Source organism: Thalassolituus sp. ST750PaO-4 (assembly GCF_020320405.1).
GTDB classification, from domain to species: Bacteria; Pseudomonadota; Gammaproteobacteria; order Pseudomonadales; family Oceanobacteraceae; genus Venatoribacter; species Venatoribacter alkanivorans.
Map to the genome: position 1 here is coordinate 251,114 of NZ_JABVCB010000013.1, position 56,558 is coordinate 307,671.

Genomic DNA, 56,558 nt, shown 5'->3' on the forward strand with positions numbered 1-56,558 from the left:
GCCATCACTGACCTGAATGGTCAGGGTATCGTCGCCATTAAAATCCGCTGTTGGTGTATAGGTCAGGTTGCCTGCGGTGGTTATAACTGCGGCACCGTGCTGAGGTGTTGTGATAAGGCTGAACGTCAGCTCGTCACCATCGACATCGGTTGCAGCGATTTGCGCAGACAACGGTTGATCTTCGGTTGTACTGAGGTTTTGTGTTTGGCCATTTGTGAATACTGGGCCAGCGTCATTAACCGCAATGATATTGACGTTAATAGTGGCTGTTGTATTAACCAGGCCATCGCTGACCTGAACGGTCAGGGTATCGTTGCCATTAAAATCCGCTGTTGGTGTATAGGTCAGGCTGCCTGTGGTGGTTATAGCCGCAGCACCGTGCTGAGGTGTTGTGATAAGGCTGAACGTCAGCTCGTCACCATCGACATCGGTTGCAGCGATTTGCGCAGACAACGGTTGATCTTCGGTTGTACTGAGGTTTTGTGTTTGGCCATTTGTGAAAACTGGCCCAGCATCATTAACCGCAATGATATTGACGTTAATAGTAGCTGTCGTATTGATCAGGCCATCGCTGACCTGAACGGTCAGGGTATCGTTGCCATTAAAATCCGCTGTTGGTGTATAGGTCAGGTTGCCTGTGGTGGTTATAACCGCAGCACCGTGCTGAGGTGCAGTGATAAGGCTGAACGTCAGTTCGTCACCATCGACATCGATTGCAGCGATTTGCGCAGACAACGGTTGATCTTCATTTGTGCCGAGGTTTTGCGTTTGGCCACTGGTGAATACCGGACTGTCATTCACGGAAGAAACAGTGACATTTATCTTGGCACTGGCCTGGGCTTTTCCATCACTGACGCTCACTGTAAAGCTGTCAGTACCATGGTAATTGGCTTCCGGTGTATAGCTGGCAGAACCATCGACATCGACAGTCGCAACCCCGTGAAGTGGTGCAATGGAAACAGAATAACTTAAAGAGTCACCATCTTTGTCACTTGCATTAAGCGCTAATGACCTACTTGTATCTTCATTTGTAGTTAATGTTGCTGCTGCAATGGATGGAGCAGCGTTGCTTGTGCCGCCACCACCGCTGCTGCCGCCGCAGGCGGTTAATAAAACAGAAAGGGAAATTACAGAAAGAAGGGCGTCCGTTCTCATGTCAGTCCTTGGTAAAGATTAAGAGCGGGCTATTTTGCAAAGAATTTACTAACCAACAAGGAATTTTTTGTAATTTGTCCATTGGGTCGCAAATTAAGCTGGTTTTTGTCGTGTAATGCCAGTGGCCGTATAAATAACGCTTCCTGTTGTTATTTATACGGCATGCCTGTTAACGCTGCAGCCGGCTGACACCAAACATCACCAGCGCCATACCGGCGGCGGTCAGCCAGCCAAAGGGTTCGCCAAGAAAAATAATCGCCATCAGCGTGGTGGCCACCGGGCCTATCGTGCCGCTGACGCTGGTTTTCGCCGGGCCGATGCGTTTAATCGCTTCGCTGACTAAAAACGAAGGTAAAACGGTGGCGAATATGGCCAGCACAATGGTGCCCAACCAGCGGGTGCTGTCCATTTCCGGCAGGCTGATGCCATAACTGATGCCGTAATGCAGCATGGTGGCCAGCGCTGCCGATCCCATCGCAATACTGGTAAACAGCAGGCTGCCCATATTGCCGATGGCGTTTTTGCTGAACAGAATATACAGCGAGAACGACAGGGCGCTGGCGAGTATCAGCAATGTACCTTTGGTGGTGGCGATATTGTCGGCGGCAAACTGCAGATCCTGTCCGTATACCAGTATCAGGCCAACGTAGGTCAGAATCAGCGCAACAATATGATGGCGCTGAAACGTCTGACCAAAAAACAACGCGCCGAGAATAATCACCAGCGTCGGATAGGCGTACAGCATCAGTCGCTCAAGCTGGGCGCTGACATATTCGAGCCCGCGCAAATCCAGATAAGACGCCAGCCAGTAGCCGAGCAGGCCAGTGCCGGCGGCTTTTAACAGCTGCAGCGCAGTCGGTTTTACCGGCAGACGCTTCCAGGCCAGCCAGCCGACAACAACATAGACCGGCATCGCCAGCATCATACGCAGCCACATTAATGGCAGTGCGGTCATGCCCAGGTCGTACAGCCATTTGATGATGATGGGCTTGGTAGAAAACAGAAATGCAGCGCACAGTGCCAGCATCAGGCCGAAGCGGGCTGGGGTTGTGTCTGTGTCGGTTGTTGATGCCGGTATGGGGGTGGCGGGCTCGGTGGCAGCCATGGTTCTCTCCTTGATGTTAAAAGAGGCTGCGGTCTGGGTCGGAGGGGGGCTGGCTTGTATAAGGGGGCTTCCCGGCGACGGAGATCCGCAGCCGGTGGGTAAATCAGTTTAAAATCAGACTGTTAACCCGACGGCCGCGCAGGCAGATAGCCACCACTGTTTACCCTTGCTCAGGGATACAGAGACGGCGTGCAGATGTTTGTGCATCTGTTGGCTGCGGAAAGCGTAGCGGGTTGTAGTCATGATAAATTCCGGTCAGTTCCGGTAACTCTTTGTAAGCTGTCAGACTAACAGAGAAAAATGGCTGCTGGAAAGCGCCTTTTGATTTTACCCGGATAGCCTCTTCTGGTATTCTGCCCCCCCATCTTGAGCGAAGGTTCTGTGCCTTCCGTTTTGTATCCATTTCTGTCTCGCGGACCTTCTATGACACGATTTATCTTCGTCACAGGTGGTGTTGTTTCTTCATTGGGGAAAGGCATCGCTTCTGCATCTCTGGCTGCCATTTTGGAAGCCCGTGGCCTTAAGGTCACCATGCTCAAGCTGGACCCGTACATCAACGTCGATCCGGGCACTATGAGCCCGTTCCAGCATGGCGAAGTCTTCGTAACCAACGATGGTGCGGAAACTGACCTCGATCTGGGTCACTACGAACGTTTTATCCGTACCACTATGTCCCGCCGCAACAACTTCACCACCGGTCGTATATACACCGATGTGCTGGCGAAAGAGCGTCGCGGTGATTATCTGGGCGGCACCGTGCAGGTGATTCCGCACATCACTGACGAAATCAAACGCCGTGTACTCGAAGGCGCCGAAGGTTCTGATGTGGCGCTGGTGGAAATCGGTGGCACCGTCGGTGATATCGAATCCCAGCCATTCCTGGAAGCTGTGCGTCAGATGAAAGTCGAGCTGGGCTCCAAGCGCGCTCTGTCGCTGCACCTGACTCTGGTTCCGTACATCGCTACCGCGGGCGAGACGAAAACCAAGCCGACTCAGCATTCTGTTAAAGAAATGCGCACCATTGGTCTGCAGCCGGATGTACTGATCTGCCGCTCCGACCATAAGATCGACGCCTCTGCACTGCGCAAGATTGCACTGTTCACCAACGTTGAAGAGCGTGCCGTAATTCCGCTGGAAGACGCCGATACCATCTACAAGATCCCACGCATGCTGCACGATGCCGGTCTGGATGATCTGATTGTTGAGAAATTCGATCTGACCTGTCGCGAAGCAGACCTGTCCGAGTGGGATGTTGTGGCTGATGCCAAACTGAATCCGGAGAAAAGCGTCACTATCGCCATGGTCGGTAAGTACATGGATCTGCTGGATGCCTATAAGTCATTAATCGAAGCAATCGATCACGCCGGTATCCACCACAAGGCCAAAGTAAACATCCGTTATATCGATGCCGAAGACGTTGAGCGTAAAGGCGTTGATGTTCTGGCAGGCGTTGATGCGATTCTGGTGCCGGGTGGTTTCGGTAACCGTGGCGTTGAAGGCAAAATCCGCACGGTTCAGTACGCCCGTGAAAACAAAATCCCATACCTGGGTATCTGTCTGGGTATGCAGGTGGCGGTAATCGAATTCGCCCGTAACGTGGTCGGCTGGGACGATGCGCAGTCAACCGAATTCAGCAACGATACCAAGCATCCGGTGGTTGGCCTGATCACTGAATGGCAGGACGCTTCCGGTAATGTTGAAACCCGCAGCGAAGATTCTGACCTCGGCGGCACCATGCGTCTGGGCGGTCAGGAATGTGTGCTGACTCCGGAAACAACCACCGCCAAAGCCTACGGTAAAGAACTGATTGTTGAGCGCCACCGTCACCGTTACGAAGTGAACTCTTCACTGGTGCCGGAACTGGAAAAAGCCGGTCTGCGCATTGCCGGACGTTCTGTCGATGGCGAGCTGGTCGAAGTCGTGGAAGTACCGGATCACCCATGGTTTGTGGGTTGTCAGTTCCACCCAGAATTTACCTCGACTCCGCGTGATGGACACGGCCTGTTTTCGGCCTTTATCGCTGCGGCGTTTGATTACAAAGATTCCCATTAATTTAAAAATAGAAAGCCTCTGTTTTCTGGAGACAACCAACTATGGCAAAGATTGTTGATATCAAAGCACGTGAAGTGCTGGACTCCCGCGGTAACCCGACCATTGAAGCGGACGTTATCCTGGAAGGCGGTTTTTTCGGTACAGCCTGTGCACCAAGCGGCGCTTCTACCGGTACCCGCGAAGCACTGGAACTGCGTGATGGCGACAAAAGCCGTTACCTGGGCAAAGGCGTACTGAAAGCCGTTGCCAACGTAAACAACACCATCAAGCCTGCCCTGGTTGGTATGGATGCTCTGGACCAGCGTGCGCTGGACAACAAGATGCTGGAGCTGGACGGTACTGACAACAAGTCTGTACTGGGCGCCAACGCCATTCTGGCGGTTTCTCTGGCGGCTGCCAAAGCGGCTGCTGCGGCCAAAGGCGTTGAACTGTACGTTCACATTGCCGATATCAACGGTACTCCGGGCGTTTACTCTATGCCGGTACCGATGATGAACATCATCAACGGTGGTGAGCACGCCGATAACAACGTCGACATTCAGGAATTTATGGTGCAGCCGGTTGGCGCGCCGTCTTTCGCTGAAGCGCTGCGTTGCGGTGCCGAAATCTTCCACGCGCTGAAAAAAGTACTGTCTTCTCAGGGCCTGAACACCGCCGTGGGTGACGAAGGTGGTTTCGCACCTAACCTGGCCTCTAACGCCGATGCACTGGCTGCGATCAAAGAAGCCGTTTCTGCTGCGGGCTACGAGCTGGGCAACAACGTGACTCTGGCACTGGATTGTGCGTCTTCTGAATTCTACAAAGACGGCAAGTACGATCTGAAAGGCGAAGGCAAAGTCTTCACCTCCGAAGGTTTCTCTGACTACCTGGCTGAACTGTGCGATCAGTACCCGATCGTTTCTATCGAAGACGGTCAGGACGAATCTGACTGGGCTGGCTGGAAATACCAGACTGAAAAACTGGGTGCCAAAGTGCAGCTGGTTGGTGACGATCTGTTCGTAACCAACACTAAGATTCTGGCAGAAGGTATTGAGAAGGGCATTGGTAACTCCATCCTGATCAAGTTCAACCAGATCGGTTCTCTGTCTGAAACTCTGGACGCCATCAAAATGGCGAAAGACGCAGGCTACACCGCTGTGATCTCTCACCGCTCCGGTGAAACCGAAGACAGCACCATCGCCGATCTGGCGGTAGGTACTGCGGCGGGTCAGATCAAGACCGGTTCCCTGTGCCGTTCAGACCGTGTGTCCAAGTACAACCGTCTGCTGCGTATCGAAGAGCAACTGGGTGCCAAAGCACCGTACAAAGGTCGCTCTGAGATTAAAGGTCAGTAATACTGGCTGAATACAAAAAACGGGCTTAATTGCCCGTTTTTTGTTAATGAAGAGCCATACGACGACACCATGAGCGATGCTACCCTGACCGGGAAACGGATATGTCAGACAAACTTATGCCTCATTTTCGCCTGCTGATCTGGCTTGTGCTGCCGGTACTGCTGTTGCTGCTGCAATACCGCATCTGGCTGGATGACAGCGGTGTGGTCGCCAGCCGCCAGTTGCAGCAGCGTATTGCTTTGCTGCGCGAGGATAACGAAGTGCAGCAAAGTGAAAATGACGCTCTGTTGGCTGAAGTTGAAGATCTGCGCCACGGCCAGACGCTGCTGGAAGAAAAAGCCCGCGAAGATCTCGGTCTGGTGCGCGATGGCGAAACCTTTATCCTTTTTGTAGACCCTCCTGCCGGCAAACAATAATGACCACTGCGCGTTACTTTCCTATTTTGCCCGCCGCCGGTGTTGGCAGCCGTATGCAGGCCGACCGGCCGAAGCAGTACCTGCCGATTCAGGGACGCTTTCTGCTGGATTACACCCTGGATGCGATTCTCAGTTACCCCGCATTTGAGCAGGCGGTGCTGGTGTTATCGGCCGATGATCCTTACTGGCCAGACAGTGAATACGCCAGTGACGAGCGTATTATCCGTGCTGCCGGTGGCCGTGAGCGCTGCGACTCAGTATTGAATGGGCTGGCTGCGCTGCAGGGCATTGCAACAGAGCAGGACTGGGTGGTGGTGCACGATATCGCCCGGCCCTGCCTGCGCCATGGCGATCTGGACAAGCTGCTGAGCGAGCTGGCCGACCCCGGCGCCATTCTGGCTGCGCCAACCCGCGACACCATGAAGCGTGGGGTGCTGCGCGACGGCAAAGTCGTGATTGAGCATACCGTTGAGCGTGAGCAGCTGTGGCATGCATTAACGCCGCAGGTATTCCGTTATGGTCAGCTGCAGCAGGCGTTAACCGCCTGTCTGGAACAGGGTCTGACGGTCACCGATGAAGCGTCCGCGATGGAGCAGCAGGGTTGTCAGCCGTTGCTGGTGGCTGGCCGCTCCGACAATATTAAAGTGACGCGGCGCGAAGATCTGGCGCTGGCGGAACTGTTTTTATCCACCTCTTTATCTCCACATTCCTGAACGAGAGTTGTTATGCGCATTGGTCATGGCTTCGATGTACATGCTTTTGAAGATGGCGATTTTATTACTCTGGGCGGCGTGCAGATTCCGCACAGCCACGGCCTGAAAGCCCATTCCGATGGTGACGTGGCTTTGCATGCGCTGGCCGATGCACTGCTGGGTGCGGCGGCGCTGGGCGATATTGGCCAGCATTTTCCCGATACCGATGATGCCTGGGCCGGAGCCGACAGCCGTGTGCTGCTGCGTCATGTGGTCGGTCTGATCCGCGATAAAGGCTATCAGGTGGGTAACGTCGATATCACCATCATTGCCCAGGCGCCGAAGATGGCACCGCATATTCAGACCATGCGCGAGTGCATCGCCGCCGATCTGAACGTGCGTCTGGATGATGTGAACGTCAAAGCCACCACCACCGAAAAGCTAGGGTATGTGGGGCGTAAAGAAGGTATTGCCGTACACGCGGTGGCTTTGCTGATCACTGCCGCCCGCTGATTTGAATTTTAACGCTGAAAAACGAGAGCCCTTTTGACAACAACACTCCTGCCTGACTGGCCCAACGCTTATCCGCACACCGGTGCCAGCGCCCTGTTGAAACAACAGAACGACGATTTCTGCGTGGAAGAAATTCCGCTGGCGCTGCCCTGTGGTGAAGGCGAGCACGTCTGGCTGCATATTGAGAAGAACGGGGCCAACACCGCCTGGATTGCCAAACGTCTGGCAGCCCATGCGGGAGTTAAGGAAATGGATGTCGGCTACGCCGGCCTGAAAGACCGCAACGCCATCACCCGCCAGTGGTTCAGTATTTATCTGCCAAGGGTAGAAGCGCCGGATTTCAGTGCTCTGAATGATGCCGAGATGACGGTACTGAGTCAGAGCCGCCATTCTAAAAAGCTGCGCCGTGGCGATCTTCTCGGTAACCGCTTTACCATCCGTTTGCGTCAGGTGCAGGGTGAGCGCGCGCTGATTGAAAGCAATCTGGAGCAGATCAAAACACTGGGCGTGCCTAATTATTTTGGTGAGCAGCGCTTTGGTCATGGTGGCGGCAATATTGAATCCGGCCGCGCCATGCTGGCCGGTGAAATCCGTGTGCGTAATCCGGGCAAGAAAAGCATTTATCTGTCAGCCATCCGTTCGCTGATTTTCAATAATGTGCTGGCCGAACGTATCCGTGCCGGACTCTGGGGGCAAACGCTGGCCGGTGATGTCGCCGACGACAGTGGCTTAAGCACCGGGCCGTTATGGGGCCGGGGCCGCCTGAACAGCACAGATGATGCCTTAGCGCTGGAAAGCCGCGTGGCGGCTGAGCAGCCAGAGCTGTGCGATGGTATGGAACACGCCGGTCTGAAGCAGGAGCGCCGGGCTCTGGCCGCATTGCCTGCCAATCTCAGCTGGCAGTGGCAGGAAGACGCTGGAACGACCGATTTAGTGCTCACCTTTTCACTGGCCGCCGGGTATTATGCGACCTCCGTAATCCGTGAACTGATGCAGGTACAGGAACCAGAGAAGGTGAATGCGCATGACGCTGATGCTGTCGAATGATGATGGAGTTCATGCTCCGGGGCTGCGCGCCCTGGCGCAGGCGCTGACCGATGCCGGGCGAGACGTCCTGGTGGTTGCCCCCGACCGTGACCGCAGCGGTGCCAGCAACTCGTTGACCCTCGACCGGCCGCTGCATCCGCTGCATCTGGATAATGGTTTTATCAGCGTCAATGGCACGCCGACCGACTGCGTGCATCTGGGCGTTAATGCCTTTTACACAAACCGCTGTGAGCGGGTGATTGCCGGTATCAATGCAGGCGCCAACTTAGGTGACGACGTGCTCTATTCCGGCACCGTTGCCGCCGCAATGGAGGGGCGTTTTCTGGCAAAGACACCGATTGCGGTGTCGCTGACTGGCAAACAACACTTTGCCACGGCCGCGCGGGTATTGCTCGAATTACTGCCGAAGCTGGAGCAGCTTCGTCTGCCGCCGAACTCGGTGATCAATATCAACGTGCCGGATCGTGTCTACGACGAGCTGAACGGCTTTGAAATTACCCGTTTGGGCCACCGTCAGCGCTCCGATAATCCGGTGCTGACCACCAATCCGCGGGGCAAAGAATGCTACTGGATTTCCGCCGCCGGCGACGTTGCCGATGCGGGTCCGGGAACTGATTTTCACGCGATTGAACAGGGGAAGGTTTCGATTACCCCCATCCAGATGGACATGACCCAGCATACTGCACTTGAGCAGATGGCTGAGCTTCTGAACTGAGCAGGATCTCTGAGTGAACGAGCAGCAGCTGACCGGCATAGGAATGACTTCGCAACGCACCCGCAACCGTCTGGTGCAGCGCCTGCGTGAAGCCGGCATTAAGAATGAAGAGGTGCTGGAGGTTATCGCCCAGACGCCGCGTCATTTATTTGTGGACGAAGCGCTCGCGCACCGCGCCTACGAAGACACGGCTTTGCCGATCGGCAATGGCCAGACCATCAGCCAGCCTTATACCGTTGCACGCATGACCGAAATACTGCTCGCTGCCGGGCCGCTTAACCGGGTGTTGGAGATCGGTACCGGTTCCGGCTATCAGACCGCAGTTCTCAGTCCTTTGGTCGGCAAGTTGTTCAGTGTGGAACGCATTGAACCCCTGCACCAGCGTGCCCGTCAGCGTCTGCAGCAACTGAATTACCGCAATGTCACCCTGAAACTGTCCGACGGAACCTGGGGCTGGCCCGAGCACGGCCTGTATGACGGTATTCTTGCCGCCGCTGCCCCTGAAGACGTTCCTGATTCCCTGTTACAGCAACTCGCCGATGGCGGACGGCTGATTATGCCGGTCGGTACACAGGAGCAAAAACTGGTGCTGATTACCCGTCATGGGGAACACTTCAGCCGTAAAACCCTCGAAAGCGTGCGCTTTGTACCTTTTTTACCCGGCGTACAGCGTTAATCTCAGAGCAATGACAGTACTGCTGCTGATATCTGATAACTCTTCATCTATAAGGACAAGGACGCGATGCAACACTTCTGGCTGTTCCTCAAAGGCATAGCAATGGGGGCTGCCGATGTGGTGCCCGGTGTTTCCGGCGGCACCATCGCCTTTGTTACCGGCATCTATACCGAGCTGCTGGACTCCATCAAAAATATCAACCTGCAGGCACTGAAAACGCTGTTTAACGACGGCCCGCGCGCTTTCTGGCAAAGCATTAACGGCACCTTTCTGCTGGTGCTGGGCAGCGGCATCCTGCTGGCACTGTTGTCGCTGGCGCGTGGAATTCACTATCTGCTGATGAACTATCCGGTGTGGCTGTGGGCCTTCTTCTTCGGCCTGATTCTGGCCTCCTGCTGGCATATCGGCAAAGAAATCGGACGCTGGGGCCTGGCACAACTGGTGTTGCTGGTATTGGGCGCCATCATCGCCGGCTTTATCAGCACTGCATCGCCAACTTCGGTCACGCCGACACCACTGATTATTCTGCTGGCCGGCAGCATTGCGATCTGCGCCATGATCCTGCCAGGGATCTCAGGCAGCTTTATTTTGCTGTTGATGGGGCTGTATGAGCCGGTTCTCGGTGCCGTGCGGCAACTGGATATACAACTGCTGGGCACCTTTGCGGTGGGTGCTGCTATCGGTTTGATGGCTTTTTCGCGTCTGCTGAGCTGGTTACTGCATCACTATAAAGATGCCATGTTTGCATTGCTGACGGGCTTTATGGCGGGTTCCCTGCTGAAAGTCTGGCCCTGGAAAGAAACCCTGAGTACGCGCCTGAACAGCCATGGGGCAGAGGTACCTTTTATCCAGAGCAATATCCTGCCGGACAGTGGTTTATCCTTATTGCTGGCGCTGGGATTGATGCTGGCGGGAGCTTTATTGGTTCTTGGACTTGAGCGTTTTGCGTCCAGAACGGCGCAGTAGTTTTCGTTCGCCCAGAGAGAACAAGTGTTAACTAAAAATAAAAATCTGCAAGTAAGCAATACGGGTTTTTTGTGAAAACGGGTAGAGTTCCGTATATAAGCCGCAAATCTGATAAAAACTTTGAATTTTTTAGACTTATTTAGAATAAGTATTTTATTTTTAAGTGTCTTTGGTTAAAAACAATCAGGCGCGCCGCAGGGCTCAAAAAGCTGTCATTTTTGAGTGTCAAAAAACAACCACCGACGGACGACGATGAAAGCACTGACCACTGTCATATTAGTCACGATAGCTACACTATTAACAGGGTGTCTTTCTGGCCGAGAATTTGTCTCAGTTGAAGAGAAGTTCAGTAAAGGACAAACCGCGACGGGTTTCCATCTTGTCGAACGGGGTGAGACGCTGTTTTCTATCGCCTGGCGTTACGGAATCGATTATCGGGAGTTGGCGAGCGCTAACTCAATAGCCAGCCCCTATGTTATCTATCCTGGTCAAAAGATTGACATAAGAAATGTCGCCCGCCGTTCTGCTCCGGTCACGGTTACTGCCGTCGAAAATCCGTCAAAACCGCTGCCAAAAAGTCAGAGGCCAGCTAAGCCTCCTGTCAAAACAAGTCATAACACGCCAAAAAATAGCGACAATGCAGCCGATACTGACTGGAAATGGCCGGTAAACGGCCGTTTGATTGGTCATTTTTCAACCAAAAAACCCGTGAACAAGGGGATTGATATCGCCGGTGCTTTGGGAGAATCTGTTTTGGCAGCAGCGGCAGGAACCGTGGTTTACGCGGGTCAGGGCTTACGCGGTTATGGCAACTTAGTCATCGTCAAACATAACGATACTTACCTCAGCGCCTACGCCCACACCAGCCGCATTCTGGTCAGCGAACAAGAAGTCGTTAAAGCTGGCCAGAAGATTGCCGAAATAGGATCTACTGGTACCGACAAAGTGAAACTTCACTTTGAGATCCGAAGAAACGGCAAGCCGGTTGATCCGCTCAGATACTTACCCAGCCGGCCTGGGTAGAGCGGTCGGAAATTAATCAGTCGTTCTGGCATAAAACCTGTTTCGGTTCAGGTTCAGGACGATAACCAAAGGCGGGAATGAACATGGCAGTACAACAACGAGAACTACGCGAAGAAGACGTTTTTGATGATGTAGAAGCGCTGGCACTGGTGGAAGAGTCTGAGTCTGAACAGGATTCGGCAGACGAAACAACAGAACGCTTTGCGGCAGATACATCCTACAAAACGATGGATGCTACTCAGTTGTATCTCAATGAGATTGGGTTTTCCCCACTGCTGTCTGCGGAAGAAGAAGTGCACTATGCACGTCTGGCCCGCAAGGGTGATGAGATGGGTCGCCGTCGCATGATTGAAAGTAACCTGCGACTGGTGGTGAAGATTTCACGCCGTTACGTTAACCGCGGCTTATCGCTGCTGGATCTGATCGAAGAGGGCAACCTTGGTCTGATCCGCGCGGTTGAGAAGTTTGATCCGGAACGCGGGTTCCGCTTCTCTACCTACGCCACCTGGTGGATCCGTCAGACCATCGAACGGGCGATCATGAATCAGACCCGTACCATCCGTCTGCCGATTCACGTGGTCAAAGAACTCAACGTTTACCTGCGTGCAGCCCGTGAGCTGACCCAGAAACTGGATCATGAGCCAAGCGCAGAAGAAATCGCAGCTCTGCTGGAAAAACCGGTAGAAGATGTAAAACGCATGCTCAAACTGAATGAGCGTGTAACCTCGATTGATACTCCACTGGGACCGTCATCAGATAAATCCATTCTGGATACCATTGCTGATGAGCGTGTAACCGATCCGGGTGAAGAACTGCAGAATCAGGATATTCAGTCCAATCTGGATCGCTGGATTGAAGAACTGCCAGAGAAGCAACGTGAAGTATTATCCCGCCGCTTTGGTCTGCGTGGTTATGAAACCAGCACTCTGGAAGATGTGGGTCGCGAAATCGGTCTGACCCGTGAGCGTGTTCGTCAGATCCAGGTCGAAGCCCTTAAGCGTCTGCGTGAGATCATGGAGAAGCAGGGTCTGAACGCAGCCACTCTGTTTGGTGATGCCTGATCACTGAACAGCAGCAATAAAAAAGCGGCCATTGGCCGCTTTTTTATTGCCCGGGGTTTAACCCGGATGCTGAGCTGGAAAACTCAGCGCTCAAGATGCTGCAGTTTGTCCGGAACGCCATCCCACTCCTCGGCATCCGGCAGCGATTCTTTTTTCTCGCTGATGTTCGGCCATACTTCGGCCAGTTCTGCGTTCAGTTCAATGTACTGTTCCTGACCGGCCGGTACTTCGTCTTCGGAGAAAATCGCTTCTGCCGGGCACTCAGGCTCACATAGTGCACAGTCGATACACTCATCCGGGTGAATCACCAGAAAGTTCGGACCTTCGTAGAAACAGTCAACCGGGCAGACTTCCACACAGTCGGTGTACTTACATTTCACGCAGTTATCAGTAACGACGAACGTCATCTGGGGTATCTCCTAATCTCGCAAATCATCGGCGCTTTCCCCCGGTTCTTGGCAGACTGATAAGATACTCAGTCTCCGGGTGTTTAGTAATCCGCCATTCTAGGTAGGAGCGGGCAAGTGGGCAAGTTCGTCCGCTATAAATATGGGTTATAGCCAACGGCCTAATGGTTCTAACGAAGTCGTAAAAACCTGCACGCTGGCTATAAGAAGGCCGCTACTTTACAGCAGCGCCTTCAGTTCATACATCAGTTCCAGTGCCGCCCGTGGTGACAAATCGTCCGGATTCAGTGCGGCCAGACGCTCTTCAACGGCTGACGGCAGGGCAGCAAACAGATCATTCTGCAGCGGCTGATCGGCTTTTGCCGCTTTATGCGTCACAGGTGCAGTGTTCTCTGCACCGCTGGTAAAAGACGTTGGTATAGCCGCAGGGCTGACGCCGGAGCTTTGCTCCAGATGCAGCAGCTGCGCTTTGGCCTGCTGAATCACGCTGTCCGGTACGCCGGCCAGCTGGGCGACCTGCAGACCATAACTCTGACTGGCCGGGCCCTGTTCTACCGAGTGCAGGAAGATAATACGGTCGTCGTGTTCGGTGGCTTTCAGATGCACGTTAACCACATTGCTGTGGTTTTCCGGCAGGGCGGTCATCTCGAAATAATGGGTGGCAAACAGAGTAAATGCACCGATATGTTCGGCCAGATGTGCGGCACTGGCCCAGGCCAGAGACAGGCCATCGAAGGTGCTGGTACCACGGCCAACTTCATCCATTAATACCAGGCTCTGGGCGGTGGCATTGTGCAGGATATTGGCGGTTTCGGTCATTTCCACCATAAAGGTCGAACGGCCACCGGCGACATCATCGGAAGAACCCATGCGGGTAAAAATCCGGTCAATCGGGCCCAGGGTGCAGCTCTCGGCGGGCACATAACTGCCGATATGCGCCAGCAGGGCAATCAGTGCAACCTGACGCATATAGGTCGATTTACCGCCCATGTTCGGACCGGTAATGATCTGCATATTCTGCTGGGCATCGAGGCGGGTATCGTTGGCGACAAAGGGATCGACGATCAGATTTTCGATTACCGGATGACGCCCCTGCTGAATATCGACCACCGCGTCGCTGACCAGTTGCGGCTGAACAAAACGCAGGCTTTCGGCACGCTCGGCCAGATTCGACAATACATCCAGTTCAGACAGCGCCGCGGCGCACACCTGTAACGGAATCAGCTCTTCGGCCAGCGCCTGTACCAGTTCGTCGTACAGAGCTTTTTCGCGGCTTAACGCCCGGCTTTTGGCACTCAGGGCTTTGTCTTCGAAGGTTTTAAGCTCCGGCGTAATAAAACGTTCGGCGTTTTTCAGCGTCTGGCGACGGATATATTCCGTAGGCGCGGCATCGGACTGGGCTTTGGATATTTCGATGTAATAGCCGTGCACGCGGTTGTAGCCGACTTTTAAGGTGCTGATGCCGGTACGTTCTTTTTCCTGCTCTTCGAGTTTAATTAAATAATCGCCGGCGTTTTCGCTCAGTGCGCGCAGTTCATCCAGCTCGCTGTCGTAGCCTTCGGCGATCACACCGCCGTCGCGGATAATGACCGGCGGGTTTTCAATAATGGCTTTGCTCAGGCGTTCAACCCAGTGCGGGAATTCCTGCGCCCGTTCCAGTAACTGTTCGGCCAGTGTGCTGTCGAGGCGGGTTAGCTGCTGGCGGATATCGGGCACGATGGCCAGCGCATCACGCAGCCGTGCGAGGTCGCGCGGGCGGGCGGAGCCCAGTGCTACGCGCGATAGAATACGTTCAATATCGCCGACCTGTTTCAGGCTGCTGTGCAATTCTTCGGCGGCGTAATGCTGAATAAGCTGGGCGATGAATCCCTGCCGTTGTTGCAGCAGTGCCTGGTCGCGCAGCGGACGGTTCAGCCAGCGTTTGAGCAAACGGCTGCCCATCGCCGTGGCGGTTTTATCCATGATCCAGGCCAGCGTGTGCTGACTGTCGCCTTTCTGGTTGATGTCGATTTCCAGATTCCGGCGACTGGCGGGGTCGATAATAATCGCGTCATCCGGCTGCTCGATCTGCAGCGAGCGGATATGCGGCAGATTATTGCGCTGGGTTTCCTGAGCGTAATTCAGCAGTGCGCCGGCAGCACGGATCGCCACCGTCATATGCTCACAGCCAAAGCCACGCAGGTCGCGGGTTTTTAACTGCTGGGTCAGCAGGCGGAATGCGGTGTCGGATTCGTAGTGCCAGGGCGCCTGTAATTTCGCCCCCTGGCGTTCACGCAGACCGGCGGGCTGGCGCTGATCTTCGTTGAGTAATAATTCCGCCGGACGCAGACGTTCGATCTCGGCCAGTAAAGCATCTTCACCGTCGACCTCCAGCACCGAGAAACGACCGGAACTGATTTCCAGCACGGCTAAACCATGGCGTTGTTGCTCAGAACAGAGGGCAACCAGCAGGTTGTCGGAACGCTCATCCAGAAAAGCTTCATCGGTCAGGGTGCCTGGTGTAATCACCCGCACGACTTTGCGTTCGACAGGCCCTTTGCTGGTCGCCGGGTCGCCGATCTGTTCGGCAATCGCCACCGACACGCCCTGCTTTACCAGCCGGGCGATATAGTTTTCGGCAGCATGGTATGGAATACCGGCCATCGGAATCGGCTCGCCGCCGCTCTGACCGCGGGCGGTTAAGGTAATGTCGAGCAGCTGTGCCGCACGTTTGGCGTCGCTGTAAAATAATTCGTAAAAATCGCCCATGCGATAAAACAGCAGAGTGTCGGAGAATTCGGCTTTGATGCGGAAATACTGTTGCATCATCGGCGTGTGCTGGGCGGTTGCCTGGCTCATCGGGCGAGTGTCCTTAAAAAACGGGCGTGTTAATGTAAACGGCAGATTGTAAGTGATTCCGCGAGGATACAGAAATGAGCCCTGAACTGAATGCTTCTGTTGCCGTACTGGCTGAAATTCTGCAGAGCCGTAATCTGCGGCTGGTCACTGCGGAGTCCTGTACCGGTGGCGGTATTGCCAGTGCGCTGACCGATCTGGCCGGCAGTTCGAACTGGTTTGAATGTGGTTTTGTAACCTATTCCAACGAAGCCAAAGTCCGCTACCTCGGCGTACCACCGGCGATTATTGAGCAGTTTGGTGCGGTCAGCGAAGAGACGGTGCGCGCCATGGTGGCCGGTGCCGTCAATAACAGTCTGGGTGATCTGGCGGTAGCGGTCAGTGGTGTGGCCGGGCCCGGCGGAGGCTCCGAAGATAAACCCGTGGGTACCGTCTGGTTTGCCTGGGGAAACGCCGAGCAGCAGATTACGGAATGCTGCCACTTTCCCGGTAACCGCGAACAGGTGCGCGCACTGGCGGTTGTGCATGGTATTCAGGGCTTATGCCGCTGGCTGTCCTGCTGACAAAAAAGAAGGGTTGGCGCTGAGAATAAGCTGTGCTTAAATACTGGTTAAATTTACAGTGATTGGTCATGGGCAGGTAACAGACCGGTCAGACAGACTAACCAGATTAAACACAGACAGGACAGAGCGATGGATGCTAACAAACAGAAAGCACTTGATGCGGCACTGAGCCAGATTGAACGTCAGTTTGGTAAAGGCGCCATTATGAAGATGGGCGAGCAGCCGCGCGAAGCCATTCCTGCTATCTCCACAGGTTCTCTGGGGCTGGACATCGCTCTGGGCATTGGCGGTCTGCCACAGGGCCGGATCGTTGAAATCTACGGCCCGGAAAGCTCAGGTAAAACCACACTGTGTTTATCGGTGATGGCGCAGGCGCAGAAAATGGGCAAATCCGTTGCCATTATCGATGCCGAGCACGCTCTGGATCCGCTGTATGCCGAGAAGCTGGGTATCGATCTCAACAACCTGCTGGTATCGCAGCCGGATACCGGTGAACAGGCACTGGAAATCTGTGACAGCCTGGTACGCTCCGGCGCAGTGGATGTCATCGTTGTCGACTCCGTTGCTGCACTGGTTCCTAAAGCTGAGATCGAAGGTGAGATGGGCGACAGCCATGTTGGTCTGCAGGCGCGTCTGATGTCTCAGGCTCTGCGTAAAATTACCGGTAACGTTAAAAACGCCAACTGTCTGGTGATCTTTATTAACCAGATCCGGATGAAAATCGGCGTTATGTTCGGCAGTCCGGAAACCACGACCGGTGGTAACGCGCTGAAGTTCTATTCTTCTGTACGTCTGGATATCCGCCGTATCGGTTCGGTTAAACAGGGCGACGAAGTTATTGGTAACGAAACCCGCGTTAAAGTGGTGAAAAATAAAGTATCGCCACCGTTCAAGCAGGCCGAGTTCCAGATCATGTACGGTCAGGGTATTTACCACATGGGTGAGGTGATCGACCTGGGTGTTAAGTGTGGCCTGGTGGATAAATCCGGTGCCTGGTACAGCTATAAAGGCGACAAGATCGGGCAGGGTAAAGCTAATGCTGCACTGTTCCTGCAGGATCACCCTGAAATGGCTGCAGAAATTGAAGCCGGTATCCGCAGCCAGATGCTGACGGTAGCCGTAGCATCTGACATTACCAGTGAAGTGGATGAAGAAACCGAAGCCTGAGCTGACGCAGGCTGAATTACGCCGGGCGGCTGTTGATCTGCTGTCCCGGCGTGATTATTCCCGCCGCGAACTGACGCGTAAACTCTCCCCGAAAGCCGCTGACCCTGACGATGTGGAAACGGTTCTTGATGACCTCGCCGAGCGTCACTGGCAATCCGATGAACGTTTTGCCGAGTCTTTCCTCAACAGCCGCTGTCAGCGTTATGGTCCTGTGCGCCTGCAACAGGAGTTGCGTGAAAAGGGTCTGAACGCAGAGCAGATTCAGAGTGCTATCGCCAATCTCAGTGTCGACTGGTATGAGCTGGCACTGGACCTGGCACAACGCAAATGCCCCGGCGGGCTACCGCCACAGGATATGCGTGAACGCGCCCGCTTATATCGTTTTCTGGCCTATCGTGGTTTTACGGGTGAGCAAACCAGTTATGCCCTTGAGCAGCTGGCTATGGCTGAACATTCGGACAACGATTAAGTTCCTGTCACCATCTAGTGAATTTTCCTGACTAAGCTGCCTTTTTGACGACATTATTTTCACTGTCGCCTCAGTCTATTGACACTCTCCTCACCGCTAACCATGATCGGAATCATATATTTAAATATAGAACGAATGTTCAATTTCCGGTGGAGACCGGCAATTAATAATCATAAGATCGTTGGGGAGGGATATGAGCCCAACTTTACAGGTCGATATCGTACTGGTGCAGCACCTGCTGAGTTTCTGGGACAGTCAAGGTATTGATATCACTCCTGTCTGGAGTTTACTGAGCATGACGCCAGCGGAGCCTATGCCGCCATGGGTCGATGCTGACAAGCTGAAGCTTGCCCACCAGTATATTGCCTCGCAAAGCAGCGACAGGCTGCTGCCTGCCCGTACCGGTCGTTATCTGGCGCAACGTGATTTACCGCTGAGTCGCTTATTAAAATATTCTGAGAACCTGTCCCAGGGGCTGGTTTCTGCATTGCGTTTTATGCATCTGTCCGTTGGCAATATTCATTTTGTTGTCAGCCCGGGTGAGCACAAAGTGGTTGTACGGGCTGAGCCCCAGAGCAGCCTGCAACTGCTGCCGCAGCAGCTGTTGCAGGGCCTGTTAACATTGTCTGAGGCCTGTTACCAGGTGTTGGGCCGATGCTATACCGATCAGGATCTGACTCTGCGGGTACCTCTGGAGCCTGATGTTATTACTGAACTGAACGCCTTTTCTGTTCCGGCTGTTACTGCAGGTGAGCATTATGCTCTGGATATATCAGCAGCTGCCTGGCAGCGTCTGAATCCGGGACAGCAGCCTATTCTGTATGCCAGCCTGTTGCGTGACTTTGAGCGTAATGCCGATAAATTCCGCGAGCAGGTCATGCTGTACAATGAACTGCAGCGCATTCTGCAGGGGTGCTTGCTGAAGCGCCAGGTGTCACAGGAAGATGTGGCTGCCCAGTTGGGCATTAGTGTGCGTAATTTGCAGCGTCGACTGAAAGCGCTGGGTACAACCTATCAGGCTTTACTGGACGAAAGCCGGCAGGCGCTTTCCATGCGTCTGATCCGCGATGAAAGTATCCCGTTATATGAAATTGCTTTTATGGTCGGCTATGCCGAGCCGAGTGCATTTTATAAAGCTTTCAAGCGCTGGACGGATGCAACGCCCGGCGATTACCGCCAGGCGTTAAGTGCAGAGACAAATGAAGCCTGATAGCTCAGTGTAGCTTCAGGCGCGGCCGGATAACCTTGTTGATATGACCTACCAGGCTCAGCAGCAGGGTATGCCAGTAACCGTGCAGGGCAATCTGATGCAGCCGGTACAGTGACACATAAACAATCCGCGCCAATCTTCCCTCAATCATCATCGAACCACTGGTCAGGTTGCCCATAAGGCTGCCTACGGTGCTGTAGCGACTGAGAGAAACCAGCGAACCTTTATCGCGGAAAACAAATTCCGGTAGTGGTTGTCCCTGATGACGTGCGCGCAAAGCTTTAACCAGATGACTCGCCTGTTGGTGAGCAGCCTGAGCGCGTGGCGGTACCGGCTTGCCATCGCTGTGCATTACGCTGCAGCAATCTCCGAGGGCAAAGATATTCGTGTCTTCGGTCTGCAGGCTGGCATTAACGATCAGCTGGTTGGCGCGGTTGGTTTCCAGTCCCAGTGTTTTCATAAACTCCGGTGCTTTTACCCCGGCGGCCCAGACTTTCAGCCGTGCCGGAATGGTGCCCTGATCTTTGGTAACAAAGCCTTCGGCAGTGGCCTCAGTAATCAGGGTACCGGTACGAACCGATACGCCCAGCGCTTCCAGTTCACGGGTTGCGGCGGCGGATATTCTTGGTGGCAGTGCCGGCAGAATGCGTTCGCCTGCTTCGATTAAGGTAACCTTCAGCTGTTCTGGCGAAACGTTCTTCAGGCCATAACTGCTCAATACTTCGGCGGTGTTGTACAGCTCAGCAGACAATTCCACCCCGGTTGCACCGGCACCGACAATCGCAATTTCCAGATTGCGTGGGTTTTCGCTGTTACTGGCACGCAGGAATTCGTTGAGCAAAGTGCGGTGAAAGCGTTCCGCTTGCTGGCGACTGTCGAGGAAAATGCAGTGGTCTTTAGCGCCGGGCGTGCCGAAATCGTTCGTTACGCTGCCGATGGCAATCACCAGCGTGTCGTAGCTGACGCTGCGCTGCGGAACGATCAGCTCGCCCTGTTCGTCGTGAATTGGTGCCAGCACCACTTCGCGTTGTTCGCGTTGCAGGCCGGACATGCGTCCAAGCTGAAAACTAAAGCCGTGTACCTTGCCGTGGGCGCGGTAGTTAAGCTCGTCTATCCCTGAATCCAGTGCGCCGGTGGCGACTTCGTGCAGCAGGGGCTTCCACAGGTGGGTGGGGTTGGCATCAATAAGGACGACTTCGGCTTTTCCGCGCCGTCCGAGCTTGCGCCCTAATTGGGTTGCCAGTTCCAGTCCGCCTGCACCACCGCCAATAATGACGATACGTTGCATGGTGAGACTCCGGTAAGTGAAAAAACTGCCGCCATTATACGGACAAAGCTGTCACGATTGGCCGCTTTTATTCATCAGAATTTCACATTAGCGGAGTATGTCTGCGAACGCTGTGTTTCAGCGGGCAGGAAGGGACGTGGGTTGTTGCCAGATGCCGAGAAGGTGGCTGGCGCCGGCGAGTAAAATGCCTGTTGCCAGCACTAACAGGCTCTGTTGCAGCCAGACCGGCATTTTTTTCCAGCGCAGATGCCAGTGCAGGAAGCGAACATGGCCGAAAGGTCCGATGGCCAGATGCAGCATCAGCATCACCATGGCCGGAACCATGGCAATCAGCAGAGCAGTAATCATTGTTATATCCGGTGATGGCTGTGCTCAGTCGGCCACTTGCCATTGTTGCAGGTGATCAGCGCAGACCTGACGGTTCAGGGCTTCTTCTGCACTCAGTACCGGCAGTTTAACGCATTGCTGCAGCAGTGTGATCATTCTGTCGTGATACTTGTCTTTATCCAGTCGGGCAAGGGCGTTGACGTATTCGTTGTAGATCACCGGCAGCTTGTCCTGTAATTCCAGTGCGCGCTTGAATGCTTCCAGAGCCCGGCTTTCAGTCGAGCCATAGGTGATGCGGCCAACAAAGGAGCCGACACGTTCGACCACGCCGGCATGTAAGCCGCCCAGCATCGCCGGGTACAGGGCTTGCTGCGGATAGCGTTCCTGCAACTCTGTCATCGCGTCCTGGGTGTCACCGAGAAAACCGGTGGCCGTGGCGGCGCTGGTATCCAGCAGTTCCAGAATCCGGGCATGGGCATAAGCCAGACCAAATTCGGCGAAGGCATAATCAGGGGCAAGAGGCAGCAGGCGTTCAGACTCGGCAGCGGCTTCACGGAAGGTTGTAAGCTTGGTGTCTTTGTCCTGCACAATCAGTGCGGCATACATCAGCTTGGAGTACAGCGCAGGAATGGAGCCCGCAGGCCCGAGTTGTTTGCCCAATTCATAAGCCTGCTGAAAATGGCCTTCGTAATGCAGACGCCAGACCTGCTGACTGGCTTGTGCCAATGGCTGCAGGTTGTCGTTGAGTAGTGCCTGCAGGGCAGGATGGGCATCGGGCTGGCGTGCCAGGGTTAAGGTAAATTCGGCGAGTTGCGGATATTTCGCCATCATGTCGCGGAGAAAGGTTTCGTCCGGATAGGGCAGACCGGGCCCCTGATTCAGTTGTGGCCAGAATTCCAGCAGGCGGTCAGCGCTGTAATCGAACTGGGGCAGTTCAGCTGGATAGGGTTGCCAGTCGGCAGCCGACACCTGAGCGCAGAAAGACAATAATAAAATATGGATATAACGCATAAACCCTCCGGATGAGGGCGGGATTATAGCGGCGGAAGGTGGCCGGAACCTGTGAATTCCGGCCAATTTATAAGGGTTGATTCCTGCCAGAGCTCGCTGCCGGCAGTATTACTGGAAAGCCTTACCGGTGCTGATCCCCAGTTTCTTCAAAATCATTGCCAGCGGGCAGAAACCACTGAATGCGGCCTGAAACATGTTGGCGCCGACAAAAGCGGTAAACCACAGCCAGTTAATATTGTGAACCTGAGACAGGCCAACGCTGATCAGGATAAACAGGCCGGCAATTGCGAAAATCATGCGATCGACATTCATAACATCACCTTTTTCTAAATTAGAATATGCTTATATAGTTATCTTTGTTGTGTCTATCGTCAAGCAATTTTTCCTGCCGGTGTGGTGGGCGTCAGATCTGACAGCTTATTCCCGTGCTGTTCTCGCTTATCAATGCGGATCGCCGGGCAAAATCCTGTGCTCCATTTATTGTGTGGCTGATATTTACTGCCAGGAACACGCTTGCGGGGACTCGGCCTGAAGCGCGCAAACCGCTATACTCCTTCTCCTTTAACTTTGACTAACCGCTTCCGGATACCCGCAGCCGTATGAAAAGCTCAGACATTCGCAAGGCATTCCTTGATTACTTTGCCTCCAAAGGCCATGAAGTGGTGCCATCCAGCCCGCTGATTCCCGGTAACGACCCGACCCTGCTCTTTACCAATGCCGGTATGGTGCAGTTCAAAGACTGTTTTCTTGGTAAGGATCAGCGCAGCTATACCCGCGCGGCCTCGTCTCAGCGCTGCGTGCGTGCCGGTGGCAAGCATAACGACCTGGAAAATGTCGGTTATACCGCGCGTCACCACACCTTCTTTGAAATGCTGGGTAACTTCAGCTTTGGCGATTACTTTAAAGAAGATGCGATTAAGTTTGCCTGGGAATTCCTGACCTCACCGCAGTGGCTGAACCTGCCGAAAGAAAAACTGATGGTTACGGTTTATGCCGAAGACGACGAAGCCTATGACATCTGGAACAAGCAGATGGGCATTCCGGCGGAAAAAATCGTCCGTATCGGAGATAACAAAGGCGCCCGCTACGCGTCCGATAACTTCTGGGCGATGGGTGATACCGGCCCGTGCGGTCCGTGTACTGAAATTTTCTTCGACCATGGCGAACATATCTGGGGCGGGCCTCCGGGATCACCGGAAGAAGATGGCGACCGCTTTATCGAAATCTGGAACAACGTATTTATGCAGTTTGATCGTCAGCCTGATGGCGAGATGATCCCACTGCCGAAGCCTTCTGTTGATACCGGTATGGGCCTCGAGCGTATCTCGGCAATCATGCAGGGCGTGCACAGCAACTACGAAATCGATCTGTTCCAGGCACTGCTGGCGGCGGCCGGCGAACTGACCGGCTGCAAAGATACCGAGAACAAGTCTCTGCGCGTCATTGCCGACCACATCCGTTCAACCAGCTTCCTGATTGTTGATGGCGTGCTGCCATCGAACGAAGGCCGCGGTTATGTGCTGCGCCGTATTATCCGCCGCGCTGTACGCCACGGTCATATGCTGGGGGCGTCGGTTGGTTTCTTCCACAAGCTGGTGGGCGCGCTGGTTGAACAGATGGGCGAAGCGTATCCTGAATTGCGCACACTGCAGGCGCACGTCGAAAAAGTGCTGCGTCTGGAAGAAGAGCAATTCGCCAAAACGCTGGATAAAGGCATGGCGATTCTGAACGATGCTATTGCTGATCTGAAAGGCGACACCATTCCCGGTGAAACGGCCTTCAAACTGTACGACACCTACGGTTTCCCACTGGATCTGACCGCCGACGTTGCCCGTGAGCGCGACCTGAAAGTCGACGAAGACGGCTTCAACGCAGCAATGGATAAGCAGCGCGAAATGGCCCGCTCAGCCGGTAACTTTGCCGGTAACTACGGCAAAGGTCTGGAAATCGACGGAACAACTGAATTCCTTGGTTACACCCAGCTGGAAAATACCGGCAGCGTGAAAGCCCTGTTTAAAGACGGTGTGGCGGTTGAGCAACTGAACGCCGGTGATGAAGCCGTACTGGTGCTGGATGAAACCGCCTTTTATGCTGAAAGCGGCGGTCAGGCGGGTGATACCGGTTTCCTGAAAGCCAACGGCGTTGTCTTCCAGGTGAAAGACACCAGCAAAGAAGGCAAAAACCACCTGCACAAAGGCGTGCTGGTTGAAGGTTCAGTGAAAGTCGGTGACCAGCTGACCGCAACGGTTGATGCGGAAAAGCGTCAGTCGACGGCCATTCATCACTCGGCCACTCACCTGCTGCACGCTGCCCTGCGCAAAGTGCTGGGTGAGCATGTCAGTCAGAAAGGCTCGCTGGTGACTTACGACAAACTGCGTTTCGACTTCTCTCATCTGGAAGCGGTTAAAGCAGAAGAGTTGGCTGAGATCGAAAACATCGTTAACGCCCAGATCCGCGCTAACACCGAAGTAACGACCCGTCTGATGAACATCGACGATGCCCGTAACTCCGGTGCGATGGCACTGTTCGGCGAAAAATACGACGACGAAGTGCGCGTGCTGTCGATGGGTGTGGATGATTTCTCGGTCGAGCTTTGTGGTGGTACTCACGCCAAACGTACCGGTGATATCGGCGTGCTGAAAGTCAGCAGCGAAAGCGGTATTGCCGCCGGTATCCGCCGTATTGAAGCGGTCGTGGGTCAGGCAGCGCTGGACTTTATTGCCCGCGAAGAAGCCACCCTGAACGGTATTGCCCGCAACCTGAAAGGTTCGGCCGATAACGTTGGCGACAAAGTTGAGCAACTGATGGCGCGCAACCGTCAGCTGGAAAAAGAACTGGATGCGCTGAAATCCAAACTGGCTTCCAGTGCCGGCTCCGATCTGGCTAACAATGCGCAGGATATTAACGGCGTGAAAGTGCTGTCAGCCCGTCTGGATGGTGCCGATGTCGAAGCATTGCGCACCACCATGGACCAGCTGAAAAACAAGCTGGGTTCTGCGCTGATCATGCTGGCAGCAGAAACCGAAGGCAAAGTGACACTGCTGGCCGGTGTGACCAAAGACCTGATTGGTAAAGCCAAGGCCGGTGATGCGGTTAAAGAATGCGCTCCTTATGTCGATGGCCGCGGTGGCGGTAAGCCGGAAATGGCTCAGGCCGGTGGTCAGAAGCCGGAAGGCATTGACGACGCTCTGGCCGCCTTTAATAACTGGGCTCAGGCTCAGCTGTCCTGATCGTCAGATCTGGTTGAAAAACAGCGGGCATTGCCCGCTGTTTTTTTATCTGCAGATTGACGCTTTATGTGCTTTTCCCGGCGGCGGTAATTTATCCCCGGTAATAAACGTTGGTCAGGCATCAGACTGTTGCGTTTTAAGCCAATAGGCCATCTTTCTTGTTGTGGACATTTGTTGTTTAATGAGCGCCCCTTCAACCAGTCAATCCCAGTAAAGACACATCATGGCGCTATACGTACAGAAATACGGCGGTACATCCGTAGGTTCTATTGAACGCATCGAGGCCGTTGCCGATAAAGTTAAGTCTTTCCACGACGCCGGCCATCAACTTGTTGTTGCCGTTTCCGCAATGAGCGGTGAAACCAATCGCCTGATTGGTCTTGCGAAAGGCATTTCCGAAAATCCGACTCCACGCGAAATGGATGTGCTGGTATCTACCGGCGAGCAGGTGACGATTGCCCTGCTGGCGATGGCGCTGCAGAAGCGCGGTGTGGATGCCCGTTCTTTCACCGGTTGGCAGGTTGGTATCAAAACCGACAGCTCTTACATGAAAGCCCGTATTGAAGATATCGACACCAGCGCCATGCGTAAGCAGCTGGACAGCGGTGGCGTGGTGATTGTGGCTGGTTTTCAGGGGATCGATGACGACAACAATATCACCACGCTGGGTCGTGGTGGTTCTGATACCACAGGTGTTGCACTGGCTGCGGCACTGGGTGCAGACGAGTGTCAGATTTATACCGACGTCGATGGTGTATATACCACCGATCCGCGTGTTGTTCCGGCTGCGCGCCGTATGGATAAAGTAACTTTTGAAGAAATGCTGGAAATGGCCAGCCTGGGTTCAAAGGTTCTGCAGATTCGTTCGGTTGAATTTGCCGGTAAGTACAAAGTTCCCCTGCGTGTACTTTCCTCATTTAAGGAAGGTAACGGCACCTTGATCACGATGGAGGAGATGAGCTCCGTGGAAAATCCAGTTATTTCAGGCATTGCATTCAATCGCGACGAAGCAAAACTCACCCTGAAAGGTGTACCCGATGTTCCGGGTGTGGCATCCCGTATTCTGGTGCCAATCAGCGACGCGAATATCGAAGTGGACATGATTGTTCAGAACGTGTCCGAAGACGGTACTACCGACTTCACTTTCACCGTAAACCGTGGCGACTATCAGAAAGCGCTGAAAATTCTCAGCAGCCTGGCTACTGAACTGAATGCCCGTGAAGCCACCGGAACCGATGACATCTGTAAAGTGTCTATGGTTGGTGTGGGCATGCGTTCTCATGCCGGCGTTGCCAGCAAAATGTTCAAAGTTCTTGCTGACGAGAATATTAATATCCTGGCAATCACCACTTCCGAAATTAAGATTTCTGTTGTGATTGCAGAAAAGTATCTGGAACTGGCGGTCCGCGCTCTGCACACAGCCTTTGGCCTGGATGCAGAAGAGCAGGCAGAATAACCCTCCGTCCTTTCCGATCCTCATTAGGGGGCGCTCAATGACTGAGAGCCCCCTAATAACTAAATATTCTCAATAACGCCTCGCCTTGGCTTCATTTCTGACCATAGTGGTCAATACTGAGCATTGGGACGTGAGAATATCGGCTTAACCGCCAAAGCACCCTAGAACCGAACAGGAATGTCAGGAGAACTCCTATGCTTATTTTAACCCGTCGCGTAGGCGAAACTTTGATGGTTGGTGACGAAGTCACTGTGACTGTCTTAGGCGTTAAAGGAAACCAGGTACGTATTGGTGTTAACGCACCAAAAGAAGTTGCCGTACACCGTGAAGAGATTTACCAGCGCATCCAGCGCGAGAAAGATGGTGACGAAGGTCACGACGAAAGTCACGGGAATTACTAACACCTTAATTTTGTTAAAATTTTTCCTTTGATTTTTGCGGGAACGTGGTATCATGCGCGCCGTGAACTGGAGAGATGGCCGAGTGGCTGAAGGCGCACCCCTGCTAAGGGTGTATAGGTTTACCCCTATCGAGGGTTCGAATCCCTCTCTCTCCGCCACGTTTTCTGCTCCCGCAGATGTGTATTAAAAGCGTTGACAGTTAGCACTGACTCCCTATAATACGCGCCCCACGATGCGCGCTCGTAGCTCAGCTGGATAGAGTACCTGGCTACGAACCAGGCGGTCGGAGGTTCGAATCCTCCCGAGCGCGCCATTCTTTCCCCAAGACAGAATGCCCCTTCGTGAATTGTTATACCTGATGCGCGCTCGTAGCTCAGCTGGATAGAGTACCTGGCTACGAACCAGGCGGTCGGAGGTTCGAATCCTCCCGAGCGCGCCATTTCTTAAAGCTTCGTCCGAAGCATCCGAAATAAATCATACGCAGTAAATTATCGAAGCCGCCGTTAAGCGACGGAGGTGAGATTAATTCGTCGGGAACGAATTAACGCGAAGCCCGCAGGGTGAGTATCAGGATGATACAAACAGCCTCCTCAGGTTCGACAAATGGCCAAAGGCCAGGTCGCTTGCGACCGTTAGCACATCCTCCAGCGCCATTTCTTAAAGCTTCGTCCGAAGTCCAAAGTATCCGCAATTAATCAACGTTATGCATCCCAGAATTTTTGCTTAAGCTGTGATGCTTAAAAACTCCAGTTTAATCCTGCATACATCTGCATTTTCTGGTTTTTCACATCGCCCTGCCAGCCCAGTTCAATAGCTTTAAACAGCGTCAGTCCGGCATGAATGCCTGCAACTTTATCTGTATCAAACTGCAGCCGTGGGCCAATAAATAAGGTCGACAGTGTGCCTGGCACGGGAATTACCCAGTCAGCTCCCGCGGCCGGATAATAATCACCGGCGTAGCGGGCATCCTGTTGAATACCGATATAGGTACGCCAGAAAAAATCCGGATTTTCGTTATGCCAGCCAATGCGTAATCCCTGGTTGTCTTTGCCTGCCTGATAAATCTGAGTGTTCAAAAAAGCCTGGGCAGGAAAAGCCACAGATAAAAACAGAAGGCAAACAAGCACTGGCCGGAGAGATAAGCGCAAAGCAATTAAGCGGGGCATAGTGAGATGACCTTATAATTAATCAATAAATTGCCGGGCGAATGTCGGATGCTGCTGCCTGAGCCATTGCAGCAGGTCAGGAAATTTTTCTGGGCTGAAGCAGGGAATGCTGTGCCCGCTCAGAAGGGCTGCGGTTACGCCCATACCTTTGCGCAGAGTGGCATTAAACTCACCATTATAAATACCATCACTGCCACAGGATGGAGAGCGTGCCGCCAGCAGGGCAGCAACCGCGCCGTGACGGCGGGCACTGGCCAGAGCCTGTTGAGCACCATCGATAAACTCGCGGGTAAAATCTTCGGTGTCGCGTGAAATGATGCGCGCTTTGCCTTGCAAAACCGCCTCACCATCTCCCTGATAAATTTCCGCAGCCGGACGAGGCGTTGGCAAACCTCCGGCGACTTCAGGACAAACAGGAATCAGAATCCCCGCCTCTTGCCAGCGCTGTAACTGGTGGCGGAAGTTGTCGGTCTTGTCGTCGTTGGCGCGGCCATCGTAGCGCACCGGTTGGCCCATCAGGCAGGCGCTGATCAGAATTTTTACAGACATAAATTACTCCTGTTTGCGCGCCAGAAAATGCACATAGCGCCCAAACTGGCGGTAGGGTTCCAGCGTTCCGAATTCGAGATCGGCTTTATTCACCGCATCCTGACCAATACGGTCACGGATTTTCTGATGCATATGATCGTGCACACAACGAATGCCGCGCCAGCGTTCAATATGAAAACCGAGGGTATTCAGTGCCTGTTCAATTGCATCCGGGTCAAGGGGGTGCTGCGGCGCATTGCCTTCGTCGCGTAAACGCGGGTTGGCCGATTGCGGTGCATGGGTGCGGCCATTCATGAGTTGCCGCCACTGATGGCCGTGCAGGTTATAAAACATCAGCGACAGCCAGCCACCGGGTTTTACCCGGTCGGCGAGTAATGGCAGTGCAGCAAAGGGATCTTCTAACCATTCCAGTACCGCATGATTAAGCACAATATCGAAGGGTTGCGGAAATTCTGCGGCAACGTCCTGCAGCGCACAGTGTTTTACCGTTAACGGCAGTTGCTGAGCGGCAAACTGATCGCGCGCCAGTTGCAGCATTTCGGCGGAAATATCACACAGACTGACCTGCGCTCCCTGTTGTGCCAGCTCCATACTGAACTGCCCCTGGCCGCCGCCGATATCCAGTATGCTGGCATCCGGCAATGCAATCTTCAGATCGGCAAAATCGGCACGTAACGCCATCAACCGCAGCTGGCCTCTGGGTGTTGCATAAATGGTGCGGGCAAAGCGTGCGGCCAGATCGTCGAAATTACGGTCGGGGCGGGTATCGGTGTCTTTGGTGCTCATGGCTTTTTTCGTTGCGTGGCAGTGTACCGATCATAACAGCAGCGGCGCCGCAGGCAGAGATAAGCTGCATAAAAAAGCCGGCACTGAGGCCGGCAAGGGGGAGAACTTATTGAGAGAAGATGAGGTTCTTAACCATGATTATTAATTGGCGACGATCAGCTTATCCATGCGCTCCAGATCGTTAATCATGCGCCAGTCACCGCCGCCTTCTATGACCAGGTAATTGGGTCAGTTAGCGACGATCAGCTTATCCATTCGCTCCAGATCGTTAATCACGCGCCAGTCACCGCCACCTTCTATGACCCGGTGCTGCCAGTTTGCGAGTCGGTTGAGGTAGTCCCGCGGGTCAATGTTATCGCTGCGTAGCTTAGTGACATTGAGAGCAACCACGTGAATGTTATCCAGACTAATTGGAAAGTTTCTAATGTGATCATGGGGTAAATCCTCTTCTAAATCGGAAAAAATAAAGACGTATTTATTACCGGCACCGGTTTCGTTCAGATATTGCGTGGCCTGCAGCACACCGCCGGTGATGTCGGTATTGGCGCTGCCCTTTTTCAGGTTGGCGGCGAACTCATCCATGGCCAGCTTGAACTGACGTTTCTGATCGTTGGCGGTGCTGGGACGCATATCGAAGGTGGTTTTGGCGATGATGTCTTTCTCGCTGAAACTGCCACTATCGATACGGGCCACGGCAATAGAATCGCCACTGTCGAGGTTGGCCAGCAGGTAGTTGAGGATGGCCTGTGCTTTGTTCAGCTCCTGGGTGTAGGTTCCCGAGGTGTCGATCAGCAGGTAGACGGCTTTATTCTGTGGTGCCTGCTCGCTGCAGCCGCTGAGCAGTAAGCTCAGGGGTAGGGCGGCGGTGGCAACAAGGCGTTTGAAGCTATTCATAATCGTCACTCCTCTGATTCAGGCGACAGCTACAGCCGCATCGCCACTGTTGTTGTTACTGCTTTTACTGCGGCCTTTACGGCTGCGTTTTTCTTCGGTGGCCACATCCGGGATGGCATCGGCCAGCTCATCGGTGGTCTGGCTGTCGTCAAACTGCACCGCAGTTGCCGCTTCGCGTTTGCGGCTGAGCAGACGCTCGATGCTTAACGGCAGCATGATCAGCAGGTCGTAGGCGTGGGTCAGCAGGGTGGCGCTGTGACCGGCCAGGTTGCCGAGCAGACGGGCGGCAATGGCGACCAGGCGGATCATGGCGACCAGTGCCAGACCCAGCACGGTGCGCAGCGAGTGAATAAAGGACTCCAGCGGGATGGCGATAAAGGCCAGCGCAAACGGCAGGATAAAGCCCATCACCATTTGCCCGATGGATGGAATCCAGCGGAATTCCGCATTGCTGGCTGCTACACCGGAAGCATTCGCCGCCATGCTCAGTGATTGCTGCAGGGCTTCTTTATCCAGCGCCAGCAGGTCACGCATATAGGCCAGTGAAGCTTCGATACCGGCAAGAATGCACAGGATGCTGAGGCTGATAATCATCATGCGGCGGCGCATCTGATCATCCATGCTGCTGATGATCGGAAACAGACGGGTAATGCGCAGTGATTCCAGCAAAAACAGGCCCATCGCAATCTCAATCAGAATGATCACCAGTGCGGCAATATCTGAGGTTTTTACGCCACCGATATAGCTGGTTCCACCCACCATTTCCGACATCGGCATGGCGATCAGCTGGAAGTTGATCAGGCCACCGAGCAGGGCAATGGTCAGCACAAGACCGGCAATAAAGAACTGGGTCAGCGAGCTGGACGTCAGGCTGCGTACCGCTGCATCTTCACCACGGCGCACTTCTTCATAGTGCTGCATCTGCTTGTCGAGCTGGTGGGTACGGTTATCGAGGTTATCGATAGTGCGTGCCACCTCGTCCATTTTGCCGTTTAGCGTGCGCCACTCAGGCTGCATTTTCGCCAGCAGTTTGTGGCGCTGATCGGCGCTGGCCTGCCAGGTTTTCAGGGTTTCTTTATGGGTGTCATGCACCGCGTCTTTAATATTGCTGAGAATCTTGGCAACCGCCGGATCACCATGGCTGGGCAGCGCGGCAATGGTATTCACCACCTCACCCCAGGCCGGTGGCAGTGGTGCGCTGTCGCCGGCTTCGCGGTAGCTGTTCTCGACATTGTCGATGGCGGTGCTGATCTGGCGGTGCAGTGCCGGATAGCCGGATAAATCGCGCGCCACCAGAGTCTGGATGCGGGTAAATTCGCGTTCGATACGGCGTTCGGCATCGTTGCGTGCGGCGGCCAGTAATACTTCGCGGTTACGCTTGCCCAGCTGGCGTTCCAGCTGGCTCAGGGCGCGGCTGGCCATGCGCAGCATATGACGCAGACCCTGACCACTGCTGAGCAGGATACGGTGGGCCGGGTTGCGGCCGAAATACAGCAGGGTCATCGCCAGCACCAGCCAGATGGCGGCGGATACAGCACTGTTGGCGGACCAGAGAGTGAGTAGGTCATTCATGATTCTGTCCTCGTGTTGCTCGGAAAAGGTGGCTGCGGAGAGCCGATGAATACAGATTGCGTGATGCCGGTGAAAAATCGGTGAGAAGAATGTGATTTCTGTCGCGCTGGTTGTGTCCGGGCGTCTGCACCGGCGGCGGCTGGTGGTATGCTCGGGACCGGCCTGTTAACAGGCCCTGCAGGAGAGGAATAGATGATCAAAATTTTCTGGGTCGAAGATCAGAGCCACTGGATCGACAAGTTCCGGGCCTTGCTGGAGCGCACCGACTTTGCCCCCGGTGCCGAAGCCGATCTGCCGGACGCTGAGCACAATAAGCTTGAGGTGTTTAAGTTTTCTGAAGCGGCACTGGCGCGTATCAGCCAGACCGATGACGCCGATGCGCCGCATATCGCGATTCTCGATGCCAGCCTGAACGGTAACGACGATGGCGGTTTCAGTGTGTCGCGTGCGCTGCTGAAAAAGTGGCCTGCACTGCCGATTGTGTTTTTATCCGAACATTCCGGCACCGGTATTGAACAGAAAGCCTTTGAGCAGGGCGTTACCCAGGATTTTATTGCCAAGCATCAGCGCAATATCGAAGGGGTTTTGCTGTGGCGCATGAAAGCTCTGTTACGCCAGAGTCTGACTCCGGCGGCGAATAAAAAATCTCAGCTGGTCAGCGGCGAATTACGCATTGATCTGGTCAGCTGGGAAGTGTGGTGGAAAGGCCAGAAATTAATGAATCCGGCCAATCAGGCCCGGCCTCTGGCGCCGACACCGCGCAAGATTCTGCGCTTTCTGGTGGAGGCGTCACCGCGCCCGGTCACTACACTGCAAATGGCGGAATGGCTGGATGCCGATCTGGAAAAATTTTCCTACGCCAATTATCGCCAGCATATTAAAACCCTGCGTAAATCGCTGGCGCTGGCCCATGGCGATGAAGAAGCCTTTATGAATTTATGCAAAGCCGGGCAGGGTATTGCCACCTTTGGCGCCGAAGGCGCCTATTTATGGAAAGCACCGGCCTGAGATAAACAGGCTCAGGCCAGCCGCTAAAGACTGATATCTGCGTAAAACAGTTAAACGGAGCAGCAATGAAAGACAGCAACAGCGCGGAAGAGACTCTGCAGACGGAAGACCGCGGCGATAAATTTATCTTCCGTATCCGTTATCCGTGGCGCACCTTATTGGCAGCGAAATTATTGCTGTTTTATGCCTTGTTGCTGTTATCACCAGCGCTGGCCGATATGCTGAAAATACCGGCGTTTATTTTCAGTACACAGTATTTCAGTGCTGCCTTTGCTGCCTTTTTAATTCTTGCTTGGCTGGATTTTCGCCATTTCAGCCGTCAGCAGCGCAAGGTCAAAGCCAGTCTGCAACAATTGTGGAACAGCAAGCGTCAGCTGCAGCAGCGGGCGCAGACCTCGGCCAGTCATACCGACAAACTGAAACTCTTTATCAGTGATAAATTGCTGGAATATATGGAGTACGACGAAAAATACCTGCACTTTAAAAGCATCGCGGCCGAGGTACGTCATAACGGTGTCATTTCGTTCGATAAGGTGCAGTCGGCGCTCACCTATGCTGCTGGTCACAGTCTGCCGGATGAGCAGGGTAATAATGCGCTGCTGTATCAGCAGGCGCTGGTGGGCATGCGCTATTTATGGGATTTACTCGATTTATCCACCACCGACAATATGGCGCTGCATATCGGTGCCAATGTCAGCCGCTGTGAAGAATTATTATTTCAGGCGGAATTACAGGGCAGTGCCTTAAGTGAGCTGCCACTGGTGCCCACTTTCGATCCGCAGCGGGCGCTGCTGGATACACTGACGCTGCATCTGGGCGTCACCCTGTGCGATGAACAGGGTAATCCGGAGCCGGCATTTTTATACGACGCCGAAGCTCTGGCGCAGCTGTCTGCTGGGCAGGACAAACCGTTATTACTGACCGACAGCGAAGGTCTTTACCGCATTGAGTTACAGCCCTGTGATGAACTGCTGGGTAATGCCAATCACATTGTTTTATTGCTGGAAAATCTGCTGCGCAATGCCCAGTTCTTTGCCACCAAGCGTCAGTACAAAAGCCGCTTTGCGCCGATTGCTATCCGCCTGTGGGAAGCACAGCAATGCTTATGTGTGAGCATCTATAACCGTGGCCCGCATATCAGTGATGAATCCCGTGAGCAGATTTTTCAGCTGGGCTTTTCCACCCGCCGTGCGCGTGAACATAACGGTAAAGGTCTGGGACTGTATTTTGCCCAGCAGATCGTGCAGGGCTTTGATGGTGATATCGGTTTCGACAATATTCATAACCACAGCGAGCTGTACCACCTGCGCATCGAACTGGCCGGTGGCGAAGTGCAGAACCTGAATCTGGAGGTGACGCTGAACGCTGCCGGTGAACCACAGGTGTGCCTGGCAGACAGTAATGCCGAGGCTGCAAAACAGTGGGAATTGCGTGCAGAAAAACGGCTGCACAGTATTGAGGTCAGCAGCCGCAGTAATCCGCAGGTTGCGCGCCTGACGCTGGTGGAAGGCACAAGCCAGTGGTTTGATCCGCACAATCCGGCGCAGCCGCAATGGCTGATCAGCCTGAGCGGACGTAAGTCCGACCTGCTCAGTTTTATGCCGCTCGATATCCGTGGCGTGCAGTTCAGTGTGCGCTTACCAACCCTGAACGGCAGACTCGACGGGGTGGGTGCTGCGGGTCTGGAACCGGATGTGGACGAGCTGGGGGCGGGGCTGCGGGCGCCGGATGATTTCTGACATATTTGTCACTCCAACATCCGGCAAATGGCTGATCTTCGGCTAAACTTTGAGCGTTAACCGGCCCGGGGCCGTGCGCTTTTAGCGTGTCACAACAACAAACATAAGTGGACAGATGAGCGACGCAACGTCATCCGGACAATCGCAAAGCAGTAATCAGACGATCCCCGCATGTCCGGTCGGGGAGCTGAGCTGCCCCTTTATTGATGAAGTGCAGTTGCTGCGCGAACAGGTGGCAACCGATCCGCTGACAGGGCTTTATAATCTGCGGCATTTCCGTGAAGCGCTGGAACAGGAGCTGGAACGTACCCAGCGTACCCTGATGTCGACAGCGCTGATGATGGTCGATCTTGATCACTTTAAATCCATTAACGATACCTGGGGCCATCCCGTTGGCGACGAAGTACTGAAACAGACCGCGCGTTTAATCCGCGACAGTACACGCAAACTGGATGTGCAATGCCGTTATGGCGGTGAAGAATTCGTCATTATTCTGCCTTCCACCGAGCTGATGCTGGCGGTGCAGGTGGCTGAACGATTACGGGAGAATATTGCTTCCACACTGGTACGCATTGATGGTGGTGAGTTGCAGATTACTGCCAGCATCGGGCTGGCATTACACAGTGCCCAGCAGCCGCACAGCGCCAGCAGCCTGATTGGCCGCGCCGATCATTATCTGTATCAGGCTAAACGTCAGGGACGTAATCAGGTCTGTTTTGAGCATCCGGATATGGCTGAAACTGCCGTCAGTGGAGATGAAAAAAGCCTGCTGCACGATTTATTCGGTGGTGCTGACAGTCAGGATGATGCTGACGACTTTATCGGTGATGGCGAAGAATTTATGGCCGCCGACGACAGCGCCTGGCCTGCGGAATAGCAGCGCAATTCAGGCGCCGGGTTCTGTCTTTTCTGCTGTTTGTTTGCGGTACTGTGCCGGAGTAATGTTCTGCCATTTTTTAAAGGCATGAATAAATCCTGCTGCCTCAGAATAACCCAGTAATAACGCTATTTTTTCCACACTGTGGGATGAATGTCTGAGTAAATGGCAGGCTTTTTCTGCCCGCACGTTATCCAGAATCTGCTGAAAACTCTGCCCTTCGTCGCTTAATAAACGGCGGAACTGGCGCTCGCTTAAACCAAAGGTCGCGGCGCAGTCTTTAATGGCAGGAAAGCGCTGGCTGAACATCGTCAGATACTGTTTTAAGCGTTCGCTTAATGCTTCTGTCCGCACCTGACTGCGTTGCTTTATGATTTCTTCGCACTGACCACGATAGAGTTCCAGTGCCGTGGCATTGGCGCCGGGAAAGGGCAGGCGCAATACCTCCAGCGGCAGCACAAAGGCTGCCTCATCACAGCCAAACTCTACCGGACACTGGAATTTTTCCCGGTAGGCTGCAGCTTCTGCCGGTTGTTGGTAAGGCATGCGGATGGCCAGCGGTTTCAGATTACGGCCCAGCATGGTCTGCATGATATTAAGAAAATGCCAGGTACCGGCCACATCACGGTCAACAATAAAACGCTGCAGATGATCGGGCAGAGGATAGGGCTTCAGTTTTAACAGTACGGTATCGCCATCGAGCTGATAATCCAGCTCGCTGAACAGGTAGCTCAGCTGCTGATATTTAATGCCCAGGGCAAAGGCCTCATACACCGAACTGCAGCTCATCAGCATCATGGCAAAAGCGCCATAACTCGACAGTCCAAAGGTAGAGCCGATGGTGATGGCCGCCAGCGGATCGTGCTGAATCCGGTCGGCAAATTCGGCCAGAATCGCCAGCTCATCAGCCTGACTGATGGTGGCATTGGCATCCAGATGCGCCTGCTGTAAGCCATGACGGGCAAGGATGGCTTCGGTATCCAGCTGGTAATGCTGGCGCAGCTGTTCGACGGTAAAGGTCAGGGCGAGAATGGAGCGCAGGGTCATAATGGCCGTTTTTATCAATTTATTGTTTTTTCCAGCATAGCCACAGCCGCGCCCGGGAACGTAGATTCAGATCATGGCCGCAGCCGCTTTGCAGGAAAAGCCCTCTCCGGCGGCCTGAGCGAATAACAATAAAGGTGAACATCATGACGCAGCAAAAACATACCCAGGATTCTCAGCAGGCTTTACCGGCAATCACCGACGTTGTCATTGTCGGTGCCGGTTTTGGTGGTTTGTGTATGGGCATTCAGCTGAAAGAAGCGGGCATCAGGGATTTTATTATTCTGGAAAAAGCCGATGAGGTTGGCGGCACCTGGCGTGACAATACCTATCCGGGCTGTGCCTGTGATGTGCAGTCGCACCTGTATTCATATTCCTTTGCCGGCAATCCGGAGTGGAGCAAACGCTATGCATCCTGGCATGAAATTCAGGATTACATTTTAAAAACCACCGACGATTATCAGATGCGCCCTTTTATCCGCTTTGGCCATGAGGTAAACCGCAGCCAGTTTGACAGTAAAACCGGGCTGTGGACCATCGGCACCAAAGGCGGTGCAGAAATCCGGGCGCGTTATTTTGTACTGGCCTCGGGTCCGCTGCATCACCCGGCGATTCCGGATATTCCCGGTCTGGACAGTTTTAAAGGTAAGGTCATGCATTCTGCACGCTGGGATCATGGCTATGATCTCAACGGCAAGCGCGTCGCGTCGATTGGTACCGGTGGCAGCGCGGTGCAGTATTTGCCGGAAATTGCGCCGCAGGTGCAGCAGCTGGATGTCTATCAGCGTTCTCCGGCCTGGGTTATTCCGCGCGATGAGCGCCGCTACGGTGAAATCCGCAAGACCCTGTTCCGCAACTTTCCCGCGCTGCGCAAGCTGCACCGTGCGCGTTTATATATCACCAATGAAATGCGGGTCTGGCCGATTTTCCATCCGCGTCTTGCCGTTGCCTTACAGAGCCTGGCGAAGCTGTTTATCCGCATAAAAGTAAAAGACCCGGCGGTGCGTAAAAAGCTGACACCGGATTACACCATTGGCTGTAAGCGTATTCTGATTTCCAATAAATATTACCCGACCTTTAACCGCAGTAATGTTGATCTGATTACCGACGGTATTCAGGAAATCCGAGAGCACAGCATTGTCGACCGCAATGGCGTTGAACGTCCCTGCGATACCATTATTCTCGGCACCGGGTTTATCGTTGATCCGCGTGGTTTTATGAAGGACTTTACGCTGGACGGACTGCCGGGGCACAGCATTATGAAAGACTGGGCAGATGGTGCCGAAGGCTATCTTGGGACTGTGGTATCCGGTTTTCCGAACCTGTTCCAGCTGGTTGGCCCTAATACGGCGCTGGGCCACAATTCGATTATTTTTATGATCGAATCTCAGGTGAATTACATTATCCAGTGTATTAAAAAGGTTCAGGAAAAAGGCGTTGATTACTTTAATGTTAAAATCGAAGAGCAGAATAAATACAACGCTGAAATTCAGGGGCGGATGAAAAATACGGTCTGGACCTCCGGCTGTAAGAGCTGGTATCAGCAGGCGGACGGCAAAAACTTTACCATCTGGCCATCCTCCACGCTGGAATACCGTGCGCGCACGAAAAAGGTATTTGCACCGCATTTTGACTGGGTCAGTATTGCGGCTCAGAAAACCGAAGTGGTGGCAGATAAAACGGAGAAAAGTGCCGGTAAAGAGAGGAAATCAGAACCCGCATCGGTCTGACACAATAAGGGCCTGCAGTGCAGGCCTTTACCTATCCACTCTTTTACTTACCCGCCCCTTTATCCACCCCTGCGAATCTCCAGCTCCAGTTCGCGGGAGCTTAAGCCCTGCTGGCGTTTACCGCTTTCTACTTCGTGAATCAGACGGCAAAGGGTGCGGTTTACCGGCGTAGATACGCCCAGTTTTTCACCTTCGGCGGCAACGGCGCCATTGAGGAAATAAATTTCGGTCAGACGCTTCTGCTGCAGGTCTTCCCACATCGATGAGCGCGCCTGCGGGTCAATTTCCAGCATTTTTTTCGCCAACCGGTGAAAGATAAAATCCGGGCTGTTAATCAGGCCGGGTAATAATGCCGGTGGCAGTGCGGTCATACGTGCCAGACGGATGCCTTTTTTGGCGGCGACGGCTGCCAGTTCTTTCATGGCGCCACTCAGCACGCGGCGGTAACCACGCTGTTCCAGTTCCTGTTTCAGCGGAATATCGGCCAGCGCATTAATGGCATTGTTTAAATTAAGCTGTAGTTTGCCCCAGGCAACCGACTGGAAATCGCGCTCCAGCAGACAGGGAATCTGCTGTTCGAGCAGGGCATCACGGATCGGCATAAAAGCATCGTCGTCGCTCAGATGAACTGCGCCGTCGGTACCGCGGTGAAAGTGGCCGTTGTCCTGATGCAGTACGTTGAAGCCAACAATCCCCTGAGACACCAGCAGTTGCGGACATTGTTCGCGCACCACGCGGTCGCTGCCGAGGCCATTCTGCAGACAGATAACCCGGGTACCGGGACGGCAATAGTGTGCCAGCGCGGCGGCGGCCTGTTCCATGGCCAGACACTTCAGGGTAACCAGAACGATATCGGCCTGAGCCAGTGCCGCTTCTTTATGCTCGAAGGAAATGCCGCTAACCAGCTGATCACCACCGATATAGTCGCTGATATGAATGCCACCGGCCTGTTTTATTTCTTCCTGAATACGGGGTCTGCCCAGCAGGGTAACCGACAGTCCTTCAAGATGCAGGGCTGCACCCAGATAGCAGCCGATGGAACCGGCACCATAAACAACAATGTGCATAAACGGATCTCTTCATCGCGGGAGTTGCAGTGTGCGTTGCTTTACTACTGTCTAACAAGTAATGAGTGTGTGAACTGGTTCGCACTTTTCAGGCTTTTTTTTGTTTTACCAGCCAGCGGTCGAGGGCATTGGCAAACTGGGCTTTATCGCGTTCGGAGAACGCTGCCGGGCCTCCGCTTTGTATGCCGCTGGAGCGCAGGGTTTCCATAAAATCGCGCATATTCAGGCGCTGGCGGATGGTTTCCGGAGTGTAGGTTTCACCGCGGTTATTGAGAGCCAGTGCCTGTTTTTCAATAACTTCTGCGGCCAGTGGAATATCCTGGGTAATCACCAGATCGCCGGCACTGCAGCGCTGCACAATCAGGTTGTCGGCAACATCGAAACCGGCTTCTACCTGCACTGCTTTAAGAAAGGGAGATGGCGGCAGTGGCACGGCATGGTTGGCAACAAAATACGCCGTCATGCCGGTACGGACAGCGGCTTTGCAGATCACATCACGAACAGGGCGTGGTGTGGCGTCGGCATCAACCCAGATGGTGGGCATAAAGAGTGTCCTTTAGTCTGCGAATAGTCATTATTTTCTGATTGGGCCAATCAGGCGGGAGTATTGTGCCAATCTGTGTGGGATCAGGCCAGTTTGGCGTTTATTCACCTGTGCGTTAAGCGGGTGAGGGCATAGTTTTAACCGCACACAACAAAACAGCAACGCGTAAATGCACCAGAGCTGCTTGTAAACATAACAATAAATGCTCTCACATTTCAGATGAGGATCCGCTGATGAATACATCTGTAACTACCCGTACTCCGGCCGATGTGGAAATTAAACCACGGCGCATGCATTTTCCTTTTGGCAATATCAAAGAGCGTTTTTTCTTTGCCGGAAATTCTCTTTTATCGGTATTTTTTGGTGCACTGTCTTCGACCTTTCCGCCGGGGGAGGCAGAATTTATTGCATCGGTGCGGCAGTATCGTGACCGTATTACCGATCCCTCATTAAAAGAACAGATCCGTGGATTTATCGGTCAGGAAGGCCACCACAGCCATCAGCACAAGCAGATTAATGAAGCGCTGCGGAACCTGGGGATTGAGGCGGTTAAGCTGGAGCATCATCTGGAGCGTGATCTTCAGCGTTTTACCCGGCGCAAATTCGCAACACCGAAATTCCGTTTGGCTATGACAGTGGGCATGGAACATATGACTGCGATTATGGCGGAATTCGTGCTGCAGAATCCGGAGGTACTGGAGCCACTGGAAGAGTCTGTACGAGATCTTCTGTATTGGCACGCCGTTGAAGAAATTGAACATAAAGCCGTGGCTTTTGATGTGTATATGCAGATGGAAGGCGACCGCAAATATCTGCGCCGTGTACTGAAACTGGCGACCTTTATGTTTAATGTGCGTATCGCGTTATACATGGTGGCATTGCTGTGGTGGGCGCGTAAATTTCCTTCATGGAGCGATATCAAAGGTTTCCGTCGCTTTATGTACGGTAACAAAGGAATGCTGACGAATATCCGCCAGCCATACCGTGATTTCTTTAAGGAAAGTTTTCACCCCTGGGATCACGACAACCGTGCTCTGATTGAAAAGTGGCAGAATGAACTGCGCCGCGAAGATCCTCAGCCGGCATAAGTTGCAGCCGGGGATTCTTTACAGGGCGTAATCACTTCAGGGTTACAAAATGGGTCATCGGGCGATAGCCTGACAGGCTACGCTGAGGGAGAACGGATCATGCCGTTCTCCTGCCTTCTCTCTGGCGGGTTGAATACGTGGTGCCGTATTTTTTTGGCTGCGCCGGAGGCCCGATATGAAATCTGCTTTTCTGCTGTTACTCAGTTTGTGCATTATCCCGACCGCTGCCGCCCGTGATTACGTGGTCGGCGTGGAGAACCTGGAATACAGCCCGATTTATGCCACCAATAATGGCAAATATGAGGGCTATGCCCGCGATCTTCTTGATGCGTTTGGCAAAGCTTCCGGGCATACCTTCAGCTATCGTCCGTTACCGGTAAAACGTCTTTTTGCTGATTTTTTAGGCGGTAAGCTCGACTTTAAATATCCGGATAACCCGCAATGGGCTGCGTCGGAACGCGGTGATAAAACGCTGTATTACAGCGATGTAACGCTGGTGGCCACTGATGGTGTCATGGTGGCTGCGGCACGCGAGCCGGGTAAAACCCTGACCAGACTGGTCACCATACGTGGCTTTACACCCTGGGTGTATATGGATGCCATTGGTAAGGGCAGCATCGCCTTGCAGGAGGTTAATGATCTGGATGCAGCACTCAGCAGCGTGCTGGCTGGCCGTGCTGAAGGGGCTTATGGCAATGTGGTGGTTGCCGCCAAACGTCTGCAAGAAAATGGTCAAGCGGGGGCATTGGTGTTTGACCGTGAACTGCCTTATGCCGATGCCGATTTCAGTTTATCGACGATGGCCCATCCGCAGGTTATCGACGAATTTAACGCCTTTCTGCGTGACCAGGCGGATCTGGTCGCTGCGCTGAAAAAGCGTCATGGCGTCGATATTGATTAATGCCCGGAAAACAGCAGCCAGCAGGTAAAACTGTTGCACTGGCATGACTGGTCAGGCACAGAAGAGGCGGTCATACTGGCCGCTTTTCTGTGGCGGAATCCCGTATGAAAACCACTCTCCGTATTGATATTGTCTCCGATGTTATGTGCCCGTGGTGTGCGATTGGCTATGCCAGTCTGCGTCAGGCGCTGACGGCAATGGAGGACAAAATTGTCGCCGATATTCACTGGCAACCCTTTGAACTGAATCCGGATATGCCGGCCGAAGGGCAGAACCTGCGTGAACATCTGGCAGAAAAATACGGCAGCAGCGACGAGGAAAGCCGCGCTAACCGTGAGCGTATTACGCAGATGGGTGCCGGTTTGGGCTTTACCTTTAATTTCCGCGATGAACAGCGCATTCTCAACACTTTTGCCGCTCATCAACTGTTGCACTGGGCGGCGGAGCAGGGCAAACAAACCGAGCTGAAGATGGCGTTGTTTACGGCTTATTTCCGTGATGGACGCGATGTCAGTAACACTGAAGAATTATGTACGATTGCAGCAGAAACCGGGCTGGATGCCGGAGAAGCGGCTGCCGTGCTGGCGGAAGAGCGATATGCCAACACCATCCGTGCCACCCAACAGCAGTGGCAGGAAGTGGGTATCCGTTCGGTACCGGCGGTTATTCTTAATCAGAAATACCTGATTTCCGGCGCTCAGCCGCCGGAAAGTTACGTTAAAGCCTTAACCGAAATCCTGTTTGCCGCCGACGAATAGTCCGTTCGTGTCAGCCGTTATCCTTCTGATAGCGGCTGACCAGCCACAGCGCCAGCATCATCACCGCAGCGCCCGCTGCCAGCCGTAACACATCGGTATCGCGGTTCCAGATCAGCAGATTAACAATCAAACCCGCCGGAATCAGCGCATTATTCATAATCGCCAGCTGACCACTGCTGACTCTGGTCGCACCCAGATTCCAGAAAAAATACCCCAGCCCTGAAGCGACAATCCCCAGCCATAACAGAATGCCCCACTGCAGTGGGCTGGCCGGATATTTATCCCCGCCGAGCAGCAGCCAGGCCGGCAGTACAACCAGCAGTGCGCCCAGATAAAACCAGCCAAAGCTCTGATGCTGAATCAGCGGCCGTGAAGAAGGCCAGGTTTCCAGCAGGCGTTTGTACAGCACCTGACCGCTGGCAAAGCAGAGGTTGGCGCCCTGCACCACAAAGAAACCCAGCCAGAAATCCTGACTGAGCTGGTTATAGCGCATGATCGCGGCGCCAAGAATGGCAATGATGGCACTGAACAGATAAGCCGCGCGGAAACGCCGCGCCAGCAGGTCATAAATCAGAGTCACGTACACCGGCGTAAAAATGGTGAAAACCAACACCTCAGGTACGCTGAGCAGCAGGAAAGACTGGTAATAAAACAGATACATCAACCCCAGCTGGACGGCGCCAATGGCCATTAAACGCACGGCCAGAGCCGGAGCAACGGGATTTCTGACAAGCCAGGGAATAAATATCAGAGAAGCGAGCACAACCCGGGTTAATACGGCAAAATAACTGTCGACCTGACCGGCCAGATAAACCCCGATCAGCGAGAAGGAAAAGGCCCAAAGCAGGGTAACGGCCCACAGAATTGGCATACCCGAACATCCATACAGAAGCAGTAAAGGCGGCAGCATGCAGCAAACACCGGAGCGAATCCAGCACCTGTGGAACCGGTTGGCAACCATTGGTGGTTTTACATACGAATCCCGTCCCGGGCCACGCTCGCTGACCGGCTGGCAGGGAGAAGGGCGCGGTCAGGTGCAGATAGACGACAGCAACGCTGATGAGCGGCATTTTATCGAGCAGGGCGAGTTTCAGCTGCAGAATGGCCAGATTGTTGAGATGCATAACCGGTTTATCTGGCGTAAGACAACCAGCGGAATTGTCCTCTCTCATGGACGCCGTGGTGAGCCGGTCTTTTTGTTCGAACTCATTCCAACGACTGATGGATTATGGAAAAGTGCGCAAGATCACGTTTGTATTAATGACTTATATTCCGGAGAGTTGCGCGAAAGTGCTAATGGCTTTGAGCTGACCTGGCACATCACCGGCCCGAAAAAAGATGAACATCTGTTTTATCGTTATTTTCCTGACAATTCGTAACACGAAAGAACCTTGAGTCATTACTCTAATCCTCTTAATGTGTCGTATGTTGATATCCGATAAAAATAAATAACGAGGACTAATTATGCTTGGCCAGATTATGGATCGTCCGCTGCTGATTTCCGGTTTGCTGGAGCATGCCGAACAAACCCACCCCGGCAGCGAAATCGTCAGCCGTCGCTGTGAAGGCGATATTCACCGTTACACCATGCGCGATGCCGCACAGCGTGCACGTAAAGTTGCGAATTTATTAGCCCGTATGGGGATTCAGCAAGGTGACCGTGTTGCTACGCTGGCGTGGAATGGTTACCGCCATTTTGAACTGTATTTTGGTGTGTCGGGCTCAGGTGCCGTGCTGCATACAATCAACCCGCGGTTATTCGCCGAGCAGCTGTCATTTATTATTAATCATGCCGAAGACCGCTGGATTTTTGTTGATTTAACCTTTGTGCCACTGCTGGAAAGTATTAAAGACCAGATTACCGGCGTCGAAGGTTTTGTCGTGCTCTGTGATGAAGACAAAATGCCACAGACAGCACTGCCTAATGCACAGTGTTATGAAACTTTGCTGGCCAAAGAATCGGATGTATTTACCTGGCCGGAGTTTGATGAGCGCAGTGCTGCGAGTATGTGTTACACCTCCGGCACCACCGGTAATCCGAAAGGTGTTGTGTACAGCCACCGTTCAACGGTTATTCATGCTATGGCATCCATCGGTGAAGAAGCGCTGGGTCTGGCTTCCACATCCTGCTTCCTGCCGGTTGTTCCAATGTTCCACGTTAATGCCTGGGGTACTCCGTATTCTGCTGCAATTACCGGTGCCAAACAGGTATTCCCGGGACCAGGTATGGATGGCGCATCCCTGTGGGAACTGATCGATGCAGAAAAACCGGATTTATTACTCGGCGTACCAACCGTGTGGCTGATGCTGCTGAATCATATGGACAGCATCGGTAAAAAACTCGAATCGGTTAAAAACGTTGTCGTTGGTGGTTCTGCGGCACCGCTGTCCATGATCCGTGCGTTCCAGGAAAAACACGATGCCTTCCTGATTCACGCCTGGGGCATGACCGAGATGAGCCCGATTGGTACCGTCAATGCGCATAACAACCATATGGAAAAACTGCCGCTGGAAGAGCGCTATCTGCTGCAGGCCAAACAGGGCCGTCCTGTGTATGGCGTGGAGATGAAAATTGTTAACGACCAGAACGAAGAGCTGCCACGCGATGGTGAAACTTTCGGTCGCCTGCTGGTGCGTGGTCCGTGGATTATCAGTGGTTATTATAAAAATGATGACCGCAGTAATTTCGTTGATGGCTGGTTTGATACCGGTGATGTGGCAACCATCAGTCCGGATAATTACCTCACTATTGTTGACCGCTCCAAAGACGTTATTAAATCCGGCGGTGAATGGATCAGCTCGATCGATCTGGAAAACGCCGCCGTGGGTCATCCGGAACTGGTTGAATGCTGTGTGATCGGCGCCCGTCATCCTAAGTGGGATGAACGTCCGTTACTGCTGGCCATTCGTAAAGAGGGCAGCAACCTGACAGAACAGGATGTGATGGATTACCTCAGCGATAAAATTGCCAAATGGTGGATGCCGGATGCCATTATTTTCGTTGAATCCCTGCCGCATACTGCGACCGGCAAATTACTGAAAGTGGATCTGCGCAAAGAGTATGAAAATCATCTTCTGGCAACGGCAGATGTCTGATTCAGGCCCTGGCAGAACAATAAAAAACCCCGCATAGCGGGGTTTTTTATTGTCTGCCGAACGGTCAAAGAATCAGGATACCGCGTCAAATACCTTACTGAAGCTGGATTGCTCATTAATATCAATCGGCAACTGCAGTTTGCGTGAGATATCGCTGGCTGAAAAAATCCCGCGGATCTGATGCATCTGCTCATCCACCACCAGACAGTGCTGCTGGTGATTATCCTTCAGGAAGTTAACAACATCACTGATGCTGGCACGGTTAACCTCATCAATATTCAGCGCCAGTAAATCTTTTTTGCGGATCATCAGGTCGGTAACCTGAATATCTTCACGGCTGTGATGCAGTTGAGCGGCTTTGGCCATAATGTTCTGTTCCGATAACTCCCGTGAACTGATAACACCAACAAAGTGCTCATTCTCATCCACTACCAGCTTCATGCGCACATGGGTTTTAATCATCGTGTTGCGGGCTTCAATCGCTGATACGGTGGAATCAATTACCAGAGGTTCAATGGTATAAAAATCGGTAAAGAACTGCATGGCACGGCTTTCCAGTGTGTAGCGTGGGGACTGTTCCGGATATACCAGTTCATCCACACTGACAACCGGATAAAGAGTGAGTTTAGGCATAGTAATCTCCTGATCATTCAAGGGCAGCAAACGTGCAAAAAATCTGAAAGGTTAAATTGCTATCAGGCTGTTGGTGGGGCACGTATGGGGGATAAAGGCAGGTAGTAAACATTGAATGACTGCCAGACCGGAGTCCGGCTGTAACCATCAGGGATAAATAATGCAGGTGAACCAGTGTGGGTCAGTTGTGGATCATCGCCGTGGCTGCTATCGGTGATGCTTTGCTGGCCGGCGCTGTCGATGTCCAGTAATGAATCCGGTGAACTGTTGCCGGCTGTTGCAGATACCCCGGCCAGCGGGCTGGAATCCGGACTGAGCAACAGTAAACAACAGAGCAACGTACGCAACATCTGGGAGCCGTCTCCGGTACCTGACTGAGAGGATACTTTCAGTCTAGTTCGTATGATCCGTGCCGGCCACGTGGGTTCCGTTAACTTATGTTATGAAATTGATGCCAGGCTTTTGTTTACGCAGGAATAATCCATGCTGCGGCGCAGACGTAGTACTATGCCCGCGTTCGGTCCTGTCATTTGTGAGTGATTTTTATGAGCCGTCAACACACATTATTTGATCGCTTCAGCGGCGCTCTGGAGAAGGGCAGGCTTGACTGGATTGGTCTGCGTCCTGCGCGGCGAGCGGCACTGCTGAGTGTGGCGCAGACCTATGCTATTGCGGATCTCGGCCTTGAAGGCGACCGCCGTTGTCAGGGAACGCCGGGGTCGGCACGACAGGTAACACTGATTAATGCAGAGCATCTGGATGTTGTGGCAAAACTGCTTAAACGTGAGAGCATTGATCCGGCATTGCTACGGCGTAATCTGATGGTCAGTGGTATTAACCTGCAGGCCTTACGTTACCAGCAGTTCCGTATTGGTGATGCCATATTTCAGGCAACGGCATTGTGCCACCCCTGTTCGCGCATGGATGAAGTGCTTGGCCCCGGTGGTCATGCGGCGATGCTCGGGCACGGCGGTTTGTGCGCCAGAATATTACGTGCCGGAAAAATTCAGGTTGGTGATGAAGTGATCTGTCTGAGCGCGGACGAACAGCTGCCCGATTAACGTCCTCCTGTTCATCATCCTGTAACGGCTATACTGCCTGATATTTATTATCCGTGATTAAGAGCTTCAGCAGATCGTTGGCTGCGCGGCAATGTTGCGCGTCTGTCTCCTGAAAGAATGAGGAACATACTTGAATAACCATAAACCGCCGTTTGTTATGGCGTTCATCTTTTCTCTGCTGCTGTGTCTGTCGCAGACAGCGGCGGCGCTAACGGTAACAGACAATGATCAGGAAATTCTGCTTGATCAGCACAGCCGTTACCTGATTGATGAGGGAGCACAGGCCGGATTAGATGACATTCTGGCCCGTGCTGGTGGGTTTTCTGCCGTCAGTGACCGCCGTCAGCTGAATTTTGGTTATACCCATGATGCATATTGGCTGCATATTGAAATACAGCCACAGCTGCAGGAATCACAGGCGTGGATTCTGGAATTTGAGTATGCCTATCTTGACGACGTTACCCTGTACATTGTCCGTGCAGATGGCCGCGAAACACTGCGTGCCGGGCGTTATATTCCTGTTGATCAATGGCCGTTAGCCGGGCGTAAACCTGCTTTCCCGCTGCAGTTGAATCCGGGCGAAAAAACCGAACTTTATATACGCATTGTTAACCATGCGGGAATGGCACTTAATACCCGTTTATTATCAGCCCGTGAATATTCTCTGCATAATACCCAGACGGTCATTATTCTGGCGCTGTATTTTGGCATGCTGATCGCACTGGGTTGTTATAATTTTTTACTGTTTCTGGCGCTGCGTCAGAAAACCTTTATTTTATATTCGGCTTTTGTCTTTACCTTTGGCTTTGCCGCTTCCGGCATGAATGGCATAGGGTCGTTAATTTTCTGGCCGGATATGGCGCTGACAGGCTTGGCTGACCGCATTGTTCCGACCGGCTTCAGCGTGGCAACGGCACTGGCAATGATGTTTGCCCGCAGTTTTTTGCAGATGCAGACGCTGGCTCCGCGCTGGCATCGTTTTCTCGGTATGGCCATTCCGCTGTGGTGGGCCGGGGCGGCACTGACACTGATCAGCAGTGTTCAGCATGCCTTACAGATCATGTCGGTGATGGGCATTATGACAACCGTTACATTGCTGGTCACCGGAGGCGCGGCGGTGCGGCGTAAAATACCGGCGGCACGTATTTTTGTCACGGCCTGGGCATTATTGCTGATTGGCACGGCATTGTTATCGGTGCGCAACGCTGGCCTGATTCCGTCTAATTTTTTTACCGTGTATGGCATGCAGTTAGGTTCAGCAGCAGAAATGTTGCTGCTGTCGTTTGCACTTGCCGCACGTTTTAACGATTTAAAACGGCAAAAGGAAAAAGCTCAGCAGGCCTTGCTGGACACATTGCGGGAGCAGGAACGGATACTGGAAAGCCGGGTGTCGGAACGTACCGCTGAACTGGAAAAAGCCAAAAACCAGCTGGAGCGTCAGGCAACCGAAGATGCTTTAACCGGATTAAATAACCGTCATGGTCTGCGGCGTATTTTTGCGCAGATAAAAAAATACGCCCCTGATAATGAAAGTGCCGCGGTGATGCTGATTGATCTGGATGACTTCAAACCGGTAAATGATCGCTATGGGCATGGGGCTGGCGATGAGTTACTACAGGAAATTGCCCGTCGTCTTCGGGCTTCGATCAGCGAAAATGATGCAGCCGGGCGTTTAGGTGGTGATGAGTTTGTCGTTATTCTGCGCGATGTGAAAAGTTCGCAGGTGGTGTATGAACATGCCAACCGGATACTGTTATCCGTCAGTGAACCTTTTCAGCTGAATAATGGTAAGACCGTTGCTGTCAGTGCCTGTATCGGCATTTGTCTGCGGCGCTTATCCGGCGAAACGATGAGCACACTGCTGCGTTGCGCGGATGAAGCTATGTATCAGGTTAAGCGTGGTGGTAAGCACGGTATCGCGCTGGACTATGATGGTGAACCTCATATTGGTCAGTTACCGGGTATTCTCTAGCAGGTAGTTTAATTAGTGTTAACAGTCGCCTTTAAAGCGGGCAGTGGCTTATTAAAAATAAACCACCGCCATGGAAAGATGCTCAGTGCGTGCTTTCCAGTGCACCGTTACGCCAGGGTTCAATCACCACTTTGATATGCGGGTTAGGCTGCAGTAATTGCTGGAATGCCTGCGCCACACCATCCATCCCAACCTTACCGGTCAGCAGCTTTTGCCAGGGCACTTTGCCTTCGGCAATAGTGTTCAGGCATTCGCTGAATTCTTCCGGCTGGTAATAATACGAGAAGCGCATATCCAGTTCTTTGACTGTGGCGTAGGCATAATTAATCGCCGACACCGCAGTATGCACGCCGGTAATAACCAGCGTGGCATTGGCCGGTGCGCGCTGCACAAAACCATCAATTAATGTGTGCAGGCCAACGCACTCAAAAATAACCAGACGCTGACCGGCGGCAATTTCTGCAGCCAGAGCCACTTCATCCTGCTGTGCCGGATTGGCGCTGGCGGTAGCGCCAAATTCCTGGGCGATCTGCAGTTTGTCCTGCTGTAAATCGGCGGCAACAATATTTTTAATGCCACGTAATTTCAGCGCCGAAATAACCGCCAGACCAATAGGCCCGCAACCGACCACCAAAGCAGTATCTTCTGCGCCGATATTGCTGCGGTTAACCGAGTGCAAACCAACGGCAAGCGGTTCAGCCAGTGCCGCGGCTTCGGCCGGTACGTTATCGGGCACTGGGAGAAGCAGAGCTTCGTCGAGAATAAAATATTCAGAATAAGCACCGCTTAACCCCGGTGTTACACCAACACCGGCACCGTTCTGGCTGAGCAGAATCGGCACCGAGGTAACCCGGCTGCCAATGGGCAGATTCTTTTCCGTTGCCGGGCCGTAGCTAACGATTTCGGCACAGAATTCGTGGCCGAGTAACAGCGGGGTATGATTATCCAGACTGTCCGGCATCACACCGAGCTTGCGGTAAAAATCAAACACCTCACCGGTGTGGCGGGTAATATGCAGATCGGAACCACAGATTCCACAGGCCAGACTGCGCACCAGTACCTGCCCGGCCTGCGGCTCGGGCAAAGGCATCTGCTGCACACTCAGCGCACCGTCCTGCATTACAACAGCATTCATGGTTGCCATAGTGTTGTTCCTGCTCAGTCGTTGCTGAAACCGGCAATCGCACCGGGTTTGATATAGCGTGGGGTTACACCCTGTGCTTTGGCGGCGGCAATAATCATCTGCTCGATCCAGCCGGCATCCATGATGTTCATGAAATTACCGTCGGCATCGAAATTAATATTGGCGCCGGAAATTACCATAAAGCCATCAGCACCACCGGATTCTTCCGGGCAATGGAAGGTATGAATCGAACCACCCGGCTCATATAAATAGCTGCCGGCGGTCTGTGGCTGATCGGGATATTCCAGATAATTCCAGCGGCCGCTCAATGTATAAAAATGCACTACGCCGGTATGAAAATGCTTAGGCAGGGTGACGCCGGCTTTGAATATTGCGCGGATAACCCAGGTTCCGTTTTCCGGATCGAGAAACAGCGGATACACATCAACGCCGGGCAGGGCATCTTTAATTAAATTTTCTTCGTTGGTGTTCAGGGTCAGTAAAAAATCCTGATGCTGGATAACGTCGGGTAATGCCATGGTTAGTACCTCACGGTTTTATGTTTATTGTTGGTTATGGGCGTTAATTCCGGATTCTGTTTATTGTTTAAGCAGGATCCAGCAGGGGGTATTTAAAGTTTTCGAAACCATCGGACGCGCTGATGGTGCAGCCGTTAATGCAGTTGGCTTCGTCGCTGGCGAGGAAGGCCACGACGTTGGCGATTTCAGCCGGTTGGGTAAATGTCTGACGCATCTGCTCTTTGCGGATATGGTCCCACAGGCCCAGTGCTTCGTACTGGCGCAGCATCGGCGTATCCACCCGGCCCGGTGCCACCGCACAGACACGGATACCCAGGCCCGCAAGCTCCAGCGCTGCGCATTTGGTCATCATATCGACCGCAGCCTTGCTGACGTTGTAGGCAAAGGTCATTTCGGAGGCGATGCTGGCGTAGACCGATGAAGTATTAATAATTACGCCATCGCTGCCCTGTGCCTGAAACTGACGGGCGGCGGCCAGAATGCCGTAATACACACCGTGCTGATTGACCCGCGTAACCGGGTCAAAATCGGTTTTCGGATCATGCTGCAGCAGAGGTTTGGCGAGGCCGATACCGGCGTTATTAATCACAATGTGCAGGCGGCCGAACTGCTCGGCGGCATGGCGCACCATCTTTTCAACCTGAGCGTAGTCGGTAACATCAACCGCCAGCGTACGTACGCGGTCGGTATTCAGATTTTTAAAAACCTCAAGGGCTTCGGCCGACAGATCCACAGCCAGAACCCGTGCACCTTCTTCCAGTAACTTGCTGACAATGGCCTGGCCAATGCCACCTGCGGCGCCGGTGACTACCGCGGTTTTACCTGTTAAGCGCATACGTTTTACCTTGCTTGTTATTGTTGTTAAGCACCAATGTAGGTGGTTAATTGCACAGGTTCTTGACCTTTTACGAGCTTAAGTTGATATATTGCGAGTATTGAAGGTGGAATAGCGGAAGGTCTGAGGATGTATCTGGTACGCAGTGGTGCAGCCGCCCAGTTCGAGCAACTGGTGCTGGAATACGGACAAAACCCGATAGAACTGATGCAGCAGGCGGGCCTGCGTCAGGCGCAGTTCCGCGATCCGAATACCTATATCGCCTATCCGCGCCTGGCCGGATTACTGGAAATAGCCGCCCAGCGCTGTGCTCAGCCGCTGTTTGGCGTTGTGCTGGCCCAGCGGCAGACGCTGCATGTGCTCGGCGACCTGCCGATGCTGGTATCGCGCGAGGCGACGGTGGCCGAAGCATTGGCGCGGGTGAATCAGAATCTGTATCTGCATGCGGCGGGCGTAGCGCTGGAAGTGCAGCCGCAGGGCGAGCAGGTGCGGCTGGCGCTGTCGATCAATGTGCAGTCCCCTCATGGTATGCAGCAACTGATGCAGCTGAGCGTGGCGCAGCTGGCGATGTTTGTCTGCAGCCTGCTCAATATCAGCAGCACCGCCCTGACGCTGCACCTGCGTCAGCCTGCTCCGGCCGGGCAGGGCACAGATGCACGCAGCAGTACACTGCCAGCGCTGCGTTTTGCCGAATCTTTCGACGGTGTGGTGCTGAAAAGCAGCCAGCTGGCGAGCCGCAATCATCAGGATGAAGAAGCACTGAACCGCCATCTGCAGGAGCATCTGCACTATCTGCAAAGCCGTTATCCCGGCAATCTGGCCGATCAGGCACGGGACATCATTGGCCGCCTGCTGCCCACCGGCGAATGCTGTATCGAACGGGTAGCGACGGCGCTGGGCATGCATGAACGCACACTGCAAAGCCGGCTGCAGCAGAATGGTGAGAGTTACCGTGGCTTATTACAGCAGGTGCGCCAGAGTCTGGCCGAGCAGCAACTGCGTTACGGCGCCCAGACCATCACCGAACTGGCGCTGCAGCTGGGCTATGCCGAGGTGGCGGTATTCAGCCGGCATTTCCGCCGCTGGACGGGAATATCGCCACGGGCGTGGCAGAAGCAGCATCGGCCTTAGGGCTGGTGCCAAATAGCGTGTCGGGAGAGGAGCCTGGTTTTAAACGTATTTAAATACTGCCGGATCGTGCCCGGCTGTTTAAATTGGAGCGTTGGACACCTCGTCAGTTTGACGTTGGTGTCCGTTAAAACGGGGGAAGATCACCGTCGCTTTGACGTGCTTTTTATACGAGCCGATTACTTAAAGTATTCAACACTCGACACCCATGAAATTTTTTCATTCTCTTCGATAAGAGGAAAAAACACTTCATCGCAACCCCAAGATGGTTCATTGACAGTTTGAAAACAGCTTTCATAATCCGAATTCATTGGCTTATCAAATAGCTTTGAACCGTATTGTGCCTCTAACAATATATGCACAGCCGCAATAGCATTTATTGCTGCCCCTAGCGTAGCGCAATGGAAGTTTCCTCCACGGTCATGCTTTGCGCTATTGTACGCGGAGTACCAACTTAGAGATTGAGATGGATTTTTTACACTCCATACTTCAAATGGTGAAAAGCTCCCCATAGACGGGTGCATTTTTAACTCAACTCTATATTCATTTAGCTTGAGAATAGGAAGAACCTTTACATAATCATTCGTACTGAAACGGCCCGACTGATACCCATTATCCTTCAAGATCTGTAAAAGTAAGTACTCAACTTCAGTACATGCAATCGTTAATAGTTCTCTGATTTTGTGCCCATATGCTTTTTCATTGATTTTGTCTGGCTCAATAACATTAAATATTTCATTCATTGAATCGGTAAGGTTATTGAATGACCTAACCTCATCAATTGTTGAGTGGTCTCTTCTAGAGAAGTCATATAATTTTGGACTATTTCTATTTATTCTTTTACAGTACTTCCCTGCTGGATATGCACTTTTTTTAAATCAACTATGTTTGGATTTATTTGGCTTCGGGTATGCCAGACAAAATAGCTTATGCCTTTGCTTAAAGGATCAGAAAGAGTTGTTTCAGGCATATTGTCGGCATTGGGCCCCGTACTATACTTTTCCCAGTCACTCCAACTAAATGATTCATTAACAGGCCAAAAACTCTGTTCCAAGTAAATACGACAAATATCGTCCTCTTTTTGAAAAAAGCCCGTAGTACCACAAGAAGTTTTGAAAACGTAACTATCCATTTGTGACCTTCGTATAACAGTTTGTTAGTGCGCTGCGCATTAACTCCGGGATAATCATTCGAGAATCCCCGCATAACTCATTTCTCAGGCTGAGAAATTTCCCACAAGTAAAAAATCTCATCCAGAAAAGCACGCACGCCGGTTGATTCGCTTTTCTGCGCCTGTAAACCTGTCACCCCGATGTTCAGTTCGCTGACTTTTAACGGGTTTTTCTTCCTCAGGTCTGGCAATACGCGCACACACAAATGCAAAATGTGCCGGATTTCGTATGAGCTGGAAAATCTGCGCTTTGTGTGCTCAGTACCTCTTTACATCTGAGGGTTCAGGCCGCAGCGCTCGCCGTTCGCCTTCACCCCAGCCTTCACAGGCCCCGATAGGCAGCTTGTATTAATAACAGAAAAATCAGTATTTCTGACTAGGTATAAAGTACTGGTTTCGGGTGGGAGGCGGGGGAGGGCTAGGGATCAGGGGTTAGAAATCGGGGGCCATAGGTCGTGGGCTAGGGGTCGTGGAATAGAGGGTAGAGATTGCAGCTCAGCAATCCTGCGGCCGATCAATATCAGCGGCACCGGCCTGACGCGGCACCCGCGCCAGTCCGCTCCGTGCGGACACGGCACTGATGAGCGCAGCAGGCTTACCGGCGGTCAGGAAACCCCTGATCGCCACTTTTTCTGCTTCTGATTATTCCGTATGCCCTTCCAGCAGAGCGTTCATCGGCTTTGCACACAAACGGGCTTGTAGACAAAGTAACGGCCGTACCGATCTTAAATTTCCCCTGTCTCTGAATTGTCATAATTATTAGTTAGCGTGCTGCTTCCGCTCTGAGACGTAGCCCATGACAGACGCGAAACACTCCAGACAGCATCGACAAATCAGCGGAGAACTGATGGCTAATCGCTCGGATTTACGGGCTTTTATCCGTAAATCCGTAGATCAGGAAGCGGATGTCGATGATATTTTTCAGATGACACTGGTACGGGTTATTGAGCGCAGTCGCCTGTCAGAAATTGAGCAGCCGCTCAGATATGCCTACCGGGTAGCGCGTAATCTCCTGATTGATATGGCCCGTGGACGGCGAACAGAGATTGTACCGCTGGATGAAGATCTGGTGTGTGAGCGCACCGATCTGGAGCTGCAACTTGATCGCCAGCGCCGTATGGAGCTTTATCAGAAAACCCTGCAGAGTATGCCAGCCCTGCGCCGTGACGTGTTTGTACGTTATCGTTTGAAAGGTGAATCCAAGGCCAGTATTGGCAACGCTCTCGGGCTGTCTTCTGCCAGCGTTGATAAGCACATTACCCGCGCGCTCAGCACCCTGAAGCAGGCGGTTCAGGATTTACAAAAATAAATTGTCCTTTTTTCCCGATTATTTCGTCATTGTTTTAATAACGCTGATTTATGAATCCGAATGAGCAGATCTGAGACCCAACACATTGCTGCCAACGACGCCCGGCATAACCCGGCGGATCTGCCTGATGATATTTTTCCGGATGAGCTGGAGCAGGCTATCTGGCAGGACCCTGCGCTGACCGAGGCATTAAAAAACGTAGCGGAACAGCCGGCCGCGGTGCGGCAGATTCTTTGGCGGCCCGTTATGGCGGCCTGCTTCGTGCTGCTGGTCAGTGGCGCATTGTTTTTTCGGCAGCCATCCGATACTGCGCCGGTTATCAGTCAGCTGTTGTCGTATCAAAGTAAAGTTGCTGAGCGGCAGATGGTCAATCTGCAGGATGGCAGTGAAATATTACTCAATGCCGATACCCAGTTGTCAGTATCCTTCAGCGCTAAGCAACGCAGCATTTCGCTGAAAAAGGGTGAAGCCTATTTTGATGTACAGAAAGATCCCCAGCGCCCCTTTGTTATTGGTACCCAGTGGGGTGATATTCAGGTTGTCGGGACTGAATTTAATGTCGACCAGACGGCCCAGGGGGTGGAGGTCAGCGTTTATGAAGGCCAGGTTCAGGTTACCTCACTGCATGGTGACACCACCATGCTGCAGGTCGGGGAAATGGCACGCTTAACGGCTGACAATATCGAAGTGTCGGTATTTCAGCCGGAAAACCAGGGGGCCGACTGGATGTCTGGGCAGCTGATTGTTCAGGGGCATTCCATTCAATATGTCGTAGATCAGTTGAACCGCTACAGTGAACAGCCTATCTACCTGGCACCGGATGTACGGGATGTGAAGATCAGTGGAGCA

The 56,558-nt window shown here is 53.2% G+C and carries 56 protein-coding genes and 3 tRNA genes (1 of these 59 cut by a window edge); 35 read left to right on the forward strand and 24 right to left on the reverse strand.

Annotated features, from left to right (window positions below):
* Both HUF18_RS16605 and HUF18_RS16610 read right to left on the reverse strand, forming a co-directional pair.
* Window positions 1–1,155: Ig-like domain-containing protein (locus tag HUF18_RS16605; protein ID WP_225692988.1), on the reverse strand; the 1,155-nt coding region annotated here is incomplete at its 3' end.
* A 169-nt stretch (window positions 1,156–1,324) separates the two neighbouring features.
* On the reverse strand, window positions 1,325–2,260 hold the full coding sequence (locus HUF18_RS16610) for a DMT family transporter (RefSeq protein ID WP_225692989.1): 936 nt from the start codon (window positions 2,258–2,260) through the stop codon (window positions 1,325–1,327).
* 423 nt (window positions 2,261–2,683) lie between these two features.
* Between HUF18_RS16610 and HUF18_RS16615 the strand changes: the two genes are divergently transcribed.
* The 11 genes from HUF18_RS16615 (at window position 2,684) to rpoS (ending at window position 12,755) form a co-directional block, all read left to right on the forward strand.
* On the forward strand, window positions 2,684–4,312 hold the full coding sequence (locus HUF18_RS16615; RefSeq protein ID WP_145466498.1) for a CTP synthase: 1,629 nt from the start codon (window positions 2,684–2,686) through the stop codon (window positions 4,310–4,312).
* 41 nt (window positions 4,313–4,353) lie between these two features.
* Entirely contained in the window at window positions 4,354–5,646 is a 1,293-nt protein-coding gene (eno, locus tag HUF18_RS16620; protein ID WP_225692990.1) for a phosphopyruvate hydratase, read from the forward strand.
* Window positions 5,647–5,747: 101 nt separating this feature from the next.
* On the forward strand, window positions 5,748–6,062 hold the full coding sequence (locus tag HUF18_RS16625; RefSeq protein ID WP_225692991.1) for an FtsB family cell division protein: 315 nt from the start codon (window positions 5,748–5,750) through the stop codon (window positions 6,060–6,062).
* Complete coding sequence (gene ispD, locus HUF18_RS16630; RefSeq protein ID WP_225692992.1) at window positions 6,062–6,775, forward strand: 2-C-methyl-D-erythritol 4-phosphate cytidylyltransferase; 714 nt, start codon at window positions 6,062–6,064, stop codon at window positions 6,773–6,775. The genes HUF18_RS16625 and ispD overlap by 1 nt, the downstream gene beginning before the upstream one ends.
* Window positions 6,776–6,787: 12 nt before the next feature.
* Complete coding sequence (ispF, locus tag HUF18_RS16635) at window positions 6,788–7,267, forward strand: 2-C-methyl-D-erythritol 2,4-cyclodiphosphate synthase (protein ID WP_145466494.1); 480 nt, start codon at window positions 6,788–6,790, stop codon at window positions 7,265–7,267.
* A 33-nt stretch (window positions 7,268–7,300) separates the two neighbouring features.
* Window positions 7,301–8,314, forward strand: coding sequence for a tRNA pseudouridine(13) synthase TruD (gene truD / locus HUF18_RS16640; protein WP_225692993.1), 1,014 nt, complete (start codon window positions 7,301–7,303; stop codon window positions 8,312–8,314).
* The gene (surE, locus tag HUF18_RS16645) at window positions 8,292–9,029 is read left to right on the forward strand and encodes a 5'/3'-nucleotidase SurE (protein WP_225692994.1); all 738 of its coding nucleotides are present in this window, start codon (window positions 8,292–8,294) and stop codon (window positions 9,027–9,029) included. Before truD ends, surE begins: the two co-directional genes overlap by 23 nt.
* Before the next feature lie 43 nt (window positions 9,030–9,072).
* The gene (locus HUF18_RS16650; protein ID WP_145466773.1) at window positions 9,073–9,705 is read left to right on the forward strand and encodes a protein-L-isoaspartate(D-aspartate) O-methyltransferase; all 633 of its coding nucleotides are present in this window, start codon (window positions 9,073–9,075) and stop codon (window positions 9,703–9,705) included.
* 66 nt (window positions 9,706–9,771) lie between these two features.
* Window positions 9,772–10,671, forward strand: a complete 900-nt coding sequence (locus tag HUF18_RS16655; protein ID WP_225692995.1) for a DUF368 domain-containing protein — start codon at window positions 9,772–9,774, stop codon at window positions 10,669–10,671.
* Window positions 10,672–10,923: 252 nt separating this feature from the next.
* On the forward strand, window positions 10,924–11,694 hold the full coding sequence (locus HUF18_RS16660; protein ID WP_225692996.1) for a peptidoglycan DD-metalloendopeptidase family protein: 771 nt from the start codon (window positions 10,924–10,926) through the stop codon (window positions 11,692–11,694).
* A gap of 83 nt (window positions 11,695–11,777) precedes the next feature.
* Window positions 11,778–12,755, forward strand: a complete 978-nt coding sequence (gene rpoS, locus HUF18_RS16665; protein WP_145466490.1) for an RNA polymerase sigma factor RpoS — start codon at window positions 11,778–11,780, stop codon at window positions 12,753–12,755.
* Window positions 12,756–12,838: 83 nt separating this feature from the next.
* Here rpoS and fdxA read toward each other — a convergent pair whose 3' ends face one another.
* Together fdxA and mutS are read right to left on the reverse strand one after the other, a co-directional pair.
* The gene (fdxA, locus tag HUF18_RS16670; RefSeq protein ID WP_145466489.1) at window positions 12,839–13,162 is read right to left on the reverse strand and encodes a ferredoxin FdxA; all 324 of its coding nucleotides are present in this window, start codon (window positions 13,160–13,162) and stop codon (window positions 12,839–12,841) included.
* 219 nt (window positions 13,163–13,381) lie between these two features.
* The gene (gene mutS / locus HUF18_RS16675) at window positions 13,382–16,000 is read right to left on the reverse strand and encodes a DNA mismatch repair protein MutS (RefSeq protein ID WP_225692998.1); all 2,619 of its coding nucleotides are present in this window, start codon (window positions 15,998–16,000) and stop codon (window positions 13,382–13,384) included.
* A 74-nt stretch (window positions 16,001–16,074) separates the two neighbouring features.
* Here mutS and HUF18_RS16680 point away from each other — a divergent pair, with 74 nt between their 5' ends.
* From HUF18_RS16680 to HUF18_RS16695, 4 genes are all read left to right on the forward strand, one after another.
* Window positions 16,075–16,560 (forward strand): CinA family protein, encoded by a 486-nt coding sequence (locus tag HUF18_RS16680; protein ID WP_145466487.1) that lies wholly within the window; start codon window positions 16,075–16,077, stop codon window positions 16,558–16,560.
* A 129-nt stretch (window positions 16,561–16,689) separates the two neighbouring features.
* The gene (gene recA / locus HUF18_RS16685) at window positions 16,690–17,727 is read left to right on the forward strand and encodes a recombinase RecA (protein WP_145466486.1); all 1,038 of its coding nucleotides are present in this window, start codon (window positions 16,690–16,692) and stop codon (window positions 17,725–17,727) included.
* Window positions 17,708–18,196 (forward strand): recombination regulator RecX, encoded by a 489-nt coding sequence (recX, locus tag HUF18_RS16690; RefSeq protein ID WP_225692999.1) that lies wholly within the window; start codon window positions 17,708–17,710, stop codon window positions 18,194–18,196. The genes recA and recX overlap by 20 nt, the downstream gene beginning before the upstream one ends.
* 193 nt (window positions 18,197–18,389) lie before the next feature.
* A complete protein-coding gene (locus HUF18_RS16695; RefSeq protein ID WP_225693000.1) occupies window positions 18,390–19,406 on the forward strand; it encodes a helix-turn-helix domain-containing protein in 1,017 nt (338 codons plus the stop codon).
* Between the two features lie 4 nt (window positions 19,407–19,410).
* On the opposite strand, the gene HUF18_RS16700 is transcribed toward HUF18_RS16695, so the two are convergent.
* From HUF18_RS16700 to HUF18_RS16715, 4 genes are all read right to left on the reverse strand, one after another.
* Window positions 19,411–20,694: an NAD(P)/FAD-dependent oxidoreductase gene (locus HUF18_RS16700; protein ID WP_145466483.1), complete on the reverse strand. Its 1,284-nt coding sequence runs from the start codon at window positions 20,692–20,694 to the stop codon at window positions 19,411–19,413.
* A gap of 117 nt (window positions 20,695–20,811) precedes the next feature.
* Window positions 20,812–21,042 carry a hypothetical protein gene (locus tag HUF18_RS16705; RefSeq protein WP_225693001.1) on the reverse strand — a complete coding sequence of 77 codons (231 nt, stop codon included), beginning with the start codon at window positions 21,040–21,042 and terminating at the stop codon, window positions 20,812–20,814.
* A gap of 24 nt (window positions 21,043–21,066) precedes the next feature.
* On the reverse strand, window positions 21,067–22,032 hold the full coding sequence (locus HUF18_RS16710) for a hypothetical protein (RefSeq protein ID WP_225693002.1): 966 nt from the start codon (window positions 22,030–22,032) through the stop codon (window positions 21,067–21,069).
* A gap of 108 nt (window positions 22,033–22,140) precedes the next feature.
* Window positions 22,141–22,344 carry a YgaP family membrane protein gene (locus tag HUF18_RS16715; RefSeq protein ID WP_145466480.1) on the reverse strand — a complete coding sequence of 68 codons (204 nt, stop codon included), beginning with the start codon at window positions 22,342–22,344 and terminating at the stop codon, window positions 22,141–22,143.
* A gap of 287 nt (window positions 22,345–22,631) precedes the next feature.
* Here HUF18_RS16715 and alaS point away from each other — a divergent pair, with 287 nt between their 5' ends.
* The 6 genes from alaS (at window position 22,632) to HUF18_RS16745 (ending at window position 27,558) form a co-directional block, all read left to right on the forward strand.
* Window positions 22,632–25,262 carry an alanine--tRNA ligase gene (alaS, locus tag HUF18_RS16720; RefSeq protein WP_225693003.1) on the forward strand — a complete coding sequence of 877 codons (2,631 nt, stop codon included), beginning with the start codon at window positions 22,632–22,634 and terminating at the stop codon, window positions 25,260–25,262.
* Window positions 25,263–25,485: 223 nt separating this feature from the next.
* Window positions 25,486–26,718: an aspartate kinase gene (locus HUF18_RS16725; protein ID WP_145466478.1), complete on the forward strand. Its 1,233-nt coding sequence runs from the start codon at window positions 25,486–25,488 to the stop codon at window positions 26,716–26,718.
* Window positions 26,719–26,912: 194 nt separating this feature from the next.
* Window positions 26,913–27,119 (forward strand): carbon storage regulator CsrA, encoded by a 207-nt coding sequence (gene csrA, locus HUF18_RS16730; RefSeq protein WP_225693004.1) that lies wholly within the window; start codon window positions 26,913–26,915, stop codon window positions 27,117–27,119.
* A gap of 68 nt (window positions 27,120–27,187) precedes the next feature.
* Window positions 27,188–27,277: transfer RNA gene (locus HUF18_RS16735), tRNA-Ser, on the forward strand.
* A 78-nt stretch (window positions 27,278–27,355) separates the two neighbouring features.
* Window positions 27,356–27,432, forward strand: a tRNA-Arg gene (locus tag HUF18_RS16740).
* Between the two features lie 49 nt (window positions 27,433–27,481).
* A tRNA-Arg gene (locus HUF18_RS16745) sits at window positions 27,482–27,558 on the forward strand.
* Window positions 27,559–27,856: 298 nt separating this feature from the next.
* On the opposite strand, the gene HUF18_RS16750 is transcribed toward HUF18_RS16745, so the two are convergent.
* The 5 genes from HUF18_RS16750 to HUF18_RS16770 form a co-directional block, all read right to left on the reverse strand.
* The gene (locus HUF18_RS16750) at window positions 27,857–28,195 is read right to left on the reverse strand and encodes a hypothetical protein (protein WP_225693005.1); all 339 of its coding nucleotides are present in this window, start codon (window positions 28,193–28,195) and stop codon (window positions 27,857–27,859) included.
* Between the two features lie 108 nt (window positions 28,196–28,303).
* Entirely contained in the window at window positions 28,304–28,834 is a 531-nt protein-coding gene (locus HUF18_RS16755; RefSeq protein ID WP_225693006.1) for a DUF523 domain-containing protein, read from the reverse strand.
* 3 nt (window positions 28,835–28,837) lie between these two features.
* Window positions 28,838–29,620 (reverse strand): methyltransferase domain-containing protein, encoded by a 783-nt coding sequence (locus HUF18_RS16760; RefSeq protein ID WP_225693007.1) that lies wholly within the window; start codon window positions 29,618–29,620, stop codon window positions 28,838–28,840.
* Between the two features lie 228 nt (window positions 29,621–29,848).
* The gene (locus HUF18_RS16765; protein WP_225693008.1) at window positions 29,849–30,514 is read right to left on the reverse strand and encodes a VWA domain-containing protein; all 666 of its coding nucleotides are present in this window, start codon (window positions 30,512–30,514) and stop codon (window positions 29,849–29,851) included.
* Between the two features lie 18 nt (window positions 30,515–30,532).
* Complete coding sequence (locus HUF18_RS16770) at window positions 30,533–32,086, reverse strand: hypothetical protein (protein WP_225693009.1); 1,554 nt, start codon at window positions 32,084–32,086, stop codon at window positions 30,533–30,535.
* A 192-nt stretch (window positions 32,087–32,278) separates the two neighbouring features.
* Between HUF18_RS16770 and HUF18_RS16775 the strand changes: the two genes are divergently transcribed.
* From HUF18_RS16775 to HUF18_RS16785, 3 genes are all read left to right on the forward strand, one after another.
* Entirely contained in the window at window positions 32,279–33,094 is an 816-nt protein-coding gene (locus tag HUF18_RS16775) for a response regulator transcription factor (RefSeq protein WP_145466471.1), read from the forward strand.
* 65 nt (window positions 33,095–33,159) lie between these two features.
* Entirely contained in the window at window positions 33,160–34,833 is a 1,674-nt protein-coding gene (locus HUF18_RS16780) for a sensor histidine kinase (RefSeq protein ID WP_225693010.1), read from the forward strand.
* A gap of 115 nt (window positions 34,834–34,948) precedes the next feature.
* Window positions 34,949–35,710 (forward strand): GGDEF domain-containing protein, encoded by a 762-nt coding sequence (locus HUF18_RS16785; RefSeq protein WP_225693011.1) that lies wholly within the window; start codon window positions 34,949–34,951, stop codon window positions 35,708–35,710.
* Between the two features lie 9 nt (window positions 35,711–35,719).
* Here the strand turns inward: HUF18_RS16785 and HUF18_RS16790 are convergent, their stop codons facing one another.
* On the reverse strand, window positions 35,720–36,757 hold the full coding sequence (locus tag HUF18_RS16790; protein ID WP_225693012.1) for an AraC family transcriptional regulator: 1,038 nt from the start codon (window positions 36,755–36,757) through the stop codon (window positions 35,720–35,722).
* A gap of 143 nt (window positions 36,758–36,900) precedes the next feature.
* On the opposite strand from HUF18_RS16790, the gene HUF18_RS16795 reads away from it, so the two are divergent.
* The gene (locus HUF18_RS16795) at window positions 36,901–38,484 is read left to right on the forward strand and encodes a flavin-containing monooxygenase (RefSeq protein ID WP_225693013.1); all 1,584 of its coding nucleotides are present in this window, start codon (window positions 36,901–36,903) and stop codon (window positions 38,482–38,484) included.
* A 59-nt stretch (window positions 38,485–38,543) separates the two neighbouring features.
* On the opposite strand, the gene HUF18_RS16800 is transcribed toward HUF18_RS16795, so the two are convergent.
* Together HUF18_RS16800 and HUF18_RS16805 are read right to left on the reverse strand one after the other, a co-directional pair.
* Window positions 38,544–39,551: a 2-dehydropantoate 2-reductase gene (locus tag HUF18_RS16800; protein ID WP_225693014.1), complete on the reverse strand. Its 1,008-nt coding sequence runs from the start codon at window positions 39,549–39,551 to the stop codon at window positions 38,544–38,546.
* Window positions 39,552–39,639: 88 nt separating this feature from the next.
* Window positions 39,640–40,095, reverse strand: coding sequence for a YaiI/YqxD family protein (locus HUF18_RS16805; RefSeq protein ID WP_145466465.1), 456 nt, complete (start codon window positions 40,093–40,095; stop codon window positions 39,640–39,642).
* A gap of 233 nt (window positions 40,096–40,328) precedes the next feature.
* On the opposite strand from HUF18_RS16805, the gene HUF18_RS16810 reads away from it, so the two are divergent.
* From HUF18_RS16810 to HUF18_RS16820, 3 genes are all read left to right on the forward strand, one after another.
* On the forward strand, window positions 40,329–41,183 hold the full coding sequence (locus HUF18_RS16810) for a metal-dependent hydrolase (RefSeq protein ID WP_145466464.1): 855 nt from the start codon (window positions 40,329–40,331) through the stop codon (window positions 41,181–41,183).
* A 175-nt stretch (window positions 41,184–41,358) separates the two neighbouring features.
* Window positions 41,359–42,084, forward strand: a complete 726-nt coding sequence (locus tag HUF18_RS16815; protein WP_225693015.1) for a substrate-binding periplasmic protein — start codon at window positions 41,359–41,361, stop codon at window positions 42,082–42,084.
* 104 nt (window positions 42,085–42,188) lie between these two features.
* A complete protein-coding gene (locus HUF18_RS16820) occupies window positions 42,189–42,842 on the forward strand; it encodes a DsbA family oxidoreductase (protein ID WP_225693016.1) in 654 nt (217 codons plus the stop codon).
* 10 nt (window positions 42,843–42,852) lie between these two features.
* Here the strand turns inward: HUF18_RS16820 and HUF18_RS16825 are convergent, their stop codons facing one another.
* Window positions 42,853–43,713: an EamA family transporter gene (locus HUF18_RS16825; protein WP_225693017.1), complete on the reverse strand. Its 861-nt coding sequence runs from the start codon at window positions 43,711–43,713 to the stop codon at window positions 42,853–42,855.
* A 37-nt stretch (window positions 43,714–43,750) separates the two neighbouring features.
* On the opposite strand from HUF18_RS16825, the gene HUF18_RS16830 reads away from it, so the two are divergent.
* Both HUF18_RS16830 and HUF18_RS16835 read left to right on the forward strand, forming a co-directional pair.
* A complete protein-coding gene (locus HUF18_RS16830; RefSeq protein WP_145466460.1) occupies window positions 43,751–44,221 on the forward strand; it encodes a DUF6314 family protein in 471 nt (156 codons plus the stop codon).
* An 85-nt stretch (window positions 44,222–44,306) separates the two neighbouring features.
* On the forward strand, window positions 44,307–45,938 hold the full coding sequence (locus HUF18_RS16835; RefSeq protein WP_145466459.1) for a long-chain-fatty-acid--CoA ligase: 1,632 nt from the start codon (window positions 44,307–44,309) through the stop codon (window positions 45,936–45,938).
* A 72-nt stretch (window positions 45,939–46,010) separates the two neighbouring features.
* On the opposite strand, the gene HUF18_RS16840 is transcribed toward HUF18_RS16835, so the two are convergent.
* Both HUF18_RS16840 and HUF18_RS16845 read right to left on the reverse strand, forming a co-directional pair.
* Entirely contained in the window at window positions 46,011–46,571 is a 561-nt protein-coding gene (locus tag HUF18_RS16840) for a CBS domain-containing protein (RefSeq protein ID WP_145466458.1), read from the reverse strand.
* A 62-nt stretch (window positions 46,572–46,633) separates the two neighbouring features.
* Window positions 46,634–46,921 carry a hypothetical protein gene (locus HUF18_RS16845; protein WP_225693018.1) on the reverse strand — a complete coding sequence of 96 codons (288 nt, stop codon included), beginning with the start codon at window positions 46,919–46,921 and terminating at the stop codon, window positions 46,634–46,636.
* A 195-nt stretch (window positions 46,922–47,116) separates the two neighbouring features.
* Here HUF18_RS16845 and HUF18_RS16850 point away from each other — a divergent pair, with 195 nt between their 5' ends.
* On the forward strand, window positions 47,117–47,632 hold the full coding sequence (locus HUF18_RS16850; protein WP_225693019.1) for an MOSC domain-containing protein: 516 nt from the start codon (window positions 47,117–47,119) through the stop codon (window positions 47,630–47,632).
* 130 nt (window positions 47,633–47,762) lie between these two features.
* Complete coding sequence (locus tag HUF18_RS16855; RefSeq protein ID WP_225693020.1) at window positions 47,763–49,604, forward strand: diguanylate cyclase; 1,842 nt, start codon at window positions 47,763–47,765, stop codon at window positions 49,602–49,604.
* Window positions 49,605–49,686: 82 nt separating this feature from the next.
* On the opposite strand, the gene HUF18_RS16860 is transcribed toward HUF18_RS16855, so the two are convergent.
* From HUF18_RS16860 to HUF18_RS16870, 3 genes are all read right to left on the reverse strand, one after another.
* Window positions 49,687–50,748, reverse strand: a complete 1,062-nt coding sequence (locus tag HUF18_RS16860) for a zinc-binding dehydrogenase (RefSeq protein ID WP_225693021.1) — start codon at window positions 50,746–50,748, stop codon at window positions 49,687–49,689.
* A 14-nt stretch (window positions 50,749–50,762) separates the two neighbouring features.
* Complete coding sequence (locus HUF18_RS16865; RefSeq protein WP_145466454.1) at window positions 50,763–51,266, reverse strand: 2,4'-dihydroxyacetophenone dioxygenase family protein; 504 nt, start codon at window positions 51,264–51,266, stop codon at window positions 50,763–50,765.
* A gap of 67 nt (window positions 51,267–51,333) precedes the next feature.
* A complete protein-coding gene (locus tag HUF18_RS16870; protein WP_225693022.1) occupies window positions 51,334–52,101 on the reverse strand; it encodes an SDR family NAD(P)-dependent oxidoreductase in 768 nt (255 codons plus the stop codon).
* Between the two features lie 129 nt (window positions 52,102–52,230).
* Between HUF18_RS16870 and HUF18_RS16875 the strand changes: the two genes are divergently transcribed.
* Window positions 52,231–53,232 (forward strand): helix-turn-helix transcriptional regulator, encoded by a 1,002-nt coding sequence (locus HUF18_RS16875; RefSeq protein WP_225693023.1) that lies wholly within the window; start codon window positions 52,231–52,233, stop codon window positions 53,230–53,232.
* Window positions 53,233–53,408: 176 nt separating this feature from the next.
* Here HUF18_RS16875 and HUF18_RS16880 read toward each other — a convergent pair whose 3' ends face one another.
* Together HUF18_RS16880 and HUF18_RS16885 are read right to left on the reverse strand one after the other, a co-directional pair.
* A complete protein-coding gene (locus tag HUF18_RS16880; RefSeq protein ID WP_225693024.1) occupies window positions 53,409–53,972 on the reverse strand; it encodes a hypothetical protein in 564 nt (187 codons plus the stop codon).
* 89 nt (window positions 53,973–54,061) lie between these two features.
* Window positions 54,062–54,361, reverse strand: coding sequence for a hypothetical protein (locus HUF18_RS16885; RefSeq protein WP_225693025.1), 300 nt, complete (start codon window positions 54,359–54,361; stop codon window positions 54,062–54,064).
* A gap of 886 nt (window positions 54,362–55,247) precedes the next feature.
* Here HUF18_RS16885 and HUF18_RS16890 point away from each other — a divergent pair.
* Window positions 55,248–55,709, forward strand: coding sequence for an RNA polymerase sigma factor (locus tag HUF18_RS16890; RefSeq protein ID WP_225693026.1), 462 nt, complete (start codon window positions 55,248–55,250; stop codon window positions 55,707–55,709).
* A 60-nt stretch (window positions 55,710–55,769) separates the two neighbouring features.
* A protein-coding gene (locus tag HUF18_RS16895) for a FecR family protein (protein WP_225693027.1) crosses the window boundary here: on the forward strand, window positions 55,770–56,558 show its 5' portion. 105 nt of this gene lie beyond the right edge of the window; only the first 789 of its 894 coding nucleotides appear in the window; the start codon lies at window positions 55,770–55,772; its stop codon lies off the right edge, out of view.

Coding starts and splice junctions, on each gene's coding strand:
- mutS (WP_225692998.1), bottom strand. CDS start 16,000: ATGAGCCAGGCAACCGCCCAGCACACGCCGATGATGCAACAGTATTTC.
- HUF18_RS16715 (WP_145466480.1), bottom strand. CDS start 22,344: ATGAATGTCGATCGCATGATTTTCGCAATTGCCGGCCTGTTTATCCTG.
- HUF18_RS16875 (WP_225693023.1), top strand. CDS start 52,231: ATGTATCTGGTACGCAGTGGTGCAGCCGCCCAGTTCGAGCAACTGGTG.
- ispD (WP_225692992.1), top strand. CDS start 6,062: ATGACCACTGCGCGTTACTTTCCTATTTTGCCCGCCGCCGGTGTTGGC.
- HUF18_RS16725 (WP_145466478.1), top strand. CDS start 25,486: ATGGCGCTATACGTACAGAAATACGGCGGTACATCCGTAGGTTCTATT.
- HUF18_RS16865 (WP_145466454.1), bottom strand. CDS start 51,266: ATGGCATTACCCGACGTTATCCAGCATCAGGATTTTTTACTGACCCTG.
- HUF18_RS16615 (WP_145466498.1), top strand. CDS start 2,684: ATGACACGATTTATCTTCGTCACAGGTGGTGTTGTTTCTTCATTGGGG.
- HUF18_RS16695 (WP_225693000.1), top strand. CDS start 18,390: ATGAGCCCAACTTTACAGGTCGATATCGTACTGGTGCAGCACCTGCTG.
- HUF18_RS16815 (WP_225693015.1), top strand. CDS start 41,359: ATGAAATCTGCTTTTCTGCTGTTACTCAGTTTGTGCATTATCCCGACC.
- HUF18_RS16795 (WP_225693013.1), top strand. CDS start 36,901: ATGACGCAGCAAAAACATACCCAGGATTCTCAGCAGGCTTTACCGGCA.
- HUF18_RS16755 (WP_225693006.1), bottom strand. CDS start 28,834: ATGTCTGTAAAAATTCTGATCAGCGCCTGCCTGATGGGCCAACCGGTG.
- HUF18_RS16760 (WP_225693007.1), bottom strand. CDS start 29,620: ATGAGCACCAAAGACACCGATACCCGCCCCGACCGTAATTTCGACGAT.
- HUF18_RS16840 (WP_145466458.1), bottom strand. CDS start 46,571: ATGCCTAAACTCACTCTTTATCCGGTTGTCAGTGTGGATGAACTGGTA.
- HUF18_RS16705 (WP_225693001.1), bottom strand. CDS start 21,042: ATGATTACTGCTCTGCTGATTGCCATGGTTCCGGCCATGGTGATGCTG.
- eno (WP_225692990.1), top strand. CDS start 4,354: ATGGCAAAGATTGTTGATATCAAAGCACGTGAAGTGCTGGACTCCCGC.
- HUF18_RS16870 (WP_225693022.1), bottom strand. CDS start 52,101: ATGCGCTTAACAGGTAAAACCGCGGTAGTCACCGGCGCCGCAGGTGGC.
- recX (WP_225692999.1), top strand. CDS start 17,708: ATGAAGAAACCGAAGCCTGAGCTGACGCAGGCTGAATTACGCCGGGCG.
- alaS (WP_225693003.1), top strand. CDS start 22,632: ATGAAAAGCTCAGACATTCGCAAGGCATTCCTTGATTACTTTGCCTCC.
- HUF18_RS16680 (WP_145466487.1), top strand. CDS start 16,075: ATGAGCCCTGAACTGAATGCTTCTGTTGCCGTACTGGCTGAAATTCTG.
- ispF (WP_145466494.1), top strand. CDS start 6,788: ATGCGCATTGGTCATGGCTTCGATGTACATGCTTTTGAAGATGGCGAT.
- HUF18_RS16850 (WP_225693019.1), top strand. CDS start 47,117: ATGAGCCGTCAACACACATTATTTGATCGCTTCAGCGGCGCTCTGGAG.
- HUF18_RS16655 (WP_225692995.1), top strand. CDS start 9,772: ATGCAACACTTCTGGCTGTTCCTCAAAGGCATAGCAATGGGGGCTGCC.
- HUF18_RS16885 (WP_225693025.1), bottom strand. CDS start 54,361: ATGGATAGTTACGTTTTCAAAACTTCTTGTGGTACTACGGGCTTTTTT.
- HUF18_RS16845 (WP_225693018.1), bottom strand. CDS start 46,921: ATGTTGCGTACGTTGCTCTGTTGTTTACTGTTGCTCAGTCCGGATTCC.
- fdxA (WP_145466489.1), bottom strand. CDS start 13,162: ATGACGTTCGTCGTTACTGATAACTGCGTGAAATGTAAGTACACCGAC.
- HUF18_RS16710 (WP_225693002.1), bottom strand. CDS start 22,032: ATGCGTTATATCCATATTTTATTATTGTCTTTCTGCGCTCAGGTGTCG.
- rpoS (WP_145466490.1), top strand. CDS start 11,778: ATGGCAGTACAACAACGAGAACTACGCGAAGAAGACGTTTTTGATGAT.
- recA (WP_145466486.1), top strand. CDS start 16,690: ATGGATGCTAACAAACAGAAAGCACTTGATGCGGCACTGAGCCAGATT.
- HUF18_RS16860 (WP_225693021.1), bottom strand. CDS start 50,748: ATGGCAACCATGAATGCTGTTGTAATGCAGGACGGTGCGCTGAGTGTG.
- HUF18_RS16610 (WP_225692989.1), bottom strand. CDS start 2,260: ATGGCTGCCACCGAGCCCGCCACCCCCATACCGGCATCAACAACCGAC.
- HUF18_RS16770 (WP_225693009.1), bottom strand. CDS start 32,086: ATGAATGACCTACTCACTCTCTGGTCCGCCAACAGTGCTGTATCCGCC.
- HUF18_RS16625 (WP_225692991.1), top strand. CDS start 5,748: ATGTCAGACAAACTTATGCCTCATTTTCGCCTGCTGATCTGGCTTGTG.
- HUF18_RS16810 (WP_145466464.1), top strand. CDS start 40,329: ATGAATACATCTGTAACTACCCGTACTCCGGCCGATGTGGAAATTAAA.
- surE (WP_225692994.1), top strand. CDS start 8,292: ATGACGCTGATGCTGTCGAATGATGATGGAGTTCATGCTCCGGGGCTG.
- HUF18_RS16825 (WP_225693017.1), bottom strand. CDS start 43,713: ATGCCAATTCTGTGGGCCGTTACCCTGCTTTGGGCCTTTTCCTTCTCG.
- HUF18_RS16650 (WP_145466773.1), top strand. CDS start 9,073: ATGACTTCGCAACGCACCCGCAACCGTCTGGTGCAGCGCCTGCGTGAA.
- HUF18_RS16660 (WP_225692996.1), top strand. CDS start 10,924: ATGAAAGCACTGACCACTGTCATATTAGTCACGATAGCTACACTATTA.
- HUF18_RS16790 (WP_225693012.1), bottom strand. CDS start 36,757: ATGACCCTGCGCTCCATTCTCGCCCTGACCTTTACCGTCGAACAGCTG.
- HUF18_RS16890 (WP_225693026.1), top strand. CDS start 55,248: ATGGCTAATCGCTCGGATTTACGGGCTTTTATCCGTAAATCCGTAGAT.
- HUF18_RS16785 (WP_225693011.1), top strand. CDS start 34,949: ATGAGCGACGCAACGTCATCCGGACAATCGCAAAGCAGTAATCAGACG.
- HUF18_RS16700 (WP_145466483.1), bottom strand. CDS start 20,694: ATGCAACGTATCGTCATTATTGGCGGTGGTGCAGGCGGACTGGAACTG.
- HUF18_RS16830 (WP_145466460.1), top strand. CDS start 43,751: ATGCAGCAAACACCGGAGCGAATCCAGCACCTGTGGAACCGGTTGGCA.
- HUF18_RS16765 (WP_225693008.1), bottom strand. CDS start 30,514: ATGAATAGCTTCAAACGCCTTGTTGCCACCGCCGCCCTACCCCTGAGC.
- HUF18_RS16780 (WP_225693010.1), top strand. CDS start 33,160: ATGAAAGACAGCAACAGCGCGGAAGAGACTCTGCAGACGGAAGACCGC.
- HUF18_RS16820 (WP_225693016.1), top strand. CDS start 42,189: ATGAAAACCACTCTCCGTATTGATATTGTCTCCGATGTTATGTGCCCG.
- HUF18_RS16805 (WP_145466465.1), bottom strand. CDS start 40,095: ATGCCCACCATCTGGGTTGATGCCGACGCCACACCACGCCCTGTTCGT.
- HUF18_RS16835 (WP_145466459.1), top strand. CDS start 44,307: ATGCTTGGCCAGATTATGGATCGTCCGCTGCTGATTTCCGGTTTGCTG.
- HUF18_RS16775 (WP_145466471.1), top strand. CDS start 32,279: ATGATCAAAATTTTCTGGGTCGAAGATCAGAGCCACTGGATCGACAAG.
- csrA (WP_225693004.1), top strand. CDS start 26,913: ATGCTTATTTTAACCCGTCGCGTAGGCGAAACTTTGATGGTTGGTGAC.
- HUF18_RS16800 (WP_225693014.1), bottom strand. CDS start 39,551: ATGCACATTGTTGTTTATGGTGCCGGTTCCATCGGCTGCTATCTGGGT.
- HUF18_RS16880 (WP_225693024.1), bottom strand. CDS start 53,972: ATGAATGAAATATTTAATGTTATTGAGCCAGACAAAATCAATGAAAAA.